54 protein-coding genes (2 of these 54 running past the window's edge) are annotated in these 56,715 nt (G+C 68.9%); 31 read left to right on the forward strand and 23 right to left on the reverse strand.

Annotated elements, in window-relative coordinates; translation table 11 throughout:
* A protein-coding gene (locus V5O40_RS01340; protein ID WP_332903698.1) for an alpha/beta fold hydrolase crosses the window boundary here: on the reverse strand, positions 1-138 show its 5' portion. Its footprint begins 723 nt before the window's first position; only the first 138 of its 861 coding nucleotides appear in the window; the start codon lies at positions 136-138; its stop codon lies off the left edge, out of view.
* A 116-nt stretch (positions 139-254) separates the two neighbouring features.
* On the opposite strand from V5O40_RS01340, the gene V5O40_RS01345 reads away from it, so the two are divergent.
* The 9 genes from V5O40_RS01345 (at position 255) to V5O40_RS01385 (ending at position 7,675) form a co-directional block, all read left to right on the forward strand.
* Positions 255-884, forward strand: coding sequence for a TetR/AcrR family transcriptional regulator (locus V5O40_RS01345; RefSeq protein WP_332903699.1), 630 nt, complete (start codon positions 255-257; stop codon positions 882-884).
* The gene (locus V5O40_RS01350; RefSeq protein ID WP_332903700.1) at positions 881-1,696 is read left to right on the forward strand and encodes a 2-keto-4-pentenoate hydratase; all 816 of its coding nucleotides are present in this window, start codon (positions 881-883) and stop codon (positions 1,694-1,696) included. The genes V5O40_RS01345 and V5O40_RS01350 overlap by 4 nt, the downstream gene beginning before the upstream one ends.
* Complete coding sequence (locus V5O40_RS01355; RefSeq protein WP_332903701.1) at positions 1,696-2,634, forward strand: acetaldehyde dehydrogenase (acetylating); 939 nt, start codon at positions 1,696-1,698, stop codon at positions 2,632-2,634. The genes V5O40_RS01350 and V5O40_RS01355 overlap by 1 nt, the downstream gene beginning before the upstream one ends.
* On the forward strand, positions 2,631-3,668 hold the full coding sequence (gene dmpG, locus V5O40_RS01360) for a 4-hydroxy-2-oxovalerate aldolase (protein WP_332903702.1): 1,038 nt from the start codon (positions 2,631-2,633) through the stop codon (positions 3,666-3,668). The genes V5O40_RS01355 and dmpG overlap by 4 nt, the downstream gene beginning before the upstream one ends.
* Positions 3,669-3,788: 120 nt before the next feature.
* Complete coding sequence (locus tag V5O40_RS01365; protein ID WP_332903703.1) at positions 3,789-4,067, forward strand: zinc finger domain-containing protein; 279 nt, start codon at positions 3,789-3,791, stop codon at positions 4,065-4,067.
* A 443-nt stretch (positions 4,068-4,510) separates the two neighbouring features.
* Positions 4,511-5,542 (forward strand): L,D-transpeptidase family protein, encoded by a 1,032-nt coding sequence (locus V5O40_RS01370; RefSeq protein ID WP_332903704.1) that lies wholly within the window; start codon positions 4,511-4,513, stop codon positions 5,540-5,542.
* A gap of 273 nt (positions 5,543-5,815) precedes the next feature.
* Positions 5,816-6,523 (forward strand): AzlC family ABC transporter permease, encoded by a 708-nt coding sequence (locus V5O40_RS01375; protein ID WP_332903705.1) that lies wholly within the window; start codon positions 5,816-5,818, stop codon positions 6,521-6,523.
* On the forward strand, positions 6,523-6,822 hold the full coding sequence (locus tag V5O40_RS01380; protein WP_332903706.1) for an AzlD domain-containing protein: 300 nt from the start codon (positions 6,523-6,525) through the stop codon (positions 6,820-6,822). The genes V5O40_RS01375 and V5O40_RS01380 overlap by 1 nt, the downstream gene beginning before the upstream one ends.
* 112 nt (positions 6,823-6,934) lie before the next feature.
* A complete protein-coding gene (locus tag V5O40_RS01385; RefSeq protein WP_269740955.1) occupies positions 6,935-7,675 on the forward strand; it encodes an alanyl-tRNA editing protein in 741 nt (246 codons plus the stop codon).
* A 7-nt stretch (positions 7,676-7,682) separates the two neighbouring features.
* On the opposite strand, the gene V5O40_RS01390 is transcribed toward V5O40_RS01385, so the two are convergent.
* The 6 genes from V5O40_RS01390 to V5O40_RS01415 form a co-directional block, all read right to left on the reverse strand.
* Positions 7,683-8,288, reverse strand: a complete 606-nt coding sequence (locus V5O40_RS01390; RefSeq protein WP_332903707.1) for an O-methyltransferase — start codon at positions 8,286-8,288, stop codon at positions 7,683-7,685.
* A 37-nt stretch (positions 8,289-8,325) separates the two neighbouring features.
* Entirely contained in the window at positions 8,326-8,904 is a 579-nt protein-coding gene (locus V5O40_RS01395) for a dihydrofolate reductase family protein (RefSeq protein WP_332903708.1), read from the reverse strand.
* Positions 8,901-10,100, reverse strand: a complete 1,200-nt coding sequence (locus tag V5O40_RS01400) for an RNA polymerase sigma factor (protein WP_332903709.1) — start codon at positions 10,098-10,100, stop codon at positions 8,901-8,903. The genes V5O40_RS01395 and V5O40_RS01400 overlap by 4 nt, the downstream gene beginning before the upstream one ends.
* 17 nt (positions 10,101-10,117) lie before the next feature.
* On the reverse strand, positions 10,118-10,471 hold the full coding sequence (locus V5O40_RS01405) for a YciI family protein (protein ID WP_332903710.1): 354 nt from the start codon (positions 10,469-10,471) through the stop codon (positions 10,118-10,120).
* Between the two features lie 34 nt (positions 10,472-10,505).
* Positions 10,506-10,907, reverse strand: a complete 402-nt coding sequence (locus V5O40_RS01410; protein WP_332903711.1) for a DUF6069 family protein — start codon at positions 10,905-10,907, stop codon at positions 10,506-10,508.
* 107 nt (positions 10,908-11,014) lie between these two features.
* The gene (locus V5O40_RS01415) at positions 11,015-11,620 is read right to left on the reverse strand and encodes a YdeI/OmpD-associated family protein (RefSeq protein ID WP_332903712.1); all 606 of its coding nucleotides are present in this window, start codon (positions 11,618-11,620) and stop codon (positions 11,015-11,017) included.
* A gap of 117 nt (positions 11,621-11,737) precedes the next feature.
* On the opposite strand from V5O40_RS01415, the gene V5O40_RS01420 reads away from it, so the two are divergent.
* Positions 11,738-12,355, forward strand: coding sequence for a helix-turn-helix transcriptional regulator (locus V5O40_RS01420; protein WP_332903713.1), 618 nt, complete (start codon positions 11,738-11,740; stop codon positions 12,353-12,355).
* Between the two features lie 22 nt (positions 12,356-12,377).
* Positions 12,378-12,833, forward strand: a complete 456-nt coding sequence (locus V5O40_RS01425) for a DUF3291 domain-containing protein (RefSeq protein ID WP_332903714.1) — start codon at positions 12,378-12,380, stop codon at positions 12,831-12,833.
* An 83-nt stretch (positions 12,834-12,916) separates the two neighbouring features.
* Here V5O40_RS01425 and V5O40_RS01430 read toward each other — a convergent pair whose 3' ends face one another.
* The 4 genes from V5O40_RS01430 to V5O40_RS01445 all read right to left on the reverse strand — a co-directional run bounded on the left by V5O40_RS01430 (position 12,917) and on the right by V5O40_RS01445 (position 17,147).
* The gene (locus tag V5O40_RS01430) at positions 12,917-14,305 is read right to left on the reverse strand and encodes a rhodanese-like domain-containing protein (protein ID WP_332903715.1); all 1,389 of its coding nucleotides are present in this window, start codon (positions 14,303-14,305) and stop codon (positions 12,917-12,919) included.
* A gap of 72 nt (positions 14,306-14,377) precedes the next feature.
* On the reverse strand, positions 14,378-14,794 hold the full coding sequence (locus V5O40_RS01435; RefSeq protein WP_332903716.1) for a carbonic anhydrase: 417 nt from the start codon (positions 14,792-14,794) through the stop codon (positions 14,378-14,380).
* A 2-nt stretch (positions 14,795-14,796) separates the two neighbouring features.
* Entirely contained in the window at positions 14,797-16,560 is a 1,764-nt protein-coding gene (locus V5O40_RS01440; RefSeq protein WP_332903717.1) for a SulP family inorganic anion transporter, read from the reverse strand.
* Entirely contained in the window at positions 16,557-17,147 is a 591-nt protein-coding gene (locus tag V5O40_RS01445; RefSeq protein WP_332903718.1) for a rhodanese-like domain-containing protein, read from the reverse strand. Before V5O40_RS01445 ends, V5O40_RS01440 begins: the two co-directional genes overlap by 4 nt.
* A gap of 151 nt (positions 17,148-17,298) precedes the next feature.
* On the opposite strand from V5O40_RS01445, the gene V5O40_RS01450 reads away from it, so the two are divergent.
* Positions 17,299-17,565, forward strand: a complete 267-nt coding sequence (locus tag V5O40_RS01450) for a metal-sensitive transcriptional regulator (protein ID WP_099846331.1) — start codon at positions 17,299-17,301, stop codon at positions 17,563-17,565.
* 18 nt (positions 17,566-17,583) lie between these two features.
* Here the strand turns inward: V5O40_RS01450 and V5O40_RS01455 are convergent, their stop codons facing one another.
* The gene (locus V5O40_RS01455) at positions 17,584-18,207 is read right to left on the reverse strand and encodes a DUF6518 family protein (RefSeq protein WP_332903719.1); all 624 of its coding nucleotides are present in this window, start codon (positions 18,205-18,207) and stop codon (positions 17,584-17,586) included.
* Positions 18,208-18,385: 178 nt separating this feature from the next.
* Between V5O40_RS01455 and V5O40_RS01460 the strand changes: the two genes are divergently transcribed.
* The gene (locus V5O40_RS01460; protein WP_332903720.1) at positions 18,386-19,039 is read left to right on the forward strand and encodes a hypothetical protein; all 654 of its coding nucleotides are present in this window, start codon (positions 18,386-18,388) and stop codon (positions 19,037-19,039) included.
* A 116-nt stretch (positions 19,040-19,155) separates the two neighbouring features.
* On the opposite strand, the gene V5O40_RS01465 is transcribed toward V5O40_RS01460, so the two are convergent.
* Positions 19,156-19,530, reverse strand: coding sequence for an ArsR/SmtB family transcription factor (locus V5O40_RS01465; RefSeq protein ID WP_332903721.1), 375 nt, complete (start codon positions 19,528-19,530; stop codon positions 19,156-19,158).
* Positions 19,531-19,546: 16 nt separating this feature from the next.
* On the opposite strand from V5O40_RS01465, the gene V5O40_RS01470 reads away from it, so the two are divergent.
* Complete coding sequence (locus V5O40_RS01470; RefSeq protein ID WP_332903722.1) at positions 19,547-20,053, forward strand: SRPBCC family protein; 507 nt, start codon at positions 19,547-19,549, stop codon at positions 20,051-20,053.
* Between the two features lie 63 nt (positions 20,054-20,116).
* Here the strand turns inward: V5O40_RS01470 and V5O40_RS01475 are convergent, their stop codons facing one another.
* Positions 20,117-20,539 carry a winged helix-turn-helix transcriptional regulator gene (locus V5O40_RS01475; RefSeq protein ID WP_408631815.1) on the reverse strand — a complete coding sequence of 141 codons (423 nt, stop codon included), beginning with the start codon at positions 20,537-20,539 and terminating at the stop codon, positions 20,117-20,119.
* A gap of 87 nt (positions 20,540-20,626) precedes the next feature.
* Here V5O40_RS01475 and V5O40_RS01480 point away from each other — a divergent pair, with 87 nt between their 5' ends.
* Positions 20,627-21,433, forward strand: coding sequence for an NAD(P)H-binding protein (locus V5O40_RS01480; protein WP_332903723.1), 807 nt, complete (start codon positions 20,627-20,629; stop codon positions 21,431-21,433).
* Here the strand turns inward: V5O40_RS01480 and V5O40_RS01485 are convergent.
* Positions 21,430-22,662, reverse strand: a complete 1,233-nt coding sequence (locus tag V5O40_RS01485) for a MalY/PatB family protein (protein WP_332903724.1) — start codon at positions 22,660-22,662, stop codon at positions 21,430-21,432. The two genes, V5O40_RS01480 and V5O40_RS01485, sit on opposite strands and share 4 nt — an antisense overlap.
* A 106-nt stretch (positions 22,663-22,768) precedes the next feature.
* Between V5O40_RS01485 and V5O40_RS01490 the strand changes: the two genes are divergently transcribed.
* On the forward strand, positions 22,769-23,317 hold the full coding sequence (locus V5O40_RS01490; protein WP_332903725.1) for a hypothetical protein: 549 nt from the start codon (positions 22,769-22,771) through the stop codon (positions 23,315-23,317).
* A gap of 272 nt (positions 23,318-23,589) precedes the next feature.
* On the opposite strand, the gene V5O40_RS01495 is transcribed toward V5O40_RS01490, so the two are convergent.
* Complete coding sequence (locus V5O40_RS01495; RefSeq protein ID WP_332903726.1) at positions 23,590-24,396, reverse strand: phosphohydrolase; 807 nt, start codon at positions 24,394-24,396, stop codon at positions 23,590-23,592.
* Positions 24,397-24,478: 82 nt separating this feature from the next.
* On the opposite strand from V5O40_RS01495, the gene pglW reads away from it, so the two are divergent.
* Positions 24,479-28,903 (forward strand): BREX system serine/threonine kinase PglW, encoded by a 4,425-nt coding sequence (gene pglW, locus V5O40_RS01500; protein ID WP_332903727.1) that lies wholly within the window; start codon positions 24,479-24,481, stop codon positions 28,901-28,903.
* On the opposite strand, the gene V5O40_RS01505 is transcribed toward pglW, so the two are convergent.
* Entirely contained in the window at positions 28,869-29,582 is a 714-nt protein-coding gene (locus tag V5O40_RS01505; RefSeq protein WP_332903728.1) for a glycosyltransferase family 2 protein, read from the reverse strand. The genes pglW and V5O40_RS01505 overlap by 35 nt on opposite strands.
* 88 nt (positions 29,583-29,670) lie before the next feature.
* Between V5O40_RS01505 and V5O40_RS01510 the strand changes: the two genes are divergently transcribed.
* The 3 genes from V5O40_RS01510 (at position 29,671) to V5O40_RS01520 (ending at position 32,424) form a co-directional block, all read left to right on the forward strand.
* Positions 29,671-30,552: a hypothetical protein gene (locus V5O40_RS01510; protein WP_332903729.1), complete on the forward strand. Its 882-nt coding sequence runs from the start codon at positions 29,671-29,673 to the stop codon at positions 30,550-30,552.
* 332 nt (positions 30,553-30,884) lie between these two features.
* Positions 30,885-31,556, forward strand: a complete 672-nt coding sequence (locus V5O40_RS01515) for a hypothetical protein (protein WP_332903730.1) — start codon at positions 30,885-30,887, stop codon at positions 31,554-31,556.
* Between the two features lie 475 nt (positions 31,557-32,031).
* Positions 32,032-32,424 carry a hypothetical protein gene (locus V5O40_RS01520; RefSeq protein ID WP_332903731.1) on the forward strand — a complete coding sequence of 131 codons (393 nt, stop codon included), beginning with the start codon at positions 32,032-32,034 and terminating at the stop codon, positions 32,422-32,424.
* A 240-nt stretch (positions 32,425-32,664) separates the two neighbouring features.
* On the opposite strand, the gene V5O40_RS01525 is transcribed toward V5O40_RS01520, so the two are convergent.
* The gene (locus tag V5O40_RS01525; protein WP_332903732.1) at positions 32,665-32,943 is read right to left on the reverse strand and encodes a DivIVA domain-containing protein; all 279 of its coding nucleotides are present in this window, start codon (positions 32,941-32,943) and stop codon (positions 32,665-32,667) included.
* Between the two features lie 323 nt (positions 32,944-33,266).
* On the opposite strand from V5O40_RS01525, the gene V5O40_RS01530 reads away from it, so the two are divergent.
* Positions 33,267-33,506: a winged helix-turn-helix domain-containing protein gene (locus V5O40_RS01530; protein WP_332903817.1), complete on the forward strand. Its 240-nt coding sequence runs from the start codon at positions 33,267-33,269 to the stop codon at positions 33,504-33,506.
* Between the two features lie 71 nt (positions 33,507-33,577).
* Entirely contained in the window at positions 33,578-37,159 is a 3,582-nt protein-coding gene (gene pglX, locus V5O40_RS01535) for a BREX-2 system adenine-specific DNA-methyltransferase PglX (RefSeq protein WP_332903733.1), read from the forward strand.
* 152 nt (positions 37,160-37,311) lie between these two features.
* Here pglX and V5O40_RS01540 read toward each other — a convergent pair whose 3' ends face one another.
* Both V5O40_RS01540 and V5O40_RS01545 read right to left on the reverse strand, forming a co-directional pair.
* Positions 37,312-38,907, reverse strand: coding sequence for a hypothetical protein (locus tag V5O40_RS01540; protein WP_332903734.1), 1,596 nt, complete (start codon positions 38,905-38,907; stop codon positions 37,312-37,314).
* Complete coding sequence (locus tag V5O40_RS01545; protein WP_332903735.1) at positions 38,897-39,646, reverse strand: hypothetical protein; 750 nt, start codon at positions 39,644-39,646, stop codon at positions 38,897-38,899. The genes V5O40_RS01540 and V5O40_RS01545 overlap by 11 nt, the downstream gene beginning before the upstream one ends.
* 681 nt (positions 39,647-40,327) lie before the next feature.
* On the opposite strand from V5O40_RS01545, the gene V5O40_RS01550 reads away from it, so the two are divergent.
* From V5O40_RS01550 to V5O40_RS01565, 4 genes are read left to right on the forward strand one after another with little or no spacing between them, the layout of a single operon-like run.
* Complete coding sequence (locus tag V5O40_RS01550) at positions 40,328-40,681, forward strand: YbaB/EbfC family nucleoid-associated protein (protein ID WP_332903736.1); 354 nt, start codon at positions 40,328-40,330, stop codon at positions 40,679-40,681.
* Entirely contained in the window at positions 40,671-40,988 is a 318-nt protein-coding gene (locus V5O40_RS01555; RefSeq protein ID WP_332903737.1) for a type VII secretion target, read from the forward strand. Before V5O40_RS01550 ends, V5O40_RS01555 begins: the two co-directional genes overlap by 11 nt.
* Entirely contained in the window at positions 40,985-42,223 is a 1,239-nt protein-coding gene (locus V5O40_RS01560; protein WP_332903738.1) for a WXG100 family type VII secretion target, read from the forward strand. Before V5O40_RS01555 ends, V5O40_RS01560 begins: the two co-directional genes overlap by 4 nt.
* Positions 42,220-42,597, forward strand: a complete 378-nt coding sequence (locus tag V5O40_RS01565; RefSeq protein WP_332903739.1) for a hypothetical protein — start codon at positions 42,220-42,222, stop codon at positions 42,595-42,597. The genes V5O40_RS01560 and V5O40_RS01565 overlap by 4 nt, the downstream gene beginning before the upstream one ends.
* 9 nt (positions 42,598-42,606) lie before the next feature.
* Here the strand turns inward: V5O40_RS01565 and V5O40_RS01570 are convergent, their stop codons facing one another.
* Positions 42,607-43,974: a helix-turn-helix domain-containing protein gene (locus tag V5O40_RS01570; protein WP_332903740.1), complete on the reverse strand. Its 1,368-nt coding sequence runs from the start codon at positions 43,972-43,974 to the stop codon at positions 42,607-42,609.
* Positions 43,975-44,118: 144 nt separating this feature from the next.
* Here V5O40_RS01570 and V5O40_RS01575 point away from each other — a divergent pair, with 144 nt between their 5' ends.
* Positions 44,119-44,331 carry a hypothetical protein gene (locus V5O40_RS01575; protein ID WP_332903741.1) on the forward strand — a complete coding sequence of 71 codons (213 nt, stop codon included), beginning with the start codon at positions 44,119-44,121 and terminating at the stop codon, positions 44,329-44,331.
* Positions 44,332-44,530: 199 nt separating this feature from the next.
* The gene (locus V5O40_RS01580; RefSeq protein WP_332903742.1) at positions 44,531-46,708 is read left to right on the forward strand and encodes an EAL domain-containing protein; all 2,178 of its coding nucleotides are present in this window, start codon (positions 44,531-44,533) and stop codon (positions 46,706-46,708) included.
* A 20-nt stretch (positions 46,709-46,728) separates the two neighbouring features.
* Here V5O40_RS01580 and V5O40_RS01585 read toward each other — a convergent pair whose 3' ends face one another.
* The gene (locus tag V5O40_RS01585) at positions 46,729-47,913 is read right to left on the reverse strand and encodes a restriction endonuclease (RefSeq protein WP_332903743.1); all 1,185 of its coding nucleotides are present in this window, start codon (positions 47,911-47,913) and stop codon (positions 46,729-46,731) included.
* 16 nt (positions 47,914-47,929) lie between these two features.
* The gene (locus V5O40_RS01590) at positions 47,930-49,882 is read right to left on the reverse strand and encodes a GmrSD restriction endonuclease domain-containing protein (RefSeq protein ID WP_332903744.1); all 1,953 of its coding nucleotides are present in this window, start codon (positions 49,880-49,882) and stop codon (positions 47,930-47,932) included.
* A gap of 326 nt (positions 49,883-50,208) precedes the next feature.
* Here V5O40_RS01590 and pglY point away from each other — a divergent pair, with 326 nt between their 5' ends.
* The 3 genes in view from pglY to brxD are tightly spaced (each overlapping or abutting the next) and all read left to right on the forward strand, a layout consistent with a single transcriptional unit that may run on beyond the window.
* Positions 50,209-53,958: a BREX-2 system ATPase PglY gene (gene pglY, locus V5O40_RS01595; RefSeq protein ID WP_332903745.1), complete on the forward strand. Its 3,750-nt coding sequence runs from the start codon at positions 50,209-50,211 to the stop codon at positions 53,956-53,958.
* Positions 53,955-56,684, forward strand: a complete 2,730-nt coding sequence (gene pglZ, locus V5O40_RS01600; protein ID WP_332903746.1) for a BREX-2 system phosphatase PglZ — start codon at positions 53,955-53,957, stop codon at positions 56,682-56,684. The genes pglY and pglZ overlap by 4 nt, the downstream gene beginning before the upstream one ends.
* Positions 56,681-56,715, forward strand: partial view of a BREX system ATP-binding protein BrxD gene (brxD, locus tag V5O40_RS01605; RefSeq protein ID WP_332903747.1) — the beginning only. 1,279 nt of this gene lie beyond the right edge of the window; only the first 35 of its 1,314 coding nucleotides appear in the window; the start codon lies at positions 56,681-56,683; its stop codon lies off the right edge, out of view. The genes pglZ and brxD overlap by 4 nt, the downstream gene beginning before the upstream one ends.

Genomic DNA, 56,715 nt, shown 5'->3' on the forward strand with positions numbered 1-56,715 from the left:
GTTCGACATCCCGGAGGCCCCCGGGCCGCCGCCGTGCAGCAGCACCACCGCCTCACCGGCACCACGTTCGGTGACGGCGACGTCCCGCGCGCCGACCCGCACCAGGCGTTGTTCCGCAGTGGGTTCCTCGACGCTCACGTGACCTCCCGCAGCCCGACCGTTACTGTAATGAACGTTACAGTTGTAGTGCCCGCTACGGTAAGCTTGACTGCGGACATCGTCAAGACATCGGCCGGAAACACAGGAGAGTGCGAATGAGGGAACCTCGAGGCGAACGCAAGCGCCGAGCCAACGGCGAGGAGTCCCGGCGACGCATCCTCGACGCCGCCGCCGAGGTCGCCGGCGTGCGTGGCTACGACGGCACGAGCATCGCGCTGGTCAGCGAGAAGTGCGGTCTACCCGCCAGCTCGATCTACTGGCACTTCAAGAACAAGGACGACCTCCTCGCCGCCGTCATCGAGCGCAGCTTCGACATCTGGGCCGACGCGCTCACCCTGCCCGGCGACGACACCGACCCGGCGCCGGACCGCGTTGCGGCACTGGCGGGCCAGGTCGCCAAGACCCTGCTGGACTCGCCCGACTTCCTCCGCCTCGGGCTAATGCTCACTCTCGAGCGCCGTCCCGAGGAGCCCAGCGCCCGACGCATGTTCCTGCAGGTCCGGGACACCGCCCGCGCGCGGCTCGCGGCCGTGCTCGCCACGCTCGCCCCGAGCGCCGACCGGGACGCGATCGAACTGGTCACCACGTACGCCATCGCCGCCGCCGACGGGCTCTTCATCGCCAAGGAGATCGGCGGCGACAGCGTCGACCTCATGCCGCTGTTCGACCTGCACGCCCGCGCTCTCCACGACGCCCTCGTCCGGCTGACCACGGAGACCTCATGACCGACGGTGACACCGACCGGGTCGCCGCGGCCTACCGCCGGCTGCGTACCGCCGCGCGGACCCGTACGCCGTGTGCCCCCGTGCGCGACCTCATCGGCCCGGACGACGAGAAACTCGCCTACGCGGTCCAGAGCCGGCTGACCGAGGCGCGGATCCGGGACGGCCGGCGGGCGGTGGGGCGCAAGGTCGGGCTCACCTCCGCGGCCGTGCAGCGTCAACTCGGCGTGGACCGGCCCGACTTCGGGATGCTCTTCGACGACATGGCGTGCGCGGAGTCCTGGCCGATCCGCCTCGACCGGCTGCTACAGCCCCGCGTCGAGGCGGAGGTCGCCTTCGTCCTGCGCGACGACATCACCGACCCGGCAGTCACCGCCGCCGCCGTCCGGAAGCGGGTCGCGTACGCCGCGGCCGCGCTGGAGATCGTCGACAGCCGGATCGCCGGTTGGGACATCACGTTCGCCGACACCGTCGCCGACAACGGCTCCAGCGGCCTGTTCGTCCTCGGCGCCGACCACGTGTCCCTCGACGCGTTCGAACCGGCGGCGGTCCAGATGACCATGTCGGTGAACAGTGCCGTCGCCTCGACAGGCTCCGGCCGGGCGTGCCTCGGCGACCCACTGCGGGCGCTCGCCTGGCTCGCCCGGACCGCCGTTTGTCACGGCAACCCGCTGCGGGCCGGCGAGATCGTCCTCTCCGGTGCCCTCGGGCCGATGGTCCCGCTCACCCCTGGCATGCGGGTCCGCGCACACCTCACCGGCCTCGGCACCGTCCAGGCCGTCTTCACCACTCCCGTCACGAAAGGCGGCAGCTGATGTCGCGTACGAAGGTCGCCGTCATCGGATCCGGCAACATCGGCACCGATCTGATGATCAAGGTGCTGCGTCTGTCGGACACGCTGGAGATGGCCGCGATGGTCGGCATCGACCCCGCTTCCGACGGCCTGGCCCGCGCCCGCCGCCTGGGCGTGCCGACCACCGCCGACGGCGTCGCCGGCCTGATCACGATGCCCGACTTCGCGGACATCGCCGTCGTCTTCGACGCCACGTCGGCGGGCGCGCACCGGGCCAACGCCGCCGCCCTCGCCCCGTACGGCAAGGCCCTCGTCGATCTCACCCCGGCCGCCATCGGCCCGTACGTCGTTCCCGCCGTCAACCTCGACGCCCACCTCGGCGCGGGCAACCTCAATATGGTCACCTGCGGGGGCCAGGCGACGATCCCCGTCGTCGCGGCCGTGTCCCGGGTGACGCCCGTGCCGTACGCCGAGATCGTCGCCTCCATCGCGTCGCGGTCCGCCGGTCCGGGCACCCGCGCCAACATCGACGAGTTCACCGAGACCACGGCCGCCGCCATCGAGCAGGTGGGCGGTGCCCGCCGGGGCAAGGCGATCATCATCCTCAACCCCGCCGAGCCCCCGATGATCATGCGCGACACCGTGCAGTGCCTCATCGGCCCCGCCGACCACGACGTCGTCCGCGCCAGCATCGAACAGATGATCAAAGAGGTTGCCGCGTACGTTCCCGGCTACCGGCTCAAGCAACCCGTGCAGTTCACCCCACTGGCGCCCGAGGAACCGGTCCAAACCCTGCTGCCCGACGACGGGACACCGGTCACCACCAAGGTGAGCGTCCTGCTCGAGGTCGAAGGCGCCGCCCACTACCTGCCCGCGTACGCCGGCAACCTCGACATCATGACCTCCGCGGCACTCCAGGTCGCCGAGCGCCGGGCCGCCGCCCAGGGAGCCATCCGATGACCGCCACCGCTGCCGTCCGTCGCCTGTTCATCCAGGACGTCACCCTCCGCGACGGCATGCACGCCACCCGGCACCGGATCACCCCGGTCGACGTCACCCGGATCGTCACCGCCCTCGACGCTGCCGGCGTCGACGGCATCGAGGTCACCCACGGTGACGGGCTCGCCGGCAGCAGCCTCACCTACGGCCCTGGTAGCCACACCGACCGGCAGTGGATCGAGGCGGCCGCGGCGGCGGTCACCCGCGCCCGCCTCACCACCCTGCTGCTGCCCGGCATCGGCACCATCCACGACCTCGAACAGGCCCACGCCCTCGGCGTACGGTCGGTCCGGGTGGCCACCCACTGCACCGAGGCGGACATCGCCGCCCAGCACATCGCCACTGCCCGCGAACTCGGCATGGACGTGTCGGGCTTCCTCATGATGAGCCACCTTGCCGAGCCCAAGGAACTCGCCACCCAGGCGAAGCTGATGGAGTCCTACGGTGCCCGCTGCGTCTACGTGACCGACTCGGGTGGGCGGCTCACCATGAACGGGGTCCGCGAGCGGGTTCGCGCCTACCGTGACGTCCTCGACCCCGCCACCGAGATCGGCATCCACGCCCACGAGAACCTGTCCCTCTCCGTGGCCAACAGCCTCGTCGCCGTCGAGGCGGGCGCCACCCGCGTCGACGCCTCGCTCGCCGGCCACGGCGCGGGCGCCGGGAACTGCCCGATCGAACCGTTCATCGCCGTGGCCACCATCCAGGGCTGGGAACACGGCTGCGACCTGTTCGCGCTCCAGGACGCCGCCGATGACATTGTCCGCCCGCTACAGGACCGGCCCGTCCGCGTCGACCGCGAGACCCTCACCCTCGGGTACGCCGGTGTCTACTCCAGCTTCCTGCGCCACGCCGAGACCGCTGCCCGGCGGTACGGTCTCGACACCCGGGACATCCTGCTCGAGGTCGGCCGACGCAAGCTGATCGGTGGACAGGAAGACATGATCATGGATATCACCCTCGACCTCGCCCAGGATGATCAGCGCATGAGGTGACCGACGACACCCGGGCGCCGGTCATCGGGGTCAGGGACGCGTGGAGCGGGTAACCGTCGCTGACCGGGCCCCCGTCCCGGGTGGCGGTTTGCTTCCTGCCCTCCCGGGAAGCTGACACGCATGCCTTCCGACCCGGGAACAGCGGCACGGCGCAACCTGGAGCGTGCGCGGCGGTCAGTCCAGCAGATCCACCAGGCGGCCGTCCGGCACCGCGACGCCAGCCTGCACGAGCTGGCCGACGAGATCAGCGAGATCGCCATGATGCTGGGCCACGACGCCGGCCCGGTCCAGGAGTGGCGTCCGTGCCCGGTCTGCGGGGCACAGCCCGGATCGCACTGCATCAAGCTCCCGGGACACCAGATCGTCGACGGGACACACCCGGAACGGACGAGGCTCTAGGCAACGACCGGCACGGCGGCCGTCCCCGAGCCGCCTCCCGGTTTCATCGCGAGCGGTGCGCGGGTACGACCCAGAGGTAAGGCGGTGTCGACCCGATCCGGGCGACAGACGCAGCTGAGGTAGCCGACATCCCGGTGGTCACGACCGGTCGGTGTCTCGACCGACCACGGGTTTGTCCAGTTCACCGGGCTGATCGAGACTGTCGGGGAGCGGTGCCGGCAGATGAGCGGTCATCATTTCCGCCCTTGCGGTGATCGCGGCGGCTGTCGGGTTCCTACCCCGGATTCCGTGCTCCCGGCGGTCGCCGGTCGCCCGCGGCGCTCCGCGCTGCCGGATCCGCCGGTGCCGGCCTACTCGTGAGGGCTGGTGAGCGCGATCGGCCGGCGGCACCGGCCCGCGGTGGTGCGCGACTCGCCGCCGTTGACGTGGTGGTCGGAGCGGCCGTGGGTGGTTTGCTGGGGTGGCTCGACCTCGACCTGAACAGGGTGATCGTCGGTGCGTTCGCGCTGCTGGACGGCGCGGAGCTGGTGGCCGGTCAGCCCGAGACGAAACCGGAGGAGGCAGGAGCGATGCGAAGGTTCGCCGGGCGGCTGGCGATCGTCGGGACGACTGTGCTCGCCGCAACCAGCGGATGCGGATCGGACAACGGGCAGCAGGCCGGGCCGACGGGCCCGCCCACCGTGGCGACGCCGAGCGTCACGACGCCGAGCGGTACGCCGCCGCGTACGAGCCCGCCAGCCGCCACACCACCGACCACCACCACACCACCGACCACCACCACACCACCGACCACCACCACACCACCGACCACCACCGGGCCACCGACCACACCGCCGGAAGCGCCGCCTGACGAACCCTCGCCCACCCCGTCCGGCACGGATCTGCTGCGGCGTGGTGACACCGGCGAGGCGGTCGAGACGGTGCAGCGGCGGCTGCGCGAACTCGGGTACTGGGTCGGCCCGGTGGACGGGGTCTTCGGCGAGTTGACCGAGCAGGCGGTCTACGCGGTCCAGAAGGCCGCCGGGGGCAGCCGGGACGGCATCGTCGGGCCCGACACCAGGGAAGCGCTCGACGAGGGCCTCCGCCCGTCGGCGCACAGCCGAAAGGGCCGGGTGGTCGAGGTGGATCTCGATCGGCAGCTGATGATGCTCGTCGACGACGGCGCCGTCGAGCAGATCTTCAGCACCTCGACCGGTACCTGGAAGTACTACACCCACGACGGTGAGCGCTACCTGGCGGACACGCCACGCGGACGTTGGGAGATCGGCTGGCAGGTGGACGGCTGGGACCCCGGCCCACTCGGCCGGCTGTACCGGCCGAAGTACTTTCACAGCCAGGGAATCGCCGTCCACGGCTATCCCGACGTTCCGCCGTACCCGGCTTCGCACGGTTGCGTCCGGGTGACCCTCGCCGCCATGGACTGGCTGTGGCGCACCGACCAGATGCCGATCGGCGCCACGGTCTGGGTCTACTGAGGAGCACGGACCGTGGTCGGCACCGGTGACGCGGCCGGTCGCTCGGGTCGGCGCCCCCCACGGCGGTGCCCACCTCGGTATTCTGCTCGGCGAAACGCCGTGAGGGCTGCCTGCGGACCGTCGCCACCCTCGCCCGCCGCGTGGAGTCGCCTGTCGGGGTGCGGCTCCGCCGGATTCTCGGTGCCACCGACCTCCGGCCGCGCCCGCCGCGATCCGGCGCGCGAGCCGGTGCGGTGTAGGGCTCACCGAGCAGTTACGCGAAGGGACGCCGACGTGGGTACGACAGGCATGATCGCGGATCGGGACTGGCCGAGAGCGCGTACCGCCGTCCTCCGCGACGCGGTCGGGGTGGGCGTGGCCGTCGGTGCGCTCGGGCTCTCCTTCGGCGCGCTGTCGGTACTTGCCGGTTTCTCCGTCGCGCAGACCTGTGCGCTGTCGCTGCTGATGTTCTCCGGCGCGTCGCAGTTCGCCGTCGTCGGGGTGCTGGGTGCCGGCGGCGGCGCATTGACCGGCGCGGCCACGGCGACCCTGTTGGGGGTACGCAACAGCCTCTACGGCCTGAACCTGGCGTCTCTGCTGCGACTGCGGGGGGTGCGGCGCCTGGTCGGCGCCCATCTGGTGCTGGACGAGAGTTCGGCGATGGCGATGGCCCGCACCGATCCCCGGGAGGCACGGCTGGCGTTCTGGGCCACCGGGATCAGCGTCTTCGTCCTCTGGAACATCGCCACGCTGGGCGGCGCGCTCGGCGCGCACGTGCTGCCCGACCCGGAGGCGCTCGGCCTTGACGTGGCCGCACCGGCGGCGTTCGTCGCCCTGCTGCTGCCGCGGTTGCGCGGCCGGCGGCTGTGGGCGCTCGCGGTCGCCGCGGCCGGGCTCGCGCTGGTCATGGTGCCGCTGCTGCCGGCCGGGACACCGGTGCTGGTGGCCGGGCTGACCGCCGTCGTCGCGGCGTTCGCCGCCCGTCGCACGGGTGGCCGCTGATGTGGACGGCGGTCCTGCTGGGCACCCTCGGGGTGTACCTGCTCAAGCTGGTCGGGCTGTGCGTACCGAAGTCGGTGCTGGAGCAGCCGCAGGTGCAGCAGGCGTCGGCACTGCTGCCGGTGGCGCTGCTGGCCGCCCTGGTGGCGGTGCAGACCTTCGCCACCGGCCACGATCTGGTGCTCGACGCGCGCGCCGCCGGATTCGCCGTCGCCCTGGTGGCGGCGTTGCTGCGGGCACCGTTCCTGCTGGTCGTCGCCCTGGGCGCCGGTACCGCGGCGGTGCTGCGTCTGATCACTTAGCGACACCGGACGTTCGTCGCCGGTGTCCACCGTACGAGTAGTCCTGATGACCATCCGAGTGCTGAAGGGAGACGGAGTGGCGGGTCGGTGACGGCCGCCCTCCCATCAACCTATGGGTATTGATCACCACGGCCGGACCCAACGGCTGGACTGGGCGGACGTCACCCTCCGCGAGTGGGACTGCACGGTGCTGTGGTCGGATCCGGCGGATCCCGAGCAGGGCATCGTGTTGGACCGCTCCGCGTTCTATCCCGGCGGTGGCGGTCAGCCACCGGACCACGGCGTGCTGATCTGGCAGGGCGTGCAGACGCGGATCGTCGGCACCCGCAAGGGCGACGACCTCTACCTGTTGCCCGCTCCGGGGGACCCGGTGCCGCCGGCCGGCGCCACGGTGACCGGTGCGATCGACGACGAGCGCCGTAGCTCGCTCATGCGTACCCACTCGGGTCTGCACGTGCTCTGCGGCACCGTCTTCCGCGACTTCAACGTCCTGGTGACCGGAAGCAACATGGAGCCCGGCGAGGCGCGGATGGACTTCAACCTGCCGGAGATCCCGCCGGGCTTCAAACAGAGCCTGGAGGACGCGGTGAACGCCGAGATCGCCGCGGATCGCAAGATCGTCGTGCGGATGCTCTCCCGGGAGGAGGCGGACGCGACCCCCGACCTGGTACGCACCCAGTTCAAGGCCCCTCCGGAACTGCCGCAGGTGCGGGTGGTGGACATCGTCGGCCTCGACGTGCAGGCCGACGGCGGTACGCACGTGGCGTCGACCGCTCAGATCGGCCGGGTCACCGTCACGAAGGTCGAGAGCAAGGGCCGGCAGAACCGGCGGGTCCGCATCAGACTGACGTGACACCGCACTAGCTGTACCGGCTCCGGGACGGGCGGCGGTCCGGCCGTCGGGTGCCGATGATCAGGCCGGTGCCGGCCGGGATCCGCGCCACGACGAGGCGGGGGTCGTCGGCCAGGCTCCGCTCGACCCGCAGCACCGCGGCACGGTGCTGCGGGTCGGTGTACCGGCCCAGCTCCATGTCGTCGACGACCAGCAGCCCACCGGGGGCCAGCGCGTCGATCGTCAGATCGAGGCCGGTCCACTTGCCGGCCACCGCGTCCGCGAAGATGAGATCGAAGCGGCCCAGCGTGGGCAGCAACGTCTCGGCGTCACCGGTGTGGACCGTCACGTACGGCGGCCAGTCGTCCGCCCGGACGGCAGCGGCCAGGGACTCGTCCACCTCGACCGTCTCCAGCCGCACGTCGCCGCGCTGGCCGAGCCCCTCCGCCAGCCAGGCGGTGCCGACACCCGTACCGGTGCCCAGTTCCAGGATCCGACCCTCCGGTGGGACCGCGGCCGCGAGCGTCGCCAGCAGCGGGCCCACCGGCTCCTCGCAGACGCCCGGAAAGCCGAGTTCGGACGCGCGGGCGAGCGCGCGACGCACCCGGGCGGGTACCTCGGTGTCGCCGGTCATGGACTCACCTCCGTTGGTTCCGGTCGTGGTGACGTGGTCAGCCGTGCAGGGCGGGGCGGTAGACGAGTTCCTGGATGTGACCGTCGAGGGTCCGGCTCTCGATCAGCTCCAGGTCGAAGTCGGCCGCGTCCTGGAAGATCGGCTCGGTGCCGGTCCGGCCCGTGATCACCGGGAAGATCGTCACCTGGACGCGGTCGACCAGACCGGCGGCCATCAGCGCCCGGTTCATCGACAGGCTGCCGTGCGACCGCAGGGGCACCTCGGACTCCTCCTTCAGCCGGGCGACGACGTCGACGGCGTCGCCGCGGGCGATCGTCGCGTCCGGCCAGTCGAGCGGCCCGTCGAGGGTGGACGACACCACCGTCGCCGGCAGGTGACGCATCCGGGTGACCCAGGCGTCCCGCACCTCGGACTCGTCGGTGCTCTCGGCCAGCAACCGCGCGAAGACCCGGTACGTGTCGGCACCGAAGACCATGCGCTGCCGCGGGCGGTACGCGGCGAGGCGGTGCGCGAGCAACTCGGGGCCCTGCTTGCCCCAGTAGCCGCCCCAGTCGCCACGGTGGGTGCCGAAGCCGTCGAGGCTGGCGAAGACGTCGAAGGTGTAGGTGGCGGTCATGATGTTCTCCTCGTGCGGGTGAGTTCGGTGCGACGCCGCTCCAGGTGGGCGCGTTCGGTCTCGTTGGTGGCCAGCGCGATGGCCTCGTCGTAGGCGGCCCGGCTGGCGGTGTCGCGACCGAGCCGGGCCAGCAGTTCGGCGCGGGTGGCGGGTAGCCGGTGGTAGCCGGGGAGGTCGATCTCCGCCAACGCGGCGAGGGCCCGCGCCGGCCCGTGTACCTCGGCCACCGCGACCGCGCGGTTGAGCGCGACGACCGGGGTCGGCACCAGCGCGAGCAGTTGGTCGTACAGTGCCAGGACCTGGCGCCAGTCGGTTGCGGCACCGTCGGTGTGCACCGCGCCGATCGCGGCCTGGATCTGGTACGGTCCGGGCCGGTTGCGGCGCAGGCAGCGGCGGACCAGTTCGTGGCCCTCGGCGATGAGCGTCCGGTCCCACAACGACCGGTCCTGCTCGGCCAGCGGCACCAGGTAGCCGGCCGGGTCGAGCCGGGCCGGCCGGCGTGCCTCGGTGAGCAGCAGCAGGGCGAGCAGGCCGAGCACCTCGGGTTCGTCGGGCATCAATGCGGCGAGTTCCCGGGCGAGCCGGATCGCTTCGCCGCACAGGTCCGTCCTGATCAGCGGCCCCGCGGTGGAGGTGTAGCCCTCGTTGAACATCAGGTAGAGCACCGTGAGCACGGGCGGCAACCGATCCGGCAACTCGTGTTCGGCGGGTACCCGGTACGGGATGCCGGCGTCACGGATCTTCTTCTTGGCCCGCACGATCCGCTGGGCGACGGTCGCCTCCTGGATCAGGTATGCCCGGGCGATCTCCGGTACGTCGAGGCCACCGAGCAGGCGCAGGGTGAGGGCGGTACGGGCGTCGGGGGCCAGCGCCGGGTGGCAGCAGGTGAAGATGAGTCGTAGCTGGTCGTCCCGCACCGGTCCCACCTCCTGGGGTTCGTCCTGTTGGTGCAGCAGCAGCGCCTCGGCGTGCCGGGCCTCGCGGGTCGTCTCCCGGCGGAGTCGATCGACGGCCCGGTTACGGGCGGTGGTCACGATCCAGGCGCCCGGGTTCGGCGGCAGGGTCTGCCACTTCTGCACCGCCGTGGCGAAGGCGTCCTGGACCGCCTCCTCGGCGAGGTGCAGGTCGCCGAGGAGGCGGGTGAGGGTGGCGACGCAGCGGCCGTACTCCGCGCGGTAGACGCTCGCCAGATCCATCTCGGGTGCCCGGCTCCTCAGGCCTGGGACAGGTCGTCGAAGGGGCGTACCTCGACCGGGCCGCAGGCCGCCGCGCACTTCTCGGCCCAGGCGAGGGCCTCGTCCAGGTCGGCGCACTTGAGGACCCAGAAGCCGGCGATGTGTTCCTTCGTCTCGGCGAACGGCCCGTCGCTCATGGTGGTGGCGCCGTTGTCGATCCGGACGACGGTGGCGGTGTCCGGCGACCGGAGTCCGCCGCCGAAGACCCAGGCGCCGGCGGCCTGCATCTCGTCGTTGATCCGACCGGTCTCCCGGAACATGGTCTGCATCTCCTCCTCGGACGGCTCCGGCGCGCCCTCGACGAAGTGCACGGACAGCAGGTACTGCTTCATGACGATCCTCCGGTGGTTCGGTTGGTGGGTGTGGTCAGGCGGCCAGGCGGCGCGCGACAGCGGGGATCACGATCGCGGCCGCGACCAGGTGGGTGAACATCAGCAGCGCCTTCGTCGCCGGACTGGCGTCGGCGAGCACGTCCGGCACCAGCGACAGCACGGTCAGCACCACCGTCGTACGGACGAAGGCACGCCGGGGATGCCGGGCGAAGCGGGACAGCAGCGCGGCGATGGCCACGCCGAGCAGCGAGAAGACCGCGGTCAGCACGCCGAACCCGGCGACCGGGATGGGGTCTCCGCCGATGTCGAGGCTGATTCCCGCCGCGTTGCCGGCGGCGGCGACGGCCATCGTGGCGACGCTGGCCGCAGCCGTGGCGACGACGCCGGCCCCGATGGTCGACGTGATGGCGCGGGTCGTGTTCGCGGTGGTGCTCATCGTGCCCTCCAGGCGGCGTGTGTCCCGGCTCGGTGCCGGGCTCTCACCACAGCTACGAAGAGGACCAGCCCCGATCGACAGGTACGCCAAGATTTTTTCGAGGATGTTCAGTCCGCCGGTGCGGGCCGGGCCTTCTGCGGATGGAACGTCTCGTGGCGGGCCAGCATGGCGACGAACTCGCCGATCTTCCGTTCGCGGGTCTGGGCACGCTTGACGGCGTTCAGGCGATGGATGAGGGCGAACCGGTTGGTCTTGGTGAGGACGTCGAACATGGCCTGCGCGGCGGGTTCCGCCGCGATGGCGGCGAGCAGGTCGGCCGGCACCTCGGCCTCCGACGGCGGGGCGTACGCGGCCGCCCACCTGCCGTCCGCCTTCGCGGCCTCGACGACGGCGCGACCCGGTGGCAGCATCCGCCCCTGCGCCTCCAGTCGGGCGACGTGCGCCACGTTGCGCTGTGACCAGGAACTGCGCGACCGGCGCGGGGTGAACCGGATCCAGGAGGTCTCGTGATCCCCCTTCCGGGCCTGCCCGTCGATCCAGCCGAAACACAGGGCCTCGTCGACCGCCTGTTGCCAGGTGAGGGTGGTGACCGAGCCGCCCTTCTTCGTGAGGGCCAGCCAGACGCCGGGTGAGGTGGCGTGGTTGGCCGACAACCAGGCACGCAGCGCCTCGGCGTCCGCGACGATCAACTCATCCAGTTCAGCGCTCGCCATGACGGCAGACTAGTGCGGTACCCGGACATGTCGGCGGTGTCGCCGCCCGGACGGCGACCCTGGTCGGACGCCGCCGCCTCGGCAGGTGACCGTGCTCGGGCGGGTAGCGTCGGCAGCATGTCGTTGGAGGCCGTCGGGGCGCTGCGGGAGCCGGTGCGCCGGGCAGTCTATGAGTACGTGGTCGCGCGGGCGGAGCCGGTGAGCCGCAACGAGGTGGCCGAGGCGACGGCCATCGGCCGTACCCTGGCCGCCTTTCACCTGGAGAAGCTGGCCGAGGCGGGGCTGCTGGAGACGGCCTACGCGCCACGCAGCGGTGGGCCGGGTGCGGGCCGGCCGGCCAAGCTGTACCGCCGGTCGGCCACCGAACACGCGGTGACGCTGCCGCCGCGCGACTACCGGTTGTTGGCCGATGTGCTGGCGAGCGCGGTCGAGCGGTCCGGTGTGGAACCGGCGGTCCACGCGGCAGCGCGCGAGCTGGGTGCGAAGCTCGCCGGAGGCGAGGTGTTCGCGCGGCTGGAGACACTCGGTTACGAGCCGTTGGCGGACGCCGACCAGACGATCCGACTGCGCAACTGTCCCTTCCACGCGCTGGCCGAGGCGTATCCCGCGCTGGTCTGCGGCTTGAACCTGGCGCTGCTCGACGGTCTGGTGGGCGACCGTGGCCGGGACGTCCGGCTCGACCCCGGCCCGACCGGGTGCTGCGTCGTGATCCGCTCTAAAAACAATCAGGATTGACATAGAATCTAGGCTTGGTCGCATGGCCGACCATCATCTGGCGCAACTGAACATCGCCCGACTGCGCGCCCCCATCGACAGCCCCGAACTCGCCGATTTCGTCGCCCGACTTCCGGAGATCAACGAACTGGCCGAGCGGTCGCCCGGCTACGTCTGGCGACTGCAGGACGAGTCCGGCGACGCCACCGCGCTGCGGCCCTTCGGGGCGGACATCATCGTGAACCTGACCGTCTGGCGGTCGGTCGAGTCGCTGCGCGGTTTCGTGTACCGGACCGCGCACCTGGAGCCGATGCGCCGGCGGCGGGAGTGGTTCGTCCCGCTCGACCGCCCCCACCTCGTGCTGTGGTGGATTCCCGCCGGCGTCCTGCCGACCGTCACCGAGGCCGCCGAACGGCTGGAACTGCTGACCGCCGGCCCGTCGCCGGAGGCGTTCACCCTTCGTGAGCCGTACCCCTCGCCCGGCGCGCGAGCCGCGTGACCATTTGAGAGGCGGCACGACGCGGTACGACCGGGTGCGGGCGTGGCCGCGACGGCGGCGGCCCCGCCCGCACCCGGTCGGGCTCAGGCCACGGTGGGCTGTCGCAGCGCCTGCCAGGCGCCGTAGCCACCGAGCAGATCGGAGACGTCGGTACGGCCGGCCGCCCGCAGCAGGCTGGCCGCGACGGAGGAGCGGTAGCCACCGGCGCAGTGCACGACGACGGGCCGGTCGTCGGGCACCTCGGCGAGTCGCCCGGGCAGTTCGGCCAGCGGGATGTGCAGCGACCCGTCGACGGCGCCCTGCTCGCGCTCGCCGGCGTTGCGCACGTCGAGTACGCGTGGCGGCTCGGCCCGGTCCAGGGCGTCGCGAAGTTCGGTGGCGGTGACCCGGCTGGCCGGGGTCAGCTCGGCGACCATCTCGCGGAAGGCGTTCTCGGGGTCGCGCAGGTAACCGGCGACATGGTCGAAGCCGATCCGGGCGAGGCGGGTCACGATCTCCTCCTCGCGGTCCTGGTGGGCGACGACGAGGATGGTGCGATCCGGGGTGACGACGCTGCCGGCGGTCTCGGCGAAGCGGCCGTCGGCGGGGATGTTGAGCGCGCCACGTACGTGTCCGGCGGCGTACTCGTGTGGGTCGCGGGTGTCGACGACGACGGCGCCGTCGGCCCGGGCGGCGAGGAACTCGGCGGTGGTGAGCGGCCGGGCGGGGCGGCGGGCGTGGTCGAACAGCTCGCGGGCCTTGCGGTTGAGCACCGCGTCGAACGCGAAGTACCCCGGTGCCGCCGGCTGGCCGCCGGTGACCAGCGCGACGAACCGCTCCTCGCTCATCGGCGCGCAGGCGTAGTTGGTGCGGCGCTGTTCACCGATCGTGGATTGCCGCTCGGTCGACAGGTTCTTGCCGCAGGCCGAGCCCGCGCCGTGAGCCGGGAAGACCCGCACCTGGTCGGGCAGGGTCATGAGCCTGTGGTGCACGCTGTGGTAGAGCATGCTGCCCAGCTCGTCGGCGGTGACGCCGAGCGAGGCGAGCAGGTCGGGTCGACCCACGTCGCCGATGAACAACGCGTCGCCGGTCAGCACCCCGTACGGGACCGGGTCGTCGGCGTGCTCGTACACCAGCACGCTCACCGACTCCGGGGTGTGGCCGGGCGTCTCCATGATCTGCAGGGTCACCTCGCCGAGGCTGATCCGGTCGCCGTCGGCCAGCTTGCGGATCGGGTACTCGGTCTCGGCGCGCCGGCCGTACCCGATCCAGGCGCCGGTCGCCGCGGCAACCTCCAGGTGGCCGGCGAGGAAGTCGGCGTGGAAGTGGGTGTTGATGACGCCCTCGATGCTCAGCCCGCGGGCCTGGGCGTCGGCGAGGTACTCCTCGACGTCGCGGCGCGGGTCGACCAGGATCGCCCGGCCGGTGGTGTCGTCGGCGATCAGGTACGACGCCTGGGACAGGCAGTCCAGGTAGTACTGGGTGAACAGCATGGTCAGCTCCTTAACGGACGGTACGGCTGATGGGTTCATGTATACCCCCGGGGGTATGCGATGGGCAAAGAGTTACGGGCCGCTCTCCGGCGGCGTCACCTCCGCGACGAGTTCGGGTGCCCAGCACCGGTGGCCGCACCGGCCCGCGTGCACGGCCAGTAGGCGGGTGCCCGGCAGCCGTCCGGCCAGCCGGGACAGGCCGGCACGCAGCTGGCGATGATGCTCGGCCAGGCTCACCGGGTTCCCCGCGCAGTCGGAGTGCGCGGCGACGACCAGGGTCGCGCTGCCGTGCGCCCGCTGCGAGACCCGCACCTTGGCCAGGAGCGCGTCCAGCCGGGCCTCACCCGTCGTGGCCAGCACCGCCTCCGGCCCGGGCTCGGTGATGGTGTCGAGGTACTCGACGTCGAGATGCCGGCGCACCCACTCGTCGAGGGGGCGCTGGATGCGGCCGTCGATGCAACTGAGCAGGGTGGCGAACCGCTCGGACACGGCTACAACACCTCCTGGGGTGACGGCGGCCGTGCGGCTGCGTCGACCAACGGCTCCACGGCCCGGCCGTCGACGGCGACCAGCGCGGCGGTCAGGTCGGCGTGCACCCGACCGGCGCCGTGCACCGTCTGCCACACGCCCGCGCGGGCGAGCAGGTCGCGTACCGGCCCACGAACCGTTGCCAGGTGCAGCGCCACACCCCGGGTCGCGAGACGTTCGTGCAGCTCGGCGACGGCATGGGCGCCGTCGACATCGGCGTCGCCGATCGCGCTGGCGTCGAGCACCAGCGCCGTCAGCTCCGGCCGGCCCTCGGCCAGGCCGAGCAGGCGGTCGGCCAGGAACTGGGCGTTGGCGAAATACAGCGGCCCGTCCACCCGGACGATCGCCACCCGAGGGTCGGTGACCAGCCCGGTGTAGCGGGCCACGTTGCGGTACGTCCGGGTGCCCGGCACCCGGCCGAGTTCGGCCAGGTGCGGCCGGGCCGAACGCCACAGGAAGACCGCCAGCGCGAAGCTGACGCCGGCGGCGAGACCAGGTTCGACCCCGAACAGCAGGGTGACCACGAAGGTGAGGACCAGGGTCAGGCCGTCCGAGCGGCGGGTCCGCCACGCGGTCACCGCGGCCCGGCGGTCGACCAGCCCGAGCACCGCCACCACCACGATCGCGGCGAGCACCGCCTTGGGCAGGTGATGGAAGGCCGGCGTCAGGAACACCGCGGTCAGCGCCACCACCAGGGCGGTGACCACGCTGGCCAGCGGTGTCCGGGCCCCGGCGGAGAAGTTCACCGCGCTGCGGGAGAAACCGCCGGCCACCGGGAACGCCTGGAACAGACCGGCGGCGACGTTCGCCGAGCCGACCGCCGCGAGTTCCTGGTTGGGACTGACCTGCTGGCGGGCCCGCGCGGCGAGGGCCTTCGCCACGGCGATGCCCTCCAGGTAGGCGACAAGTGCGATCGCCACCGCGGACGGCAGCAGCGCCGTCACGTCCGAGCCGTTCAGCGCGGGGACGGCCGGGGCGGGAAGCCCGCCGGGAACCTCGGTGAGGATCCGTACGCCGTGGGTGCCGAGGGAGAACGCCGCGCTGGCCACGGTGACGCCGGCCACCACGAGCAGCGCTCCGGGCAGCTTCGGCAGGTATCGGCGCGCCAGCAGCAGACCGGCCACGCTGGCCAGCGAGACGAGGACCGTCAACGGGTGGACGGTCGTGGCCGACCGCCAGAGCGACGCGACGATCTCCGGAAAGCTCTCCGCCCGTCCGGCGTCCAGCCCGAGCAGATCCTTCACCTGACTGGCCGCGATCACGATCGCCGCGGCGGAGGTGAACCCGGACAACACCGAGTGGGACATGAAGTTGACCAGGGCACCGAGCCGCAGCACCCCCATCAGCACCTGGATCGCGCCGACCAGCAGGGCGAGCAGGCCGGCGAGAGCCGCGTACCGGGCCGGGTCGCCGTCGGCGAGGGGAGCCAGCGCGGTGCCGGTCATCAACGCGGTGATGGCCACCGGCCCGACGGCTAGTGATCCGGAACTGCCCAGCAGCGCGTAGACCAGCAGCGGCACGACCGAGGCGTAGAGCCCGGCGACGGGCGGCATGCCGGCCAGGGCGGCGTAGGCCATGCTCTGCGGGACCAGCATGACCGCCACGGTCAGCCCGGCGATCAGGTCGTGGCGCAGGGTGCGGCGGTCGTAGTGGCGCAGCCATCCGAGCAGGGGCACCACCCGGGCCGGGCCGCTGCGGTCCGGTCGGACGTACTGCGTACCGTTCATGCCTGGTGCCGCTCGGTGCGCAGCCGGGCCAGGGACCGGTCGACGTCGCAGCCGGCGCCCCGGTTGTAGGGCAGCCGGGCCAGCATCGCCCCCATCGCGCAGGTGTCGGTCAGGGCGGCGACGGTCAGGCCGGCGCCGACAAGACCGGCCACGTACCGGGCGGCGGGCACCCAGACGCTGGCGACGACGGCGAGCAGCACGACCCCGCCGGCGACGAGGCGGACCTGGCGTTCCAGGCTCCACCGCTGCCGGCCGCGCGCCACCGGGCCACCGGCGGCCACCCAGGCGTTGATGCCGCCGGTGATGACGGTGGCGTCGGTCAGTCCGGCGTCGGCCAGCCGGGCGCAGGCCGCCGTGGCCCGATTGCCGGACCGACACATCAGCAGGATCCGGCCGCCCGCGTCGTTGACGATCCGACCCAGGTGCGCGTCGACCTGGTCGAGCGGCAGGTTGATCGAGTCCGGCACGTGCGCGGTCTCGAACTCGCCCGGGGTGCGCACGTCGACGATCAACACGTCGGGGTTGTCGGCGATCAGGGCTCGTGCGGTGGGCACGTCGATGGTCGGGGAACTGCTCCTGGCGGTCACGGACACTCCATCCTCAGGTTCGACGATATACCCCCAGGGGTATCTGATCCGAGTATTGACCACGAATCCGCGAACCGCAAACGGCTCGCGGTCGGGTGTCGGGAAATACCCCCGGGTGTACTGTTGTCCGACGAGCCGGAAGGGGTGGGAGATGCAGGTCGACGAGGACGCGGTCGGTGACGTGGTCAAGCGACTGCGCCGTGCCGAGGGTCAGATCCGTGGTGTCATCGGCATGCTCGAGGACGGGCGTGACTGCGCCGAGGTGGTGACCCAGTTGGCGGCGGTCTCCCGCGCCCTGGACCGGGCCGGATTCAAGATCATTGCGAGCGGCCTGGAGCAGTGTGTCAGCGGTTCCGCCGGGGAGGACCGCAAGGCCAACCTCGAACAGATGGAGAAGCTGTTCCTGTCGCTGGCCTGAGGCCCGCGGTCGGGCGGGTCAGCGGAACCCGGCCAGCAGGAACGCCCCCAGGCCCGCCAGCGCCAGCGGCACCGCCGCGGCGAGGGCCAGCACCCGCTGCCGGTTCGTCCGCGCGGCCAGGGCGAGGACCAGCAGGCCGAGCGCGATCCTGATCAGCGCGTCCCAGATCGGGTCGTCGCCGTAGTTGGGGTCGCCGATCCGGCGGATCTCCAGCCCCGCCTCGGCGAACAGCACCGCGGCCGGCAACGCCGGCCCGACCACCTGTCGCCAGCCTGCCCCGCGTGCCCACACCCCGGCAATGCCGAAGAGCACTCCGGCGAGGACGCCGAAACACATCCAGAGCAGGGATGTCGGTGCCCACAGCACGGCCCAGTCGTCGCCCTGCACGAGCGCCGCCGTGACGTAGTAGGCAGGCACCGCGACCACGAGCGTGACAGCGGCGCCCGCCGCCGCGCGCAGCCGGCCCGACCGCACCCAGCAGCCGAAGAGGAAGGCGGCGACCGCCCACACGGCACTGGAGTTGCCGAGGTCGCCGGCCGGATACGGCACGTACTTGATCCAGATGAAGTCGACGGCGCCGAGCAGCATCCCGCCCAGCACCGCCGCGAGCGCCACGTGTCGGTTGTCGGGTCCAGACCGCATGGCACGCGAGAATACCGGGTATGCACCGACATCGCGCGTCGGGGTCAGCGCGATGCGACGGGACCGACCTGAGTCTTTCGCATACCCGTGCGGCCTGCCGGGTACGTCGATCAACGAGGACGGCCTGGGGTGGTTCGTGGACCGGAGATGCCCGCACGGCCGGGATGGGGAGCGAGGAATGTCGAAGCGAAGCCGGTTCGCCGCAGCGGGGGTGATGGCGCTGTCCGTGGGCGTCGCGGGGTGCGGTGACCCGGGCGCCACCGACGACGTCTCCGCCCCGCCGACGGGTTCACCGATCGCCGAGGCCACCACCACGACGGTGCCCATGCCCACGCCGTCCGGGTCGGCCGGCCCGGAGCCGACCGCCACCCCGGCGGTGCTGTCCGGCACCCGCCAGATCACCATCACCCGGGTGGACGGCTTCGAGTCCGGACTGTCGTTGACCGACGACGGCCGTCTGGCCGAGGTGGACGACGACAGCGGGCGGCAGTTGTTCGTGCCGACCCCACTGAGCGGGCGGAGTTTCCTGATCCGGTCGTACCGTGGGGCCGGCGGTGGCCCCGGCTCCGGCGACCCGGTCTGCTGGCAGGTCCGCAACCCCGGCGGCGGCCGGCCGCTGCTGGTGCAGGGCGCCGCCTGCCGGAAGGACGAACCACGACAGCAGTTCACCATCACCGCCGCCGACGCGGACGAGGGGTTCCTGATCAGCAACAACTCCGCGTACCTGCGGACGTCACGGGACTCCGGGCTGATCCTGGAGGAGTTGGGCGACGGGCCGCCGACGAGCAGCTTCCGGTTCAACGACAACGGGCCGGCACCCGGCCGGGACTGACCGAGCCGCGTTTCTTACCTACGTCGGAGGTGACCCGGGATGGTCGAGCGGGAGAACACCGGGGCACCCGTTCTGTGTCTTCGTCACGGCCACGGGCTGACGGTGTCGGTAGGCGGTCATCCTGGCCCGTGGTCGGGCGCGCGTCCTTCGAGGTCACTTCTGAGGGTGGCCAGCATTCCCACCGCGGCGCTGGCGTAGTCACCGATCCACCGGTCGTGGATGTGCTTGATCGGTAGCGGGTCGAGGTGGTTCCACCGCTCGCGGCCCTTGCGCTGGGCGATGACCAGTCCGGCCGCCTCCAGCACCCGCAGGTGCTGCATCACCGTGCAGCGGTCCAGCCGGGGAAACCGCTCGCAGAGAGCGCCGGTGGTCCGCGGCTCGTTCTTCAACGCGTCGAGGATCTGTCGGCGGGTCGACGACGCCAGCGCCTTGAAGACGCGATCCTCGTCGACCGGTTCCGGGCCGGAACGCTCTCCCTGACGACTCGACATGTTATAAAGCTATAACATGTCGACGACGCGAGAGGGGATCGCCGTGGACCTGCGATTCAAGATCGCCGGACGGATCAGCCGGCCGGTGCACGAGGTGTTCGAAGCGGTGGTCGATCCCGACCAGCTCTCCCGGTACTTCACCACCGGCGGCGCGAAGGGCCGACTGGTCACCGGCGCCACGGTCACCTGGGATTTCGCCGACTTCCCCGGTGCCTTCCCGGTCGAGGTGGTCGAGGTGGAGCAGGACCGGCGGATCGTGCTGCGCTGGGAGGCGGCCGACGGCGCCCAGTCCACCAGCGACGCCCCGGTCACCGGAGCGTCCTACTTCACCACCGTCACCATGGAGTTCGAGTCACTCGGCGACGACCGGACCCTGGTCACCATCGCCGAGCAGGGGTGGCGGCCCACCCCGGAGGGTCAGGAGGCCTCGTACGGCAACTGCCAGGGCTGGACCCAGATGCTCTGCTGCCTCAAGGCATGGCTGGAACACGGCGTCAACCTGCGCGAGGGGTTCTTCGCCTGACCGCGCCGCGCCGGTCGGCCACACCGACACGGGCCGGGCCGGCGCGACCACCACGCCGCGAGGTCATCGGATCTCGTGGTCGGGATGCTCGCTGTCGTAGTCCTGTCGGGCCTGGGCGATGATGGTGCGGTGCTGGAGTGACCAGTCGGTGAGTGCCCTGACGAGGTGGGTGAGGCTCGCGCCGGTCTCGGTGAGACGGTAGTCGACCCGGGCGGGAACGGTGGGATAGACGGTACGACGCACGAGGCCGTCCCGCTCCAACCGGCGCACCGTGAGGGTCAGCATCCGTTGGGAGATCCCGTCGATGGCGCGCTGGAGTTGCCGGAAACGCCGCGGCCCGCTGGCGAGTTCGACGATCACGAGAACGGACCACTTGTCCCCGATCCGGTCGAGGACGTCGCGGATCCCGCAGTCGGGATGATCCGCCTGCCCGCAGGGTTCGAGTTCGGCGGCGCCGTGGGTTACCTCCGTGTGCGTCGGTGACACGAAACTGCCTCCTTGTGGGCCGACCGGAGTCGATCGAGGATTCCACTGTAGTTACTGAAAAGAACCACGGTGGGAGGCTGAACCGCGATGATCATGGTGACGGGCGCGAACGGACAACTGGCCTCGCTCACCCTGCGGGAACTTGCCGGACGAGATGTGCCCGCCCTGGGTGCCAGCCGCACCCCCTCGGGCGAACAACGTCACCTCGACTTCGACGAACCCGCGAGCCTCGACCTCACCGGGGTCTCGACGCTGCTCCTCGTCCCGGCCGGGTACGCCGAGGACGACCGGGTCATCGTCCGTCACCGGGCCGTTCTCGACGCCGCCGTCCGCGACGGCGTGAGCCACGTCGTCTACACCAGCCTGACCGGTGCCGGGGACCACCTCGGCTTCGCGCTCGCCCACCGCGCCACCGAGCGAATGATCAGAACCAGCGGGCTCGGCTGGACCATCCTGCGCAACGGGCTCTACGCCGAACTCTTCGGTGCGCTGCTGAGCTGGGTGCCCGACGGTCTGGAGTCGGCATTCGGCGACGGCGCGCTCGCCGCGGTGGCGCGGGCGGACCTGGCCGCGGCTGCGGCGATCGTCGCGAGCGATCCGACCGCGCACGCCGGCAGGAGCTACGACCTGGTCGGCGCCCCGATCACCGCCGCCGAGATCGCTGGGCAGCTCGGCGTCGCGCACCGCACCATCGGGCTGGACGAGTACCGCGCACGGCTACTCGCCGACGACACCCTCCTGCCGTTCCAGCCGCCGATGCTCGCCTCGATCGCCACCAGCGTGCGGCACGGCTTCCTCGACAACACCAGCCCCGACCTCGGTCAGCTACTCGACCGACCGCCCATCGCACCGCTCGCCGTCGCCGCGAAGGCCGCCGCCGCGAGGCAGCCCTAACCAGCCGTCGCGTGGTGCTCGGCGACGGCGCGGCCCATCCGGGTCACCGCCTCGGTCAGGATCTCCGGCGCGGTGGCGAAGTTGAGCCGTACGAAGCCGGCGCCGCCGGTGCCGAAGACATGCCCGGAACTGAGAGCGACCCGCCCACGGTCGAGGAACAGCTTCGCCGGCCCGGCGACGTCGGTCACCACCCCCGGCTCGTCGCCGACCGGACCGCTGTCGATGCCGAGTGCGGTGCAGTCCAGCCAGGCGAGGTAGGTGCCCTCGGGACGGTGGTACCGGATGGCCGGGGCGTGCCGCGTCAGCAACACCCCCAGCAACTCGCGGTTGTGGTCGAGTCCGGCCAGCAGACGGTCGAGCCACTCACCGCCGTCGCGGAACGCGGCGGTGTGCGCGATGACGCCCAGATGACTCGGCCCGTGGCTGACCTCCTCCGGGATCCGCCGCAGGTCGGCGACCGCCTGCGGGCCCGCCACCACGAGCGCCGACTTCAACCCGGCCAGGTTCCACGCCTTGGAGGCGGACAGCACGGCCAGGGCGTCCCCGGCACCGGGCACCGTCAGGTACGGAACGAACCGTGCCCCGGGCAGCACCAGCGGGGCGTGGATCTCGTCGGAGACCACCCGCACCCCGTACCGGCCGGCGAGGTCGGCGACCGCCTCGAGTTCGTCGCGGCGGTGCACGACACCCGTCGGGTTGTGCGGGTTGCACAGCAGGAACACCGCCCGGCGGCCGCCCGCGCGGGCCCGGCGGAACGCCTCCTCCAGCGTCGAGGTGTCCATCCGCTGGTCCGCGCCGAGCGGTGCCTCGATCACCCGCCGGTCCGCGTGGCTGACGAAGGCGTAGAACGGCGGGTAGACCGGCGCGCAGACCACGACCGCGTCGCCGGGACCGGTGAGCAGCCGGAGCACCTCGACGATGCCGAGCATCACGTCCGGGACCAGGGTCGTGCGGTCGACCGGCAGGTCGGGCCACCCCCACCGGCGGGCCGCGAAGTCGCCGAGCGCCTCGGCGTAGTGCGTCCCGCAGGCGTACCCGGTGTCACCGCGCCCGACCGCGTCGTGCAGTGCCTCGGCGACCGGCGCGGCCAGTGGGACGTCCATCTCGGCCACCCACAGCGGCAGCACGTCGTCGGCGTACTGGCGCCACTTGACGCTGGTGCGTCGCCGTAGCTCGGCCAGGGACAACTGGGTCAGCGGATTCACGTGCACGGCCGACGGGCTGGGCATGCCGAGTTCCTATCCGAGGGTCGTCCAGATCATCGCATCGTACCCAGTGCGGATCCGCTCGCGACGTGTGGACGCTCCGCGCCCGCTGCTGTCAGGCTGTCCGGCGATGGACGGAATCGCTGCGCAGCTACCCGCGTTACTCGGCGTGCTGGTCGGCACGATCGGCACGATCGTGGCCACGTCGCTGGCCGACCGGTCACGCTGGCGACGCTCCCAGACGGTGCGCTGGGACGAGCGCCGGCTCGACGCGTACGTCGAGTTCGCCCGTGCGTTGAAGGAGACACACACCATCGCCAGCCGGCTGACCGGCGGCTACGTCGACCGGGACGTGGCGCTCGCCGAGCTGGCGGAGGCCGACTTCCGGCACACGCTGGCCTGGGAAAACGTACTGCTGCTCGGTGACGCGCCGACGGTCGCGGCGGCCCGGGCCTGGCGGGACACCGTCTGGGAGGTCGAGCGGCTGGCCCGGGACGGGCAGGCCGATGCCGACCGGCCCACGTTGCTGCACCGGGCCAACGAGGCACGGGACGGCTTCTACCGTGCCGCCCGTGGCGGGCTCGGGGTCGGCGGCGGGTCGGTGGCCCAGGCCGAACTGCTGGTCAGCAGGCTCAACCTGCCGGCTGCCCCACCCACCGGAACCCCGGCCGAACGGTGACAGCCAGCCGTGGCCGGCAGGTCCGGACGCTGCCACTCAGGCGGGGTCGGCGGCGTCCACGCCGTGTGTGCCGCGCGCTGTCGAGCTGATGGCGCGGACGGATCAGCGGCGCGGCCAGAGGATCGCAAGCCTCACCGGTGTGGCGGAGGCGTCACCGGTGCGGCGTGCGGAGGCGTCGTCGACCGGCGTGCGGAGGCGTCACCGACGCGGCGTGCGGAGGCGTCATCATGTGGCGTGCGGCGGCGTCGCCGGTGTGGCGTGCGCAGCGTCGCTCAGGCGGGGTGGGCGGGCTGGTCGAGGATGGCGCTGAACCGCTGCTCGGCCAGGTCGAGCTGGTCCAGGATGTGTCGCTTGACCGGCTCCGGTAGGGGAGTGTCGGCACGGGTGACGAGGTCGCGGTACACCGGCACCAACGGCCGGTACTTGCGGGCCGACGACTCCACCTTCGGGCCGACCGAATGGATCACCCCGACGCCGTTGTCGGTGAAGTCGGAGACCTTGATGACCCGCGCCCACGGTTCCCGTTCGAGACTGGCGGCGACATGCTCCCGGTACTGCTCGTACCGGTCGCGTCCGGGTTCCCACGGCGGGTTGGTCACCGCCGCGACCAGCCGCGCCACCCGCGAGCCGAACCGCTCGGCCAGCGCCCCCAGGGCCGCCGACCTGACGTCGGCGCTCAGAACCTCCTCAACGCCGTCCGCACCGCCACCCAGGTCCGCACCACCGCCCGCCTCTCCGCCCGGCTCTCCGCTCGGCTCTTCACCGCCGGCCAGCTCGGCGGGATGGTCCTCGACCGTGTCGTGCAGCAGTCCGGCGACGATCACGTCGACGTCGCGTACCTGGTAGTGGTGCAGCATCCGGATCGCCACCCGGAGCAGATGGTTGACGTACGGCTCCCGGGACCGCCGATCATGGCGGTGCAGCCGCGAGGCCAGCTCAAGCGCCTCCTCGAGCCGGCCACGCTCCGCGGCCCCGAACCCCTCGATCTCCAGCCGGAACCGCTCCCGCAGCCCGGCCTCGCCGTGCATCTCGGTGATCGCGTGCATCGGCATCGTGGCCAGATACGGCGGCAAGTCCATCCGTCCCTTATATCGGATCACCCCCACCATTCGGTGGACCGGCGACCCCGCCGCAGTCGGCCGCTGAGCATAGGATCTGCCCATGCAGGAGGGCCGGTGGACGACGATCACGCCGTCGCAGTTCGCACACGAGCGGGAGGCGCTGGCCCACGTCCAGACGCTGCTTCCCGACACCGAGCCCTACCGCGCCTGGTCGAACTTCACCTTCACCGCACAGACCGGGCATCCGTACGAAGTCGATCTGCTCGTCGCCGCCCCAGGCGGCCTCTATCTCGTCGAGATCAAGAGCTGGTCCGGGCGGCTCACCTCCAGCGGTTCGAACTGGCTGCTGCACAGCCCTAACGGCACCCGCACCTTCGACAACCCGTTGCATCTGGCCGACGCGAAGGCCAAGAAGCTCAAGTCCCTGCTCCAGGTCGCCGCGAGCCGCCGACGAGGCCAGGCGGTGCGGATCCCGTTCATCCAGGCGGCGGTCTTCCTGTCCAAGCCGGGGCTGACGATCGAGCTGTCGGAGCATCACCTGCACGGCGTCTACGGTCCCGAGCCCATCGAGGGCCGCGAAGGCAAGCTGGATCCGATCACGTCGCTGCTGCTGCGGCAGCCGGACGACGAGCGGCGAAGGGTCACCCGGGAGGTGGCGGCGGCCCTGCCGGATCTGCTCGCGGATGTCGGCATCGCGCGTAGCCGGAGGCACTACCAGGTCGGCGCGTGGGAGCTGGAGACTCGGCCCTTCGACGTCGGGCCGACCTGGCAGGACCACCGGGCCCGGCACCGCGACCTGGAGCGGGAGCACCGCCGGGTACGGATCTACCTCGTCGAGCGCAACGCCGCCCAGGCCGCGCGGGCCAGCATCGAACGGGCCGCCCGGCGCGAGATGTCGGTGCTGCACGGCATCAGCCATCCCGGCATCGTCCAGGTCGACTCGATGGAGCAGCACGAGGCCGGGCCGGCGCTGATCTTCCGACACGATCCACGGACGATCCGTCTCGACCACTACATGTCGCAGTACGGCGAGCGCCTCGACGTGCTCACCCGACTTGCCATGATCCGTCAGCTCGCCGAGACGGTGGCGTACGCGCACCGTCGCAAGCTGCACCATCGCGCCCTGTCCGCGCGCAGCGTGCTGGTCGCTCCCGGGCCACGGCGGCGCGGCGGCAGCGAGGACGAGGCGTGGCTGACGCCCCGACTGCTGGTCAGCGACTGGCAGGCGGCCACCCGCGGCACCGACAGCAGCGGCAGCGGCGACCCGATCACCCCCTCCTCACACGCCGCGGACCACATCGAGCGTTCGGCGGAGGCGTATCTCGCGCCGGAGCTGAGCGCGCCGAATCCGGACGCGGTCGCGATGGACGTCTTCGGCCTCGGCGCGTTGGCGTACCTGATCCTGACCGGGCAGCCCCCGGCGGCGAAGCGCCCCGAACTGCTCACCCGGCTCGCCCGGGACAACGGGCTGCGTGCGGCATCGATCGCCGACGCGGTCAGCACCTTCGCCGACGAGATGATCCAGGCGGCAACGGCCCCGGTGCCTGTCCAGCGCCTCACCACGGTCGCCGAGTTCGTCGAGATGCTCCAGGAGGTGGAGGACGAACTGACCGCCCCGCCACCCACCTCCACGCACCCGGCGGAACCGACACCGGAGCAGGTGGATCCACTGGAGGCGCGCGGCGGCGACCGGGTCGGCGAGTGGAAGGTCGTCCGCAGCCTCGGCACCGGCTCGACCTGCCGGGCCTTCCTCGCCTTCAACGAGCGCACCCGTCGTAACGAGGTGCTCAAGGTAGCCCTCTCCGACGAGAAGGCCGCCCGTCTGGCCCACGAGGCCCGGGTGCTCGGCCCGCTCACCGACTCCCGGGTGATCCGCCTGGCCCGACCGGAGCCACTGCAACTTGGCACCCGCACCGTCGTGGTGCTGGAGCACGCCGGCGACCACACCCTCGCCCGCAAGCTGCGGGACGACGGCCGACTCACCATCGACGAGCTGGAGACCTACAGCGACTACCTGTTCGGCGCCCTGGACTACCTGGAGGGCGAGGGCGTCTACCACCGCGACATCAAGCCGGACAACATCGCCATCCGCATCCGCCCCAACCGCACCCGCCAACTGGTGCTCTTCGACTTCTCCCTGGCCGGCGTGTCGGTCAAGGAACTCAGCGCCGGCACCCCGCGCTACCTCGACCCGTTTCTCGGCACCGCCGCCCGCCAGGTCTACGACAAGCACGCCGAGTGGTACGCCCTGGGTGTCACGCTCCACGAGATGGCCTCCGGCGAGCTGCCGCTGTGGGGGGACGGCGGCACCGAGCCGCAGCTCACCGAGGGCCCGCCGGTGCTGGCCGCGGAGGCGTTCGACGCGGCGATCCGCGACGGCCTGGTGGAGTTCTTCCAGCGGGCCCTGCACCGCGACCATCGTCGTCGGTTCGCCTCACTGAAGGAGATGCGCGACGCCTGGCAGCAGGTGTTCCGCCGCTCCGACGCGAGTGCTCCGGTCGGTAGTGAGCATCCGGAGATCGAGGCCGAGGAGCCCGACGAGCAGGCCGCCGAGAAGGCCCGTGAGGAGGCCGCCGCCAAGGCCACCCGCGTCACCTCGCTTGAGGCCGCCGGGCTCACCCCACGGGCGGTGTCCGCCGCACACCGGGTGGAGGCCACCACCGTCGGCGAACTACTCGCCGTCGGTAACAACACCTTCGCCACGCTGCCCGGCCTCGGTGCCCGGACGCGTAGGGAGTTGCAGCGCCGGGTCAAGCAGTGGCGCACCCGGCTGGGGGAGCGGGAAACAATCCCCACCTCCGCCGCCGCCCGTAAGGCAGCCACCGCCGAGGTCGCCACCGAGACGACAAATGCCGGCGACACCGATCTGGTACGCGTCGGACTCGACGCCATCGCCGCACTGCTCGTGCCGGCCAAGAACGGCCGTAACGTCGCCGAGGTGGAAGCCACCCGGCTGCTGTTGAACCTGCCCGACGCCACCGGCACGCTGCCCGCACTGCAGCTGTGGCCGCAGCAGCCACAGGTCGCCGCCGCTGTCGGCGTCACGTCCGGCCGGATCGCCCAGATCCTCGGCAAGCAGCGCAAGCGCTGGCAGGGCATGCCGGTGGTGGGCAGCGTGCGTACCCAGATCATCGAGCTGTTGCGCGACGGTGGGCGGGTGATGGGGGTCGCCGAGCTGGCCGAGGCGCTGCTGGTCAGTCGCGGCTCGGTGCGTACCGGAGACGACCTGCGGCTCGCCGTGGCGGTCGCCGCGGTGCGGGCGGCCGTCGAGGTCGACGCCATCGAGGAGGAGCCGCGCCTGCTGCTGCGGCGGCATGCGCGCGGCGACGTCGACGGCAAGCCGAACCCGCGTGGCGACCGGCTGCTCGTCGCCCTCGAAGCGGGCGAGGACGACGGTCCGGACACCCCGGCCGCGCCGGCGCTGCTCGACTACGCCAACGCGCTCGGCGAGGCCGCCGACAAACTCGCGGCCAGCGAGGTGCTGCCCAGCGCGGCGACCGTGCTGCGTACCCTCGCGGCCGTGACCCCGCCCGGCGGCGTGGCCGACGCCGTCGACGACCGGCGGCGCGTGGTGCTCGCCGCCGTAGCCTCGGACCAAGCAGCCGCGACCGCCCGGTTGGAGCTGTACCCGCGCAACCTAGACCCGGTCCGCGCGCTGCGGCTCGCCCAGGCCGGCGTGGTGCCTCCGGTGACCACGCCCGAGGGCCGGCGGGGCCTCACCCCGGAGCACGTCATCCAGCGGGTGGCCGCCCGTTTCCCCGAGCTGACGGCACCGCTGCCGTCACATCCGAAACTCGACAAGCTGCTCGCCGAGGCCGGTTTCGAACTGCGCTGGGATCGGGACCGGTACCTTCCACCCCCGCCGCGCGCCGGCTCGTCCTCGATGTCGTTCGTCCAACGTCGCCCGTCGGCCACGAACGCGCCGAGCCGGTGGGAGGCCGAGTCGCCGGAACTGGCGGCAGCGGTGCGGGCCGAGGAGCGGCTGACCGGTGCCAGGTCCGCCGGTGGGTTCCGCGCACTTACCGTACGCCTCAACCGCTACGCCCTGGCCCGCGAGGAGTTGACTCGACGCTTCGACGCCCGACCGGTCAACGTGGCGGCGGTGTTCCTGCGTGAGCTACGCGGCCTGGTCGACGCGCGTCCGAAGCCCACCTGGGAGACGGTGCTGGGCGCGGACATCGCCGAGCCGGGCTCCCGAGCGGCCATCAAGCTCGGCGAGTACGTCGAGCAGGCGTGGCAACTGGCTGCTCCTGAGCTGCGAGCAGCATTGTCGCCGAGCGCCGGACCGGTGCTGCTGCACGACGCGGCGGTGCTGGCGCGGTATCGGGCGATGGAGCGGCTCCACGAGCTGGCCGAGGCGGCTCGCGGCGGGGAGGGCGACGTCTGGTTGCTCTGCCCGATGGACGACCCCGGGGTGCTGCCCAAGCTGGACGGTGCCGTGGTGCGCGTCGGCGACAACGAGTGGATCGCCCTCCCCGACGCCTGGGCCGTCAACGCCCACCGCAGCGCGGTGACCGCGTCGTGACGCTGCTGATGTTTAGCAGATCCCTGATGACCCGGTAGCCATAGTTGGCAGGGGAGCGCACGAGGCGACTTGAACCGAAGCGGCGTGCATGGAATGAGATTGGCGCCTCTGTGATCCGGAATCCTAGCTTTGCTGCGCGAATAACTTGCTCCTGAGTATAGGTGAATTTGCTGGAGATGCGGACGGCGGTGGCAAGTTGCGCAGTGAACGCGCGGTAGCCGCTCTGGCTATCCGCTACTGCGACACGAGAAATCAGCGACACTGTCTTCGACAGTGCAAGATTCTGCAGGTACCGAGAATGTGTCATGTGTTGAGGGCGTCGCCAGAGTCGATTTCCGATGGCCAGGTCCACGCCCTTGCCGATTTCCCTCAGCAGGCAGTGGATGTCGGAGGGCGCGTACTGCCCATCTCCATCTGTATGTACGATAGTTGTGGCACCGATTTCCAGGGCGGCGTCGATGCCTAGCTGAAAGGACTGTGCCAGCCCGACACCTCCCGACGGAATTACGATTGAGGCGCCCGCTCGACGCGCGTATTCGGCAGTGCGGTCGCTTGAATCATCGTCTACAACAATCATCGTTGTTGGCTCTGAATAACCTTGAATCTGCTCGTGGAAGGTTGCGAGCACAGACGCGATCGTCTGCTCTTCATTCCTGGCGGTGACCAGCAAGGCCAACATGCTGCTCCAGTGTGTAGTCTGTCAGGACCCGCAGATTCTAGTAGGGCAGTGTCTTGCTCGGCCCTCGAGCTGCCTGGAGAATTGTCGGATGCTCGCAGTCGTTGCCGTGTGCGGCCTGATGTCGTTCGCCCTGCTCAAGTCGGTCGCCCTCGCGAACGCCGTCCGATGGGCGGCGCGGAAAGCCCGCAGCTACGAGCGCGCGTCGAGGCAGCGGCCACCGAGGGACGAGCTTGCGCTGGCCGACCTGTTCGAGAGACACGGCGGGAATTTCTTCCCTTTTGGCGCCAAGTGGTACAAGATTCGCCGCATCTATTCCCCTGATCCTCTGGATTCAAGGCTGACTAGGCTTAGGAAGGGCGTAATTAAGCTGGGTGCAAAGGTCTTCATCAGTGGCGCTGGATTTATTCTCGTTTCCTATGCGACGACTATCACGTTGAATGCTCTACTGCCGAATGCTGGAATTGCTGTTTCCATTCTCGCATCTGCATTGACATTATGGGTCGTCATGTACAGCATGGGATTATTGGCGGAAGCTGTGGCCTGGTATCTAGTGGTAGGTAGATATGCCCGATCATACTTCACGGCAGGGGTCACCGGGCGCCGGCCGGAGGACGGCACCGTCCTGGATGAACTGATCGTTTTTATTACGCTGGCAGTTTTTATGGTGCTCAGTCTGGCGGTATCGATATCCACCCTTCAGCTCAGATTTGGGGGGTTTACTGGGATGTCTCGTGATCACGGATTTCTGGCCGAGTTGCGCAGGCTTGCGGATTCTGTTTATTATGTCGTCGCGAATGTCACCACCGTCGGTGATTCATCGGTTGAGCTTTCGGCTGCGTCAGCGAAGATTGGCGCGACGACTGTACTGGTGGCCGGGTTGATGCTTCTTACGTTCACGCTCGCGCTGTTCTCGTCGGTGATCTTGGATAGGCAACTATCGGACGATCTGGGGCGCCATCCCAAGGTATAGCTGCAACCGGACTGGCTCGTTGTTCTGTCTTATGACTTCATCTGTCGCTGCGGCTACCGCGTCCAGGCATCCTTGCCGAGTAGATTAGGGAAGCAGCGCGCCTGTCGTCGCTGCCAACCGGCCAACGGCTCGTGATCGAGCGGCACGCCGGTACGACTGAGCCGCCGAGTGCGAGGGAGACCATCTTCCTCCGCGAGGCGCTGAGTTCGAGCTGACCGATGCGGTCGGCGGATTCCCCTGCCTGATCGGCTGTTCCTCACCGTGGCTCCGTTCGGTCACCATGTCCATCCGAATTGTTGTGGCCGGACGGGTGTGGCAGGGGAGGAGCGCGGGTGCGAATCGCGGGAACGGTGCCGTTGGACGCCGTGATGGACGAGTTGCGAGCCAGGCGGAGGGTGTTCCACTCGGAGGCTGACTTCCAGCACGCCTTCGCCTGGGCGGTCCACCGGCTCGACGCAGCCGTATCAGTCCGCTTGGAGGTGCGACAGGAGAAGGCCGAATACCTGGACCTCCTATGCTTTGGCACGAACGGACGTACCGCGATCGAGTTCAAGTACTTCACGGCCCGCTGGGTCGGCACCGACCCGGGCACGGACGAAGAGTTCCGTCTGCGTGGCCATGCCGCCACCGACCTGGCCCGGCGCAACTTCGTCTTCGACATCGCGAGGCTGGAGCGGTTCTGTCGCTCCGGCGACACGGCCACGAATGGCCTCGCGATCCTCCTGACCAACGACCACACCCTGTGGAACGCACCGCCGCCCACCCGGACCACCAGGGACCAGGAGTTCCGGGTCCACGACGGCAGGCGGCTCACCGGTACTCTCCGGTGGGGACACGACGGCAGCCACCATCTGCCTAACCAACGCGACCTGACCGGCGATTACGTCCTCAGGTGGCGGGACTACACCGATCTACCCGGCAGCAACGGCCGGTTCCGATGGCTGGGCGTACCCGTCAACGACCTCGACGCCCCAGCGGTGCTCGCACCGGACACCATGGTCTGAGTCCGATGTTCGCGGATAAGGCGTCGCGCCTCGCCAGTTACCCGGCTGTGACCGCTCGCCGGATCGAGGGTCTCCGTGGCTACCTGACAGCGAACGTTCTCGCCGAGTCGGGTGCCTGCGTGTGCCGGAATCTCGACCGGTGCCGGCGCAGTGCCCTTCGCGATCGGGCCGGTGCGGCACGGCCGAATGCGGCCTTCGCCGCCGGCCAGCTCTCCCACGTGGGCCGGCATTACGATCTGTGGCTCGGTGACCGTCCGCTGCGCATTCTGGTAATCGCCATGGATACCGGCCGAGCCCGCGAGGGCGTGAACTTGGACGAGCGGCACACCGAGGTGATGCCTCCGCCGCGACAGCCTTCCCCTCCCGGAACCCGCACATGAGGGGCGTCGCCAGCGCGCTGCGGCTCGCGGTAGGCCGAGATCCGGGACCGGACCGAAACGGGGAACTGCTTCGCCTTCCCGGCCGGCTCCGGTCCGTGCACCTGTTCGACGCCTACGCCATGGCGAACCTGCGCCTGTGCTCCGCCACGGTGGCCGGAAGCGCGAAGTCGTTGGGGAATCCGACCATGAGCCGCAACTGCCTGCCACACCTGTCAGCGACCGTACGGATTTTCGAACCGACGTTGTGCATCGTGCAGGGAGTCGAGGTCCACCGGCCCCTCACCTCGGTGATGAGTAACCGTCGTCGGCTCGGATCGCACCTCGAACGCGCACGAATCGCTGGAGTGGACACACTGGTCGCCGCCTTCACCCACCCGTCGGCGATGCGCCTCACCGACCACTGGGGGCGACTCACCTCGGCGCCGTACCTGCACGGGACGGTCGTGCCGACGCTCCGCGCGGCCCACCAGCTTCACCGCGCCGGCTGACCTGGCGCGCTGGAGCAGGTGCGGAGGCGGGGCGGAGGCCAGCGAGTTGGACGTATACCTCGCGTTTGGCGGTGGCGTTGCCGCGCCGGTCGATGACGTACCCGGTCAGCCAGATCCAGCCGTCGTACGCGTGACGGTCGCTTGTCGAGACGACCCGCAGGGTCAGCGCCCGGCCTCCGGCGAACTGCACCGAGGCGCGGCCGTCGATCCGGAGCAGGTCGCCGGGGGTCGGGCGGGTGGTCACCAGCGGCCCTGGTTCGGCGGTCGGCAGTGCCGGGCGTGCATCGACTGCCAGTCACGCAGGGCCCGCTTGAGCCGCTCGTTCTCCTGGGCGACCGTACGGAACTGCCGGTGCAGGTCGGCCAACTCGTCGGCGACCATGGCCTGGAACTCGCGTACCTGATCGGGGTCGACCCCACGGCGACGCCTGTCGAACGTGCGGGTGCGTACCTCGTGCGGGGTCAACCGGGCCGGGTGGCCGGTCCCGTAGGGCTGGCCACCTCGATACACCTGGGCCACGACGGTCCTTTCGGGGGCAGTCGGGAGCGCGGAGGGTCGGTGCGGTGGTGCGTGGAAGGGCGGGCCGTGCGTGGCCGGCGTCCGCACGGCCCGCCCGCTCGGCCGCCGCAGCCCAGTTCGGCGGTACGACGACAGAGCAGCTCACTGGGTCGGGACGGGCACGCGCACCCGCCCCGACCAGGGGGAACGCCTCTGCTCCTCGTTGCCACGCAAGGGGAAGAGGCGTGACTCAACTTAGCTGTCCCAGTCATCTGAGTCAAACGGTGAGTTGTTGTGGAGTGTCGTTGCGTGATCGAATTGGCGTGCCACGCAAGGGGAAGGTCATGCCGATCATCGCCGACTACATCCGCATCGCCGACGAGATCATCGCCGACATCAGAGCCAAGAAGCTCAAGCCGGGGGAGAAGCTGCCCTCGATTACGCAGCTCGCCGCGAAGTACAAGGTCAGTCCGTCGACGGTCAAGCAGGTCTATGTGCGGCTGGAAGCCCTTCGGGTGATCTGGCGGCACCAGGGCAAGGGTGTCTTCGTGAACGATCCAAAGCTCTGGATGCGGGAGCCGTAGGTAGCGGCTCGGCGACGGAAACGGGCCTTATGGGTGCTCCGTCCCGTGAGCGGGACGACTAGAGTCGTCGCGTGGTCGACCGGAAGCTGCTCTTGTCGGACCTGCAGAAGCAGGTCAAGAACCTGGAGAAGGACCTGCGGGAGCAGGCCGAGACGGTCGAGGAGGTGCGCGCCAAGCTGCGTGGCGAATACGACCACGCCTTCAAGGTCGGCCGTACCGCCGCCACCTGGACAGCCTGGCGCGACGAGCGGGTGACACAGGTAGCCGTGGCCTGGGTGCTCGGCACCGTCTTCGTACGCTTCTGCGAGGACAACGGCCTGCTGCCCGACCCTTACCTGGCTGGTCCAGGGGACAGGCTGGTGCTGGCCGAGGAAGCCGAGGCGCAGTTCTTCCGCGACCGGCCGGAGGAGACCCTGCGCGGCTGGCTGGAACAGGGTTTCGACGCCATCGCCAGCACCCAGGCCGGGAAGTCACTCTTCGACAAGCGGCACAACCCGCTCTACCAGATTCCGCTTTCCCATGACGAGGCGAAGAACCTGATCGCCTTCTGGCGGCGACGCGGCGAAGCTGGCGGCCTGGTGCACGACTTCACCGACCCCGAGTGGGACACCCGCTTCCTCGGCGACCTCTACCAGGATCTCTCCGAAGCCGCCCGCAAGACCTACGCCCTGCTCCAGACCCCCGAGTTCGTCGAAGAGTTCATCCTCGACCTGACGCTGACCCCGGCGATCGAAGAGTTCGGCCACGACGTGGTCAGAATGATCGACCCCACCTGCGGCTCCGGCCACTTCGTCCTCGGCGCCTTCGAGCGCCTCCTGAAGGAGTGGGAGCACCACGCCCCCAGCCGCGACATCCACGAACGCGTACGTCTCGCCCTCGACGCCGTCCACGGCGTCGACATCAACCCCTTCGCCGTAGCCATCGCCCGCTTCCGCCTCCTGGTGGCCGCCCTCCGCGCCAGCGGCGTCAAGACCCTTGCCGATGCAGCCGGCTATACCCTCCCTATGCACCTTGCCGTAGGCGATTCCCTAATCAAACACCGCCAACTCGCGCTTCCTATAGAGCAGGGTTCCGGTGACCTGGCCGACTTTCACTATGCCACAGAAGACATGCACGACCACCCTGGAATCTTGGAGGACGGACGATACCATGTGGTTGTGGGGAATCCTCCCTATATCACGGTTAAAGACCGCCGCCTAAATGATCTATACCGAGATATATATTCCGCTTGTCATGGCGCTTACTCGCTTTCGGTGCCATTTGCGCAGCGCTTCTTCGAGCTCGCGAAAACTGCCGAGTCAGGTGGGTATAGATCCGGCCGTGTGGCGCAGATTACAGCGAACTCATTCATGAAACGCGAGTTCGGCAAGAGACTCATTGAGCGCTTTTTTGCCAGCGAGGTGGACCTGACGCATGTAATAGATACGTCAGGTGCCTACATTCCTGGACATGGCACGCCCACCGTAATCTTGGTCGGCCGCAATCGTAGAAGCCTTCGATCTGGGCTAGTGCGAACGGTCATGTCTATCCGCGGAGAACCCAGGGCTCCGGAAGACCCTAGCAACGGTATCGTGTGGCGTTCGATAGTTCAGCAGCTGGATGCGCCAGGCTCCGAGACCGCTTGGATCAGCGTTTCTGATCTTGACCGAGACAAGTTGGCCCGTTTCCCGTGGAGTCTGACGGGAGGCGGCGCCAACCATCTGCAGGCACGGATAGAGGAAGCCTCTCCGATTCGCCTGGCAGACGTGACGAAGGATCTAGGATTCGTCTCGATCACAGGCGAAGACGATGTTTTCGAACTCACGCCGAGCGTTTCACGCCGGATCCCGGACGTTGCGACACGGCCGATTGTCCGAGGCGAACATATTCGGGACTTCCAACTCGATACAGATATGTCCACCATCTGGCCCTACGCTGATGACCTTACACCCTTGACCCTGACCCCGCTGAACGGCATGTACAAGCGGCTCTGGCCGTACCGGCGCAACCTCCAGATGAGGAGGAGGTTCGGTATCCCTGTCCAAGATATCGACGGAATCAGCTGGACGGAGTACCGGGAGTTCTACTCCCGCAGGCTGGCGACGCCGAATCTTATTGCCTACCCTTTCGTTGCCACGCACAGTAGCTTTTCGCTCCTGCGGGGCGAGCATGCCTGCATCCGTACTGCTCCGGTAATCAAACTAGGATCGGAGGCGACGGAGGACGATCATCTGCGGCTGCTCGGGGTTCTCAACAGCGCGGCCGCCTGCTTCTGGCTGAAGCAGGTTAGCCACGACAAGGGCATCCGCGGCGAGGGTGGAGGCTTCACCCCTGATGACTGGGAAAGGTTCTACGAGTTCACTGGTACGAAGTTGCAGGAATTCCCGCTGCCGTCGGCGTACCCGCTTGAATCGAGCCGGGAGATTGACAGGCTGGCGCGGCGCCTCGCCACCCTGATTCCGGCAGCAGCGGTGGGGACTGGGGTGCCTACCCGAGAGCGACTTTCCGCTGCCGAGTGGGAGTGGCGCTCGGTGCGGGCGCGGATGATTGCGTTGCAGGAGGAGTTGGATTGGCAGGTCTACTCGCTCTACGGATTGCTGGACGAAGAGTTGACCGCCCAGAGTGACGAAGTGCCGGAGTTGCAACTGGGGCAGCGGGCGTTCGAGATCGTCCTCGCTCGGAAAATGCGCGACGAGGGGCTGGAGACGCAGTGGTTCGCGCGGCACGGGTCGACGCCGATCACCGAGCTGCCGGCGCACTGGTCGGACGAGTATAAGGCGATCGTGGGGCGGCGGATCGAGCTGATCGAGAGTAACCGCAACATCGGGTTGATAGAGCGGCCGGAGTGCAAGCGGCGGTGGGCCACCGAGGGCTGGGACAAGATGCAGGCCAAGGCGCTGCGGGACTGGCTGCTGGACCGGTGCGAGGCGCGGGAGCTGTGGTATCACCACGTCGACGGCCTGGAGCAGCCGCGCCCGCTGACTACCGTGCAACTCGCCGACGAGCTGCGCCGCGACCCCAACGTGCTCGCCGTCGCCGAGTTGCACGCGCCCGGTCAGGATCTCGGCAAGGTGATCGCCGACCTGGTCGCCGACGAGCACGTGCCGCACCTGGCGGCGCTGCGCTACAAGGACTCGGGCCTGGCCAAGCGCGCTGACTGGGAGCAGGTGTGGGAGCTGCAACGGGCCGAGGACGCGCTGCCCGACGAAGCGGCGAAGCGGGAGTTCCGCAAGCAGATCCCGGTGCCGCCGAAGTACACCTCGGCGGACTTCGTCAAGGCCAGCTACTGGAAGCATCGGGGCAAGCTCGACGTACCCAAGGAACGTTTCGTGTCGTACCCGGGTGCCAGCCGCGACGGTGACCCGTCGCTGCTGGTCGGCTGGGCCGGCTGGGACCACCGCGAGCAGGCCCAGGCCCTCGCCACCCTGATCGTCGCCCGCGAACAGGAGGACGGCTGGGCCCCCGACCGGCTGCTGCCGCTGGTCGCGGGGCTGCGCGAGATCCTGCCCTGGGTGCGCCAATGGCACGGCGAGTTCGACCCGGAATGGAGTGCGTCGCCGGCCGAGATCTATGCCGGCTTCCTCGCCGAAACCACCAACCGCCTTCACCTCACCGATGAGGCCCTGACGTCGTGGTGTCTGCCAAAGGCCACCCGAGGCCGTACGAAGCAGTGAAGTGGTGTCTGTCCGTACACACTCGGGTCGACCACTCGTCAAATCCGGTCCAGAGCAGTTCGTGAAGGGAAAGATCATTTCTGGCAGGCCCGCCGAGATCACCTGTGCTCACGTCAATCCACTGTGGACCAGGAGCGAGTTGCGCGACGTCCTTAGCCGGAGAGGTATTCAAGGACGGCCGCTACCGCGGCGTTACGCATCCGCCGAGCGCGTATGGCACCGACATAGTGAGCGCGCCTAAACGTCTGCTCGTTCGATTCGAGCACTTTTCCGATAGTATCTAGATTCAACTCATGCAACTTCTGTCGCTGGAAATCGGTAATATCCAGTAGGCCGATCGGCGCCTGGAGCCGGGCTTGGAGGGCAGTATTATCGACGTTATCTATGGCGTCAATTGACAGCCTGTCTATGGGGCGATAGCTAGGGTGGTTGGGTCCGAACTCCACCGTCCGCCGGACAGACAGAGATCTCCTCAGCTCAGTTCCGTATGCGACTGGCTCCGGGTCGAGTGCAATCTGACAGCCGAGGTTGACCATGTAACGAGTTCCCACTTCGCTTCTGGTTCCTCGAATCCCCGCTACGCCTTCCTGAAGAATGCCACTGTAGCAAAGGAGACGTAGTGCCTCTCGAACCGCATGAGGGGCGTTTCGGTGTATCCAAAGGTACGAGGATGTTTCGCTTCCGCTCTTGCGTTTCTGGTTCCTGGCGTAAAGATCGGGCAAAACTTGGTTTTCAATGAAACGTCGGCCCCAGTCGATCAGATCGCCGTGTCCGGGGTAACGCTCGGTCAGACTTGAATGCTCTCCCCAGATCTCCTCGCGGTAGTACTCGCGGATTGTGTCCTGTGCGTTCCTTCGGTTGAAAGGCGAGCTGCGTGCTACTGTCTTCAAGAGGATTCGAGGGTTACCTGTAGCTGCGTATGCCAAGGCGTCGAATACTTCACCGTATTGTCCGATACGTTCATTCATTGAGGGGGCCTGGCGAAGCACTAGCTCCCTCATTGTCAGAGCGTATCCGCGAGCAGCGACGTTTCGATCAACGCTGTGAACTGTTGCATCGTGAGTGGGCTGAAAGGTTTCGCCGAATGCTGTTGCACCCGGGTACACCGCAGCCTTTACGGACAGGAATGGGCTCCTCAAGTCGCGCATTAGCGTGAAGAACTGACGTTGTTGCTGTGGAATGAAAACGTGAGCGGCTTCATCTACGAAGAGCGCGATACGTCTCAGTTGCGCGTGCTTGCACAGGTCCTCGACGGCATCCCGCAAGAGTTCTGGTCCGGGAACGTCGGATCTCGGGTCTGGTGCGGAACTCGTCTTCCAGGCGTTCTCGAAAAGCTGCTCCACTTCCTCCATCCGTGATGGGGTGGAGTCGCCGCCCCTGATGGCAGAAATGGCGGAGCCTCCGGGTAGCCCAAGACCGGCTGTCGTCGCTGCACGGACGATCCGGTTGCAGATTTTCGCGATCATCCACGCCAGGAATCGTTCGGGGGTTGGGTTGGTGATAAGCGTGGCGCGGGCAAACGTGACGTACACGGGCAATATTCGTGTCTCAGTCCGGTCGCGGTTGAGTTCGGCCTGGGCGGATCGCAGGAGGAATGACTTTCCGACTCCTCGGCTTCCTTTGAGTATCACCGGGGAGCGCCCCTTGAGGCTGTCGATAATTTCCCGATCCGTGGGCGTCTCGACAAGATATTCCAGCACGTCATCTGCTGGAATATCTTCCGTCCGAAAGAAGAGATCAGCCGGCATTACCCTCCCTCCCTTCGATAGGTAAGCCTAGTCGTCTGCGAACCTCTTCGAGATGTCCGAACCATACCTCAACAGTGGGCGCTAGACGGTCCTGATGAGGTCCAGATAGCAGCTCATCACCATATCGCGCGTAAAGAAGGAATAGAACCACGCTCGCCGAGTCGGAGGCGGTTCTTAGCCAGTCGGCTAAAACGACAGACGAGAAGTCCAATGTCTCGGGAAGCAATCGAGTTGCAGCGAGCTTCCCGTGGATAAACTGCGAGCAATGCCGGTAGCAGCGGGCCGCAACTTTCGCGAACTTTTGCGCATCCTCGGCGGCCGTTTCGCTAAATTCTTGCACAAAAGGCCTAGACATGACGCCATCGTTTTCGTCCAGCGCTGCCGACCATGAGAAATCAGCACGATCGGCAACCCAGCGTCGCCGGTGTAGCTCATTCGCCGAGAAGTATACCGATGCAAAGCTTAATTCAAGGAATACGCGCAGGCCCGCGTAAGCATGGAGATAGAGACCTATGCTGGCCGCGTAAATTGCGAATCCCAGCTCGCGGCGAGCTGCAGTAAGTTGGCCGGTCTCTGGCCTGCCGGTTAGTGCCTTTTCCCAAGCCAGGATGTCGAGATCCAGCTGTAGCAACTGGCCGAGCCCTCTGCCGTGCCCGCCAGTGGCCGACCGAATGTTAACTTCCGCTTGAGAGTGCAGTCCCAGAAGATGTACGTCGATGGTGGTTTGTCCGGTCGTCATTGGCCCTCCGAGGAGCATCGGCAAGTACCGTAGCACCGACTAACACCGGCTGGAAGTCGCGTCGTTCGCCCTGGAGACGAGAAGGAAGCCACGAGCAGCCAACGCGGAACCACGAGCGTAACGGCCGGCTTTCGTAGACATGCACGAACGCGGGCGTCGAGCGGTCCGAACCCACAGTCTCGCCTTCGTCGCCTGTCGCAAGCCAAAGACGTCGAGTCGGTACCTGATCTTGTGCGGCGGTGCAGCAGGACCGGGCGTTCGCGGTGGTTTGGGCCATGAGAACCTGTAGGCAGATGGCCCTGTCCCGCGTTCAACCGCGCGCGAACGTCGATGAATGTGATCCGGGTAGGCCGTGCGATACCTGACGTCGACTCTTGTTGACGCAGTGCTTATGTTGCAAACCTGGCACCGGTTGGCCATTGCTTTGTTGATGACCAATCTGGCGGAAGGTGGTGTGACGAGGGCGGCCGGCGTTGGCGCTACCGTCACCGCTTCTGTCAGGGGCGGCAATGACCTACCCCTGGGATGGCCGAGATGTGAACAGGGGTAGGTTCGGACTATCCTTTGTGGATATCGTGATCGTCACGGGGAGCGGCGCTGATGGATGTATCTTTTGACAGGGTGGCAGATTCGGCCGAGGAGTGGACCCGATCGTGGGCGGCGTCCATGTCGGAGCGGGCCGTGCAGGCGCAGGAGATGTCGCAGCGAGTCGCTGGCCTGTCAGTCTCCGCCACCGGCGGTGATGGGGCGATGGAGGTGACGGTCGCTGGCTCAGGGATCGTCACCGACCTGCGGATCGACGACCGGGTGGCGAACTGGTCCGGGGCGAGGATCTCGGCAGAGATCATGACGACGATGCGTCGGGCCCAGGGCCGTCTTTCCGCAGCGGTGGCCGAGATTGCCGGGCGGACTGTCGGCGCCAACTCCGAGACCGCACGCGCGATCGTGGCCAGCTACGCCGAGCGTTTTCCTGAGGTCGATGACGAACGCGAGCAGGGACGCGACGACTCGCGGCGGGAGCGCGGTGGCTGGTGAGTCGGGCTTCGAGGTCGACAGCCAGGCGCTACGCCGGCACGCCAGCAGTGTCGACGAGGTCGCTGAGATGGTCGATCAAAGCCGGCGAGCAGCCGGATCGGTGCAACTCGGCCGGCATGCGTACGGTCGGTTGTGCCAGCTCATCCCCAGCCTGCTCGACCCGGTCCAGCAGGCCACGATCAGCGCGTTGAGCGAGGCCACCGACGCATTGCAGCGTACGGCTGACGACCTGCGTGCCGCCGCGAGGCAGTACGAGAGCGGTGATCAGGAGGTCTCCGCTCACTTCGGCCACGGAGCCGGGCGGTGAGCGAGCCGGCCAACCCGCTCATCGCGCCCCGCCAGGACAGCACCACCGCGCTCAGCGGCGTGTTCATCGCCGAAGACATCGACGGTCTGCTGGCGAGCTACGCCGGAGGCGGATGGATCGACACGGCGATCGGCGGGTTCGCCGTCTCCATGGACGCCCTCGCCTTCGTGACCGACCCGCTGGGCCAACTCGTCGCATGGGGTGTGGGCTGGCTGATCGAGCACGTCAAACCGCTCTCAGACACTCTCGACGAACTGGCCGGCGACCCCGACCAGATCGCCGCGTACGCCCAGACGTGGCGAAACGTGACCGCTGCGGTCGGGGACTCCCGTGTCACCCTCGGTGACGCCGTAAACCGGCAGGTCGCCGGCTGGACCGGCGCCGCATCCGCCGCCTACCGGCGGCACAGCCAGGAGCAGCAGGCCGTACTGGACGCACTCGCCCGGGCCGCCAACGCCATGTCCGAGATCACCACCGGTGCCGGGCTGCTCGTCGCCCTGGTCCGCGAACTCGTCCGCGACCTCATTGCCGAGTTTGTGTCGGTGCTGGCCGTACGGCTGTGGGTGTGGCTGGCCGAGGCCGGTGTCACGCTGGGGTTGGCCACTCCCTGGGTCGTCACCCAGGTAACCACCCTTGCCGCCAAGTGGGTGGCGCGCATCACCCGGCTACTGCACGGCCTGATCAGCAGCCTGCGTCGGCTGGCGCCGATCCTGCGTCGCCTCAGCGGGCTCATCGGCGAGTTGCAGGCCACTCTGCGTCGTCTCACCGACCGGGGGTCGGCGTCACCGCAGGCACCCGCCCGCGACACGCATCTGCTGCACTCCGACGCCGACCCGCTGCGAAAGTGGGGCGCGGCCCGCGAGACCCATCCGGAGCAGTGGGATGCCGCGATTCAGGAGGCGCGCGAGTTGGGTGTCGAGATCACCTTCCGGAAGGGTGGATTGGCGTACGGACCCAGCCCGTCACCGGGGCAGCCAGGGCACCTGATTCTCGACCCGGATGCTTCGTACGGTGCGTTGCTGCACGAGATGCAGCATCTCCGCGAGGACCAGGCCGCGGGCTGGGTCGGGATGAGAGGCTGGTTCGAAGACCCGGTGGTGCGCTACGAGAACGAGGTGCGGGCCTACCAGCAGGAGATTCGGTACGCGGAGTCCATCGGTGACCGCGACTCCGTCGAGCGACTGAACCAGTTGATCCGCGAAGAGTACGCAAAGATCTTTGGAGAAGAACCATGACCGTGCCCCAGCCGCCGAACCTCACACCACCTCCGGTGCGGCAGATGGGAAACGCGGAGCTGGCGGAGTTGGCCAGGAGCGGTGGAGCGTACCGGGGGAAGGCCGTGTTCGAGCTTGTCGACCGCGCCAGGACGGACGACGACGCGGCGACCAGGCTGGGCGAGTTGAGCAGGCTCACCGCCTTGCGCGAGGACCGGGTGTTCCATTCGGTGTCGCTCGCCTGGGCCGCCATCATCGGGTTGCTGGCCACGGAGACGCCATATGCGCGGGGGGTTGCCTACGCCGCGTTCGCGGCCCTGCCGGCAACCGACCAAGCCAACCTTCTCGCGTACGTCAAGGCTGAGCGCATCGAGGACGCGCATCCTCGCCTTTGATCGCGTGTTCTACAGCGGCGTACCGATACGAACGGCGAAGTTCTTGAGGTCGGGTAGCACCTGCCGGTGGTCTGCGTTGAGCAGGGCCACGGTGAGGTGCTGCGCCCATGGGCGGTACCGGACTTCCTGCGGCGCGATCCGCTCGGCGGCCAGCAGCGCTCGAAACGACTCCGGGTATGCCCCACGCCCGTGCAACGCCAGGGCATAGTCCTCCCAGTAGCGGGCGCGTCGCTCGACGGTGCCCAGCTGATCGGGGCGCAGTTCGCGGGCGTACTGCACCGCTGCTCCGAAGTCGTTGAGCACCCGGGCGACACTGATTCGGTAGAGCATCACGTCGACGTCTGCGAACTCGCCGCGGTCGCCATTGCGACGCCCTGCCTCGTCGGCCTCGTGCAGCAACTCCTGTGCGGTGTCTCGACGATCCGTGAGCGCGGCCGTGTAGGCGGCCGTCGCCAACAGCCGGCCGTAGGCAGCAACCTGTTGAGGTGATCGGAGCCGGGTCGATTTGTCGAGGGCCTGCGCCGCGTCGATCAGGGTTTGTTGGGCGCGCTGCCCGTGGCGGGTGCGCCGCAGCACGATCGCAGTCATGCGTGCTGTCTCGGCGTACAGCAACGGATCGTCCGCCTCCCGGGCCGCATGTCTGGCGCGGTCCATCGCCGACCAGGCCATCCCGTCCTCGTGCAGTTTGACCAGCACCTGAGTGGTCAGGTGATACGTCCGGGCGAGGGTCGCGGCGGCGCTTGGGCGTTGTCCATCGGCCGCCAACGAGTGGCTGGCGGTTGCCGCCGAAACCAACTGTGGCAGCCGGGCTGAGAGCCTGGTGTACCGGCATGCGCGGAAATCGGACCAGGCATGAGCGAGCATGGTCCGCAGCCGGTCAGGGTCGATCGGGCCGGTCGGTGGCGGGCAGTGACCGAGGAGGATGTCTTCCAGGCTGGCAACTACCCGGTCGGGCGGGGTCGGCGCAGGCGTGCTTCCGGAGAGTGTCGAGCCGACCAGGCCGGCCAGTCCGCCGAGCACCTCACGCCGTCGCACTGAATCCTCTCCCACCTCGCGCCGCGCTGCTTTACCGCGCACCTTATCGATCGGCGAGGCGGATTGGTGGATTGCGGGGCCGTTCATGTCCGTGAGCCCGAAGAGTTCGGGTGGGATGTCGAAGATCGCTGCCAGTCGTCGCAGGACTGTGACGTCGGTGAGCCGCTGCCGGCCCCGCTCGATCCGGGACAACGTCGCCGCCGAGTAGCCGCACCGTTGACCAGCCTCGGCCAGGGTCAACCGCGCCGCAGTACGAGCGACACGCAGCAGCGTGCCGAAGTCGCCTACGGCAGCAGCCTGTCTGGCCTCCGGAAGCGCCGACCACTGGAGTTCGCCGCTCATGGCATCCCCCCGCCACATCCTCACCGTCGAATGTCCGCCGTGAATACCACCTCACGCAAACCTCTTTCGTCTGGTGCATGAACTGGAGCCCTGGCGCCCCCCGTCTGTTGTTCTGGTCGTGGCGGTGAGGGTCGGGAGACGCTGATGGGCAGGGTGGATAAGGCCAAGGGGAATGAGTTGGCCGAGGCGGTCATCACTCGAACGCTTGTGATTGGCGCGATCGCGCTCGTCGTCCTGGTCGTACTCGCGCTGATCGGTGGCGAGGCGACGGCGACAGCCGCCGTTGCTGCTGTCGGCACGATCGCGGTTGCTCTCGTCCGGTTGGCACGTAGCTATCTCAACCGACCGAACCGGTAGCCGTGAATTGGCCTGCCTTGCTGCGCTCCAGGGCGGCGACCAGCGGCACGTGCCAATTCTGTTACGTGGGTTCGGTGACGGCTTTCTGACTCTGCGATCAGCGTTCACGTTCCCTGCTGCTCACGATAGGGTCACCCAGAGCACTTTTCCGGCTCCGCACTGTCATTGTGCGACGGATGGCACCTCGGGGGTTCTGGGCATGGCGACGGCCAAGCGGTGGGCGGTCCTGATCGGTGTCAACGAGGGTGGCCCCGGCGTCAACGTGCGGGCCCTGCGCTTCGCGGAGAAGGACGCGCTGGCGATGCGCGCGGTCCTGCTCGATGAGGAAATCGGCACCTTCCACGATGGCGAGGTGCTTCTGTACACGGGCGCGGCGGCCACCTCGTCGACGATCAGGAAGGCGCTGCGGGAGATCGCCATCCAGGCCAGCCCGTCCGATGTCCTACTGGTCTTCTTCGCAGGCCACTCCCTCGTACCGGAGTGGAGCCTGCCGGACGACGCGTACCTGGTCACTGCGGATCTCGACGCGGAAATGCTGGCCCTCGAACCTGACCGGGGCCTGCGGATGTCGTTTCTCCGGCAGGACGTCTTCGAGATGTTCGCCGGTACCTCGTTGCTCGTGCTGGACTGCTGCCAGACCGGCTCTGACCTCGACGCCGGACAACCGCACACCGAGGCGATGCGGACCTATCACACCCGGGTCGACCGGCACAGCGCGTTGATGGCCTGCCAGCGTGGGGAGGTTGCCCGCGAAAGTGAACAACACCAGCACGGCGTGCTGACCTACCACATGCTCCGGGCACTGCGCGGCGCGGCCGGGGACGAGCGGGGACGCGTCTCCTTCGCCGGGATGGCCGACTTCGTGGCTCGGCAGGACATCGACCCGCCTCCCGTGCGGCTCATGCAGACCTGGGGGCCGGCCGGGGCACTCACCCAACCGCCGGTGTCCCGTCACGACAAGCCGCAGGTGGCGTCGGCAACCTCCGGCAGCACTCGGCTCTGTCGGAATCCCTTGGAGGATCAGGTCAACTCGATACTTCAACTGCTGGCCCGGGTGTTTCGCGGCGAGTCGAGACAGCCGCGACAGCAGGGCGGAACTGAGGATCGTTTGGAGATCATCCGGCACGCCCTCGACGCTGAGTCCGCCGCGATTGTGACGCTCACCGGGAGCGGCCACCGTAAGGTCAACTGGACGCAGCGGTTCGACAGCGACTTCCTGTCACCCCTGCTGGACATGGCTACCCGGGCAGCGGTGCAGTACCGCACGACCATCCCCGGCTACGTGGTCTCGCAGGACAGCCGGCGTCAACTGTTCTGCGTGCCCCTGTCATACGAGGGCGACCACACTCTCACCCTGGTGTTGGTTGATCCGGCCTTGGCCCGGCTTGACATGGGTGAACCCTTGGCTGTCATGCTGCGCGCCATCTGGGAATCGAACCCGCTCGACGATCCGGTGCAGGCGGAAATGCGGGTGCTGACCGCGCTGCGTACCTCCTTCGGCCGGTTGCCTCTCGTCCTCTACGAGCACGCGTTCAGCCTGTATCAGACACTGGTGAGCAGCATGACCATGGTGTTTCAGCCCGTCGTCGAGTTGGACCAACGGCCGTCCGGAGTCAGCGTCCAGAGCTACGAGGCGCTTGCCCGCAGAGGCGACCAGCAACGCGGAGCGCCGCTGCGGTTGCTGAACCTGGCCCACGACTGGGGAGACCGGTTCATCATCGAACGCGACGCGCTGCTCGCCAGCAAGGCCATCCACTCGTACGCGCAGGCCGACGCGGAGTCGGAATGGCAGGGCACCAAGCCGCTCTCTATCAACGTCGCCGTCCGCTCGCTGCTCAGCGACTCCTACCTGCACCAGGTGACCAAGGCGTTGTACGAGGCGAGTCTGAACCCGCGCGTACTCACCCTGGAGATCTCCGAGCGGGACGCCATCGAGCCCGGCCCGGGTGAGCACTGGCCGCAGGAGCACCTGGTGTACTTCCACTCCCGACTGACCAAGCTCACCACCGACCTCAAGATCAACTTCGCGGTGGACGACTTTGGCGTTGGGTACGCCTCCCTGGCCCGCATGGCCGAGTTGCATCTGACCCAGATCAAGGTGGACCGCGCGGTGCTGCACCACCCGATGGCCCTTGAGGAACTCGCGCTCGTCGTCCAGGTGGCTGGCTACGCCAGAAGCCTGGGCCAGGCACCCAACCCCCGGGCCGTCATCCTCGAAGGCTTCGACGACGAGGCGCCGGTCACCCTTCGACAGGTCTACGAACTCGGGATTCACCATGTGCAGGGCTACTTCTGCGGTCAGGCAGCCGCAACGACCCTGCGCCCACTGGAACCTGCCGTGCAGACGCGCATCGCTGAGCTGGTCAACGAGGAGTAGGTCGCCCGCGCTCCGCCGGTTCAGGGATTGCCGTTGTTGAGCACCTCCAGAATCGCGGCGGCGACCTGCTCGATGTAATCGATGGTCTGGGTGGTGCCGGCGCCGTCGATCGGGCGTTTCTGAGTCACGTCGTCCGGGTCCTCGTCGTACTCGTGAGCGATCTTGTGCCGGCGCTGAACGATCTGCCGGATCTGTTCCTGCACGTCTTTGCCGGTGAAGGAGACATCGTCCCCGCTCTGCTCGTTGAGTATCTGTGCCACGCGATCCCAGAAACCCTTGACATCGTGTACGAGACCGAAGCCGTCACGGATCTTGTCGGGATTCTGGTAGACCAGGTGACCCTGTTCACGCAGTTGCTGGTCCAGCGCCTCCACGAGCGTCCTCGTGCCGGCCTGGACCTGCTCGACCAGGCCCAGAGAGATGGAGAAGGACGTGAAGCCCTTCGGCTTCGGGACCTCCGGTCGGGCGACCAGTTGCAGCATCCGGGCGCGAACCTCCTGCCGGACCCAGTGGTCGAGCGCGGCGACGCTCTGCACCCACGCCGCCCGGTACACGTCCGACACCTCGAACGCTCCGACCTTGAGCTGGTCCAGGTGTTGACCGGCGGTGGCGAGGCTGCGAGCGTAGTCGAGGTTCCGCCGGAGGTTCGCGAAGGGGACCGATTCGGCGTCCTGGTGCGGCGGGTCGGCCGGGTCGGGCTTCGTCGGGGGATCGAGCGTCGGCATCGCCTTGGCCTCAAGTAGACGTTCGAGACGCCCAACGCTCTCCGCCTGATTGATCCGATAGACCGTGGTCAGGGAGGGCAGAGCGAGCAGCTCCCGTTCTACCGACGCCCGAGGAACGTCGGTGCGGGCCCACGTCACAGCTCGCGCGTGCCGGATGCCCGAGGGAAGGTCCATCCGATACTCGTATGGTCCGTTCACCCGACCGACGGCGACGTCGGGGCTGGTGCGCCGCAGGAACAACACGATGTCACCCGTGGACATCTTCGACCGAAACGCGACCAACTGAACGGTGTAGCTTTCCACCGCGCGCTGCTCGACCTCCGGGTACGCAGCCCGGACCCGCTTGCGGATCTCGATGGGCGATGTGGTGGTGCTGAGGTCTCCCGCAGCGGACCAACCAACCGCGATCAGGTTCTTGTCCAAGGCGAGTTCGTCGTAACTGTCGTCACGGCCGGCCCGTACGATCCATGCTGTCGCCACCAGATCTCCTCTTCGGTCAGTCCGTGCTTGTGACAGGGAACCGCACCGGCTCGCTGTCCCAGCGCTTCGATTCGACTGGGGGCAGCGAGGACAGTGGCTGCGATGTCTCCAGTTCCCGGTCGAACACCGTCCGCCACTCCTCCGGGGTTCCGGTTACCAGGAACGGGCCGATGGTGATCTGCAGGGAGTCTTCGAGCATCTCCACGGGGACCGACTCGCCGGCGATCGTCACGTCGCTGTCGATGCCCGCTATCCGGGCGGACTCGATGGCGCTGTCCAACTCGGCCATGTTGGCCCATCCGACCCAGGCGATGCCGTCGCCGGACGCGGTGAAGACGATCCGACCTCCGTCGCGAAGACTGCCATAGAGCGCGAGGTCAAGCGCGAGCCCGGCGCTGGGATCGGCGTTCTCGACCGGTACTTCGTCAAGAAAGGCGGGACGGAATCGGTCCAGCAGGGCGTTCATCGCCTCCGCGAGAAGGTGCCGTCGAGCATCCAGGAAACGCGGATAGCCGTCCGGGCTGCGCAGCGCCACGTCCACGGGGACGAGGTGTTGCCTCAGTTCGTCCTCGTGCAGGGTGGGAAAGTACTCCGCTGGGGTGCGGCCGTTGATCTTCTTGCTGGCCTGTGCGGAGATGAAGACCAGGTTGGCAAGGTCGTTGACCATGGCCTTGTCGAAGCGGGGATCGTCGAGCGTCGACGGCGGGTGCACGTGGTGGTGCTCCAGCTTCGGAGCGTCCTCGGTGTCCGGCAGGATGTCGGTGCCGTACCACCAGTCGCGGGCGTCGCGGGCTCTGGCCACGAGCAGGCTCAGGAAGAAGTACGGGCTCTCCTTCGTCCGCCCCCGGAGCGCCCGTTCGGTCACCTCGGCGCGGGAGTTCTCCACGCTGAGGCCCTCGAGAAGCGCCCGGACCGGGTCAGGTTGGCGGGCGGACCGGATGTCCTGGCTTAGCCTGGTATCGGTGGAGCCGCTGTAGCGGGTCCGGATGGTGGCCAACAAGAGCCAGTAGATGATCCCCTTGGAGGTCTCCTCGTCGACTGTGTCCTCGCTTCGCTCGCCGAGAAGCACGACCAACGGAATCAGCACGATCATTGAGGGGAGCGGGTCCGATCGGGTCAGTTTCAGCTCGCGCTCCAGCAGCGGGATCAGTCGTCGCAGGCCCCGCTTGACCACCTCCCAGCCGCGTTCGAGCTCGGTGTCTCCGGTCTGCCGCAGCTTGCTGTGAGACCAGACGGACAATCCGCGACCCAGAACCACACCGGCCAGGGCGCGGGACAGAAAGTTGACGTCGATGTGCCCGTAGCCGTGGCCCAGCCAATGTTGCGACTCGTCCTGCAGTTTGGTCAGCACACCCTTCCAACGAGTCGACAGGGTCGCCATTGCCAGGTCGAGGGTGCCGAGGCGCCGGCCACCACTGTTCACCCGGACGAAAATCTCCGCGACCTCCTCGTACGGAAAACCCTTGAGGACCTCCATCACGAAGTGTCGGTTGCGCAACTGCTTGATCCGGCCGAGCCGATCCTCAATTTCGTGGTCTTCGAGGGTGGAGCCGGCGTCGAGCAGCCGTTGAGTCAGGCGCAGCATGCTGGCCTTCGGATCGAGCACATCTGCCACCTTGACCCACTTCGGGTCGCGGCGGGTCGCAGCACTCTGGTTCTGGAACTTCTGGTTCTCCACGTGAAAGACGACCTGCGCGTCGGGGTGATCGGTGAAGACCCGGTGCAGGGACGTCAGTCGTTGCTGGCCGTCCAGGAGGAACAACGGAGGTTTCGAAGGCGTGGGTTCCGGTCCGCTGACCGACATGTCTCGAGTCTCGGGGACGTCATCGGTCTCCCAGAACAGCAGCGAGCCGAAGGGGTACCCCCGATAGATGGAGTCCATCAGCTTCGCGACCTGTGTCGGCTTCCAGACATACTCCCGCTGAATCTCCGGAAGCAGGATCTCGGCATTCGAGATCTCCTCGATCAACTTCCCGATGGATCTCTCGATCCTGTCGACATGCATCAAGCAAACCTCTTCGTTGCTGCCAGGACGGATTCAAGCTTGACCCGGGCGATCACGAGAGATGCAGTTCCACCACGAGGTCGGGGGCGAGCGGGGCGAGAGCGCGGCCTTCGTGTTGTCCTACCGTGCCAGGTATCCGCCTGTCCACCCCATGATCGGCCGTTCCGTGTCCTCCCGCGGCTAACGCGATTCCGGTGCCCGGTTAACCCGAATGAGCCGAGGGGTCTGTCTGCCAAGAGGTTCGCGTGCCTTGTGGCAAGGCCGCGGACGTTCGTCGGTACGGTAGCGGCATGTCCTCGCCCGCCTCCGCTCCGCTGCTCCGCGACGTCATCGACATCCCCGAACGCACGAGCACCAGTGACTTCGTGCTCAAGCTCGCCGACAGCGTCGCCGACGCCGATGCGACCTTGCGTGACTATGTCATCACGGATCGACTGCTGGGGAACTTCGACGAGGCGCTCGGGCTGATCCGTTCCGCGGTCGAAGGCCACGCGTCCAAGGCCGCGTACCTGCACGGTTCCTTCGGTTCCGGCAAGTCGCACTTCATGGCGGTGCTGCACGCGTTGCTGCGCGGCGAGTCCGCCGCCCGGGGCCGGGACGAGTTGGCCCCGTTGGTCGCCAAGCACAGCGTCTGGCTGGACGGCCGGCGCTTCCTGCTCATTCCGTACCACCTGCTCGACGCCCGCTCGCTGGAGCAGCGGGTGCTCGGTGGCTACGTCGACCGGGTGCGCGCGCTGCATCCGGAGGCGCCCATTCCGGCGGTGCACCGCACCGACGCGCTGCTGGAGCAGGCCGCCTCGCTGCGCGAGAAGATCGGCGACGGCCAGTTCATCGCGGGGCTGCCCGGTGGCGACGTCGAGGACGAGTGGGGCGACAGCGAGAGGTTCTGGACGCCGGAACGGTTGGACGAGGCGTTCGCCGGTGCGTACTCCGACGAACTGCGCCGCAAGTTGGTCAACGACCTGCTGACCAGCTGGAACAAGGGCTTCTTCAGCAACGCTCGGGAGGACGCCGAGGCGTTCGTCTCGCTCGACCCTGGCCTGACCGAGATCAGCCGGCACGCCAAGGAACTCGGCTACCACGGCCTGATCCTCTTCCTCGACGAGCTGATTCTCTGGCTGGCCAACTCCATCGGCGACCAGCAGTTCGTCTCCCGGGAGATCCAGAAGATCACCAACTTCGTCGAGGGTGGTGACACCCGCCGCCCCATCCCGGTGATCAGTTTCATCGCCCGCCAGCGTGACCTGCGCGAGCTGGTCGGCGAGGAGGTCGTCGGCGCCAACGAGCTGAGCTACCAGGACACCCTCAACCTGGCCAGCGGTCGGTTCGACGTGATCAAGCTGGAGGACCGCAACCTTCCGGAGATCGCCCGTCGCCGTCTGCTCAAGCCGCGCAACCCCGAGGCCGGCGAGGCGATCTCGCGGGCCTTCGACGCCACCACGAAGGTGCGTCGGGAGGTCTTCGACACCCTGCTCGGCACCGACGCGGGCAGCGGCGCCGACATCGACGCCTTCCGGTCGACGTACCCGTTCAGCCCCGCGTTTCTCTCGACGCTGGTGCATGTCTCCAGCGCCTTGCAACGCTCCCGGACCGCGCTGAAGCTGATGCGACAGCTCCTGGTCGACCGGCGTGACTCGTTGCGTCTCGGGCAACTCGTCCCGCTCGGGGATCTCTACGACGTGATCAGCGGGGGTGGGGACCAGCCCTTCACCGAGAAACTCAAGGCCGAGTTCGAGATGGCGCAGAAGCTGTACGACCTCAAGCTGCGGCCGTACCTGCTCGGCCAGTACGGTTTCACCGAGGACGACCTCGACGCGGCCCGCCGCGGTGACGAGTCGGCCAGCGCCACGGCCGGGCGGCTTCGGGCCTTCACCGGTGACGATCGTCTGATCAAGACGCTGCTGCTCGCCGCGCTGGCCCCCAGCGTGCCGGCGCTGCGTAACCTCACCGCACGTCGACTCTCCGCGCTCAACCACGGCAGCATCACCAGCCCGATTCCCGGCGGTGAGGTGGCCCAGGTGGCACGCAAGCTCGCCGACTGGGCCGGCCAGTTCGCCGAGATCCGCATCGGTGAGGGTGACGATCCGGTGGTGTCGCTGGAACTGGTCGGTGTCGACGTCGACAGCGTGCTCGCCACCGCCAAGCACTACGACAACGAAGGCGCCCGCAAACACCTGGTGCAACGGCTGCTGTGGCAGCAGCTCGGCGTGGCCTGGACCGACTCGTTCTTCGCCGAGGCCGGGTTGACCTGGCGAGGCAGCCGCCGCGCGATCGAGCTGGTCTACGGCAACGTCCGCGACCCGAACGACATCCGCGACGAGGCGTTCCACCCGAGTGCCCGGGACGGCTGGCGGATGATCGTCGACTACCCGTTCGACGACGGCAGCCATGGGCCGGCCGACGACCGGCAGCGGGTGCAGGACCTGACGTCGCGTACGCACGCCCAGACCGTCTGCTGGATCCCCGCGGCGTTGACCGTGGAACGCCGCAATGAGTTGGGCAAGCTCGTCATCATCGACAAGCTGCTCGAGGGGCAGCGCTTCGACAGCCACGCCGAGCATCTCAACCCGGACGACCGGCGGCGGGCGCACGCCGCCCTGACCAACCAGCGCAGCGCGTTGCTGGCCAAGATGCACGGGGTGCTGCGCCAGGCGTACGGCTTGGCCGCGAAGCAGCCGACGGACGTGCAACTCGGCTTCGACGACCACCTGCAGTCGTTGACCCGGGCGCTGGACCCGAAACTGCCGATGGGCGCCACCTTCAACGACGCGCTGCGCAGCATCGGCGACCAGATGCTCAGCCACCAGTACCCGGCTCACCCCGACTTCGACCCCGACCGCAAGGGCGACCCGGTAAGACCACCGGACGTCAAGACCGTCTTCGGGTACGTCCAGCGGGCGGTCGAGTCGCCCGAGGGGCGGGTCGAGGTCGACCGGGCACACCGGCTGACCATGCGCCGGATAGCCAACCCGCTGCGGCTCGGCACGATGCACGAGGCGGCCTTCGTCGCCGAGGGAGAGTGGGTCCAGCACTTCCAGCAGAAGGCGGCGAGCGAGGGCATCACCGGCGAGCTGCGGGTCACCGACCTGCTGTGCTGGATCGACGAGCCGAAGCCCCGTGGCCTCGACCCGATCGTCGCCCAACTCGTCGTGGCGACCTTCGCCGAGCAGACCGACCGCGCCTTCCACCTGCACGGCAGCCAGGTCACCCCGGCACCCGAGCCGGGGCGGATCACCTCCGAGTACACGCTGCGGGAGGAGAGCCTGCCCAGCGAGGAGGACTGGAAGTCGGCCCACGCCCGCGCCGTGGCGATCTTCGGTCTCCGGCCACTGGGCCTGCGTCGGGGCCGCCTCGTCGCGATCTTCGGGCGGGACCTGGTCACCGCGGCGAACCGGCACCGTGTGGCTGCCCACCAACTCGCCAGCCAGCTCGACGCGTACGCCGACCAACTGCGGCTCGACCGGGAGGCCGGTCGCCTCGCCACCGCGCGAGCAGCCGCCGACCTGCTCGACGCGCTGACGGCCGGACGATCCGCGAAGGAGACGGTGGAACAGCTGGCGCAGGCTGAACTCGGCGGACCGGCGGACCGCGCTGGCCGGAGCATCAGCAGCGCCGCCCAGGTGACCGCCGCGCTCGCCGCCGCGCCCTGGGACACGTTCGAGATCATCGCCGGTCTGCCCGCTCCCTACACGGCCCGAGGCGCGGCGATCCTGACCGAACTCCGTCGAGCCGCGCAGGCCGACGAACTGACCACACCGCTGGTGCCGGCCCTGAGGCGGGCGCAGCACGACGCCACCGCGTTGCTCCGGGAGGCCACCAGCGGTGTCGCGGGTGGCCACACCGGCATCGGGCCGGGTGGCGGAGCAGGTGTCAGTACGGGCGGTGGCTCCGCAGCCGCGCCGGCGGGCACGCCGACGACCGCCGGGGACAGCCGACGTACGGAAGCGAGCGGGATCGACGAGGTGGTGACCGACCTGCGCAGGTTCGCCGAGGCCCATGGCGGCGCCACGATCGAGGTGAGCTGGAGAGTGGTGTCGTGACGGCGGCACCCGCGCCCACCTACGCTCTGCGGATCAATCCGGTGGCGCTCAGTCAGAAGGTGGCACAGCAGCTCGACCGGCACGACACCGGCGATCCCCACCCGGTCATGGTCATCGCTGCGGAGCCCACCTGGTCGCACGATCCGGTGTTGATCCTGCCGGACGGACGGCAGGCTCGGGTGGTGGCGTGCGCCTCGCCGCTCGCCATCTGGGAGCACCTCGTCGCCGACCGGGGTGACGAGGTACTCGTGCTGCTCACGGACATTCCCGAAACGAGCCTGGGACCCGGGGTGCGCAGCCGAGTTTTCCGTCAGCGGGTCATCACCGTCGAACCCTGGGACCTGGTTGTCGACGCCTTCGGCGCGCAGGTGCCCGATGCCGCGCTCGAATCGGAACGGTGGGCCGGGCCGGCCCTGCTGGACGCGATGCCACCGGCTGGCTGGCCGCGACTGGCCACCACGGTCCTCACCCGTGAGGTGGCACTGCGGCACCTCGCTGCTGCCCGTCTCGGTCTCGATCGACGGGGAGACGGACCCGACGACCTCGACGTGACCACGCTGCTGCGCTGGAGCGCCGAGCCGGCTGCGGTCGAGGCGTTCATGCTGCTGCGCGCGGAGGAGCGCGCCGGCCTCGCCTGCTGGCTGGTCGAGAGGTTCGGTGGGCCGGCCCGGGCCCTCTTCGCGCTCGTCGACGCCGGCCGTGGCAACGACGCGTTGCCATTGGGCCTGGTCTGCGAAGCGCTGTGGAGCAACGAGACCCCCGAGGCGGTACGGGCACAGGGGCGCGTCGACCAGTACTTCGGCGGCCTGCAGGACGACGCCGCGATTCACGGGCTGGCCCGGTCGGCCGTGCAGATGGTCGGCGCGATGCTGATCGACCGGGACACCGGGGTCCGGCGGCAGGGTCATGCGCTGCTCGACCGGGCCGAGCAACTGGTCGTGCAGTTCAACGCGGCCGGTAGCGTCGAGCACAGCCCGATTCTGCGTACCGGCTTCACCCGGCGGCTCACCACGGCGGCGCGCGCGCTGGTGGCCGGCCTCGCGGACCCCGCCCTCGACGCGGCGATCGACGATCTCGCCGGACACCGGCTGGCTCAGGTGGAGGCGGAGCGGGTACTCCGGGTCAGGATGGCGCAGCGACTTGTCCGATGGCTCGGCACCGAGGTCGAGGCCCCGGCGAGCGTCGCCGACGGGCTGCGGCGGCAGATCGCCGAATGGGGCTGGGTCGACCGGGCACTGCACCACGTCTGGGCGGGTGAGGACGCGCACCCGGAGCTTCAGGGCGCCTTCCGGGCGGTGTTCGAGCGGGCCCGGCAACGCCGCCGAGAGATTGACGGTGCCTTCGCCAACCGGCTCGCCGCCTGGGCCGCGGCCGGCCCCGGGAACGACGGCGACCTGCTGACCGTGGAGAACCTGCTCCCACGGGTCGTCGACCCGCTGATCCGCGCTGAGCGACCGGTACTGCTCGTGGTGCTCGACGGGATGAGCGCCGCCGTCGCTGTCGAACTGGCCGAGGAACTGTCCCAGCACTGGGTCGAGTACGACCCGCTTGCCGGCGCGGGCACCGGGCAACGCCGTGCCCTCGTCGCCGCACTGCCCACCCTGACGGCGGTGTCCCGAACCTCACTCTTCGCCGGGGCCCTGCGCGCCGGTACGCAGGACACCGAGCGGCAGATGTTCACGCAGGGACGTTGGGGACTCGGAGCGCGTGTTTTCCACAAGGGGCCTTCCCGCGGCGCGGCCGGGGAGGTCTTCGCCGGTGAGCTCGCTGTCGCGATGGCCGATCCGGAACGCCTGGTCGCCGTGGTGATCAACACGGTGGACGAGTCCTTGGCCCACGGCCGCGACGGAGACGAGGCCGGTTGGCAACTCGGCGATCTCGGCTTCCTGCGCAGCCTGCTCGACCTCGCCCGGTCATCGGGTCGGGCGGTGCTCATCACCAGCGACCACGGGCATGTCCTCGAATACGGCGGCGAGCACGTGAAGACGGACGACGCGGCCTCGGCCCGGCACCGCACCGGCCCGAAGCCGGCCGGCTCAGGAGAGGTGGAGTTGAGGGGGCCGCGAGTGGTCGCCGACGGGCAGCGGATCGTCGCTCTCTGGGACCCGTCGCTGCGCTACCGACCCGCTAGAGCCGGCTACCACGGTGGTGCCGCGCTCGCGGAGGTGACCATACCGCTGCTGGCCTATCTGGTGCCTAATGTCGCGGACGTGCCGGAGGGTTGGGCACCGGTGCAGGAGCGGCACCCCCAGTGGTGGGAAGCGCAGGTCCCGCAGGCTCCCGCCGACACCGCGTCGGTCCCACCGCCCGCACCCAGGACCCGCCGGAAGGCCCCGGTCGTCGTCGGTGAGGCGTTGTTCGACGTGCCGCAGCAGACGCCGGCCCCCACCGGGAAGCCGGCGGCCGGTGTCGATCTGGTCGCGGCGTTGCTCACCACCGAGCTGTTCCAGGCACAGCACGCGCTGACCCCACGCCGGGTCGACCTCGGCAAGATCGAGGCCGCAATCCGGGCGCTGGTCGAGGCCAAAGGCGTGCTCTCCACCCCGGTTCTGGCGCAGCGGGCCGGTGAACTACCGGCCCGGGCCGGCGGTTTCGTCACCACCCTGCAGCGGATCTTCAACGTGGACAACTACCCGGTGCTGTCGCAGATCGACGACGGCCGTAGCGTCCGGCTGGACATCGCGTTGTTGCGTACCCAGTTCGGCCTTCCGGCGGGTGCCGCGTGAGCGACGTCAGTCCGGTACGCCGACGGCAGGT

Source organism: Micromonospora palythoicola (assembly GCF_036689795.1).
In the GTDB taxonomy this organism is placed as follows: Bacteria; Actinomycetota; Actinomycetes; order Mycobacteriales; family Micromonosporaceae; genus Micromonospora; species Micromonospora palythoicola.

Bases quoted from the DNA above. Each gene is read 5' to 3' on its own strand.
- V5O40_RS01430 (WP_332903715.1), bottom strand. From the start codon at position 14,305: ATGCTGTTCACCCAGTACTACCTGGACTGCCTGTCCCAGGCGTCGTAC.
- V5O40_RS01570 (WP_332903740.1), bottom strand. From the start codon at position 43,974: ATGAGCGGCGAACTCCAGTGGTCGGCGCTTCCGGAGGCCAGACAGGCT.
- V5O40_RS01480 (WP_332903723.1), top strand. From the start codon at position 20,627: ATGATCATGGTGACGGGCGCGAACGGACAACTGGCCTCGCTCACCCTG.
- V5O40_RS01385 (WP_269740955.1), top strand. From the start codon at position 6,935: ATGGGTATTGATCACCACGGCCGGACCCAACGGCTGGACTGGGCGGAC.
- V5O40_RS01345 (WP_332903699.1), top strand. From the start codon at position 255: ATGAGGGAACCTCGAGGCGAACGCAAGCGCCGAGCCAACGGCGAGGAG.
- V5O40_RS01405 (WP_332903710.1), bottom strand. From the start codon at position 10,471: ATGAAGCAGTACCTGCTGTCCGTGCACTTCGTCGAGGGCGCGCCGGAG.
- V5O40_RS01575 (WP_332903741.1), top strand. From the start codon at position 44,119: ATGGGCAGGGTGGATAAGGCCAAGGGGAATGAGTTGGCCGAGGCGGTC.
- V5O40_RS01400 (WP_332903709.1), bottom strand. From the start codon at position 10,100: ATGGATCTGGCGAGCGTCTACCGCGCGGAGTACGGCCGCTGCGTCGCC.
- V5O40_RS01540 (WP_332903734.1), bottom strand. From the start codon at position 38,907: ATGCCGGCTGATCTCTTCTTTCGGACGGAAGATATTCCAGCAGATGAC.
- V5O40_RS01415 (WP_332903712.1), bottom strand. From the start codon at position 11,620: ATGGCGAGCGCTGAACTGGATGAGTTGATCGTCGCGGACGCCGAGGCG.
- V5O40_RS01355 (WP_332903701.1), top strand. From the start codon at position 1,696: ATGTCGCGTACGAAGGTCGCCGTCATCGGATCCGGCAACATCGGCACC.
- V5O40_RS01565 (WP_332903739.1), top strand. From the start codon at position 42,220: ATGACCGTGCCCCAGCCGCCGAACCTCACACCACCTCCGGTGCGGCAG.
- V5O40_RS01450 (WP_099846331.1), top strand. From the start codon at position 17,299: ATGCAGGTCGACGAGGACGCGGTCGGTGACGTGGTCAAGCGACTGCGC.
- V5O40_RS01490 (WP_332903725.1), top strand. From the start codon at position 22,769: ATGGACGGAATCGCTGCGCAGCTACCCGCGTTACTCGGCGTGCTGGTC.
- V5O40_RS01460 (WP_332903720.1), top strand. From the start codon at position 18,386: ATGTCGAAGCGAAGCCGGTTCGCCGCAGCGGGGGTGATGGCGCTGTCC.
- V5O40_RS01530 (WP_332903817.1), top strand. From the start codon at position 33,267: ATGCCGATCATCGCCGACTACATCCGCATCGCCGACGAGATCATCGCC.
- pglY (WP_332903745.1), top strand. From the start codon at position 50,209: ATGTCCTCGCCCGCCTCCGCTCCGCTGCTCCGCGACGTCATCGACATC.
- V5O40_RS01545 (WP_332903735.1), bottom strand. From the start codon at position 39,646: ATGACGACCGGACAAACCACCATCGACGTACATCTTCTGGGACTGCAC.
- V5O40_RS01580 (WP_332903742.1), top strand. From the start codon at position 44,531: ATGGCGACGGCCAAGCGGTGGGCGGTCCTGATCGGTGTCAACGAGGGT.
- V5O40_RS01510 (WP_332903729.1), top strand. From the start codon at position 29,671: ATGCTCGCAGTCGTTGCCGTGTGCGGCCTGATGTCGTTCGCCCTGCTC.
- V5O40_RS01395 (WP_332903708.1), bottom strand. From the start codon at position 8,904: ATGACCGCCACCTACACCTTCGACGTCTTCGCCAGCCTCGACGGCTTC.
- V5O40_RS01380 (WP_332903706.1), top strand. From the start codon at position 6,523: ATGTGGACGGCGGTCCTGCTGGGCACCCTCGGGGTGTACCTGCTCAAG.
- V5O40_RS01455 (WP_332903719.1), bottom strand. From the start codon at position 18,207: ATGCGGTCTGGACCCGACAACCGACACGTGGCGCTCGCGGCGGTGCTG.
- V5O40_RS01470 (WP_332903722.1), top strand. From the start codon at position 19,547: ATGTCGACGACGCGAGAGGGGATCGCCGTGGACCTGCGATTCAAGATC.
- V5O40_RS01390 (WP_332903707.1), bottom strand. From the start codon at position 8,288: ATGACCGGCGACACCGAGGTACCCGCCCGGGTGCGTCGCGCGCTCGCC.
- V5O40_RS01495 (WP_332903726.1), bottom strand. From the start codon at position 24,396: ATGGACTTGCCGCCGTATCTGGCCACGATGCCGATGCACGCGATCACC.
- V5O40_RS01410 (WP_332903711.1), bottom strand. From the start codon at position 10,907: ATGAGCACCACCGCGAACACGACCCGCGCCATCACGTCGACCATCGGG.
- V5O40_RS01485 (WP_332903724.1), bottom strand. From the start codon at position 22,662: ATGCCCAGCCCGTCGGCCGTGCACGTGAATCCGCTGACCCAGTTGTCC.
- dmpG (WP_332903702.1), top strand. From the start codon at position 2,631: ATGACCGCCACCGCTGCCGTCCGTCGCCTGTTCATCCAGGACGTCACC.
- V5O40_RS01365 (WP_332903703.1), top strand. From the start codon at position 3,789: ATGCCTTCCGACCCGGGAACAGCGGCACGGCGCAACCTGGAGCGTGCG.
- pglW (WP_332903727.1), top strand. From the start codon at position 24,479: ATGCAGGAGGGCCGGTGGACGACGATCACGCCGTCGCAGTTCGCACAC.
- V5O40_RS01350 (WP_332903700.1), top strand. From the start codon at position 881: ATGACCGACGGTGACACCGACCGGGTCGCCGCGGCCTACCGCCGGCTG.
- V5O40_RS01465 (WP_332903721.1), bottom strand. From the start codon at position 19,530: ATGTCGAGTCGTCAGGGAGAGCGTTCCGGCCCGGAACCGGTCGACGAG.
- V5O40_RS01425 (WP_332903714.1), top strand. From the start codon at position 12,378: ATGGCCGACCATCATCTGGCGCAACTGAACATCGCCCGACTGCGCGCC.
- V5O40_RS01440 (WP_332903717.1), bottom strand. From the start codon at position 16,560: ATGAACGGTACGCAGTACGTCCGACCGGACCGCAGCGGCCCGGCCCGG.
- V5O40_RS01505 (WP_332903728.1), bottom strand. From the start codon at position 29,582: ATGTTGGCCTTGCTGGTCACCGCCAGGAATGAAGAGCAGACGATCGCG.
- V5O40_RS01420 (WP_332903713.1), top strand. From the start codon at position 11,738: ATGTCGTTGGAGGCCGTCGGGGCGCTGCGGGAGCCGGTGCGCCGGGCA.